The organism is Parapedobacter soli (assembly GCF_025460835.1).
Taxonomy (GTDB): Bacteria; Bacteroidota; Bacteroidia; order Sphingobacteriales; family Sphingobacteriaceae; genus Parapedobacter; species Parapedobacter soli.
Map to the genome: position 1 here is coordinate 1 of NZ_JAMXAY010000013.1, position 57,671 is coordinate 57,671.

The 57,671-nt window shown below is 51.0% G+C and carries 54 protein-coding genes and 1 tRNA gene (1 of these 55 running past the window's edge); 12 read left to right on the plus strand and 43 right to left on the minus strand.

Annotated elements, in window-relative coordinates; all coding sequences use genetic code 11:
* The 3 genes from NGM62_RS07530 to NGM62_RS07540 all read left to right on the plus strand — a co-directional run.
* Positions 1-868: RagB/SusD family nutrient uptake outer membrane protein (locus NGM62_RS07530; RefSeq protein WP_262246907.1), on the plus strand; the 868-nt coding region annotated here is incomplete at its 5' end.
* Positions 869-963: 95 nt separating this feature from the next.
* Positions 964-2,229 (plus strand): glycan-binding surface protein, encoded by a 1,266-nt coding sequence (locus tag NGM62_RS07535; RefSeq protein WP_262246908.1) that lies wholly within the window; start codon positions 964-966, stop codon positions 2,227-2,229.
* Between the two features lie 47 nt (positions 2,230-2,276).
* On the plus strand, positions 2,277-3,740 hold the full coding sequence (locus NGM62_RS07540; protein WP_262246909.1) for a glycoside hydrolase family 140 protein: 1,464 nt from the start codon (positions 2,277-2,279) through the stop codon (positions 3,738-3,740).
* A 57-nt stretch (positions 3,741-3,797) separates the two neighbouring features.
* Here the strand turns inward: NGM62_RS07540 and NGM62_RS07545 are convergent, their stop codons facing one another.
* Entirely contained in the window at positions 3,798-4,721 is a 924-nt protein-coding gene (locus tag NGM62_RS07545) for a Na/Pi cotransporter family protein (RefSeq protein ID WP_262246910.1), read from the minus strand.
* 115 nt (positions 4,722-4,836) lie between these two features.
* Here NGM62_RS07545 and NGM62_RS07550 point away from each other — a divergent pair, with 115 nt between their 5' ends.
* Positions 4,837-6,042: a pyridoxal phosphate-dependent aminotransferase gene (locus tag NGM62_RS07550; protein WP_262246911.1), complete on the plus strand. Its 1,206-nt coding sequence runs from the start codon at positions 4,837-4,839 to the stop codon at positions 6,040-6,042.
* Positions 6,043-6,059: 17 nt separating this feature from the next.
* Here NGM62_RS07550 and NGM62_RS07555 read toward each other — a convergent pair whose 3' ends face one another.
* The gene (locus NGM62_RS07555; RefSeq protein ID WP_262247027.1) at positions 6,060-7,307 is read right to left on the minus strand and encodes an ABC transporter permease; all 1,248 of its coding nucleotides are present in this window, start codon (positions 7,305-7,307) and stop codon (positions 6,060-6,062) included.
* A 140-nt stretch (positions 7,308-7,447) separates the two neighbouring features.
* Here NGM62_RS07555 and queA point away from each other — a divergent pair, with 140 nt between their 5' ends.
* Together queA and NGM62_RS07565 are read left to right on the plus strand one after the other, a co-directional pair.
* Entirely contained in the window at positions 7,448-8,497 is a 1,050-nt protein-coding gene (queA, locus tag NGM62_RS07560; RefSeq protein WP_262246912.1) for a tRNA preQ1(34) S-adenosylmethionine ribosyltransferase-isomerase QueA, read from the plus strand.
* 70 nt (positions 8,498-8,567) lie between these two features.
* Positions 8,568-9,287 (plus strand): 2-C-methyl-D-erythritol 4-phosphate cytidylyltransferase, encoded by a 720-nt coding sequence (locus NGM62_RS07565; protein WP_262246913.1) that lies wholly within the window; start codon positions 8,568-8,570, stop codon positions 9,285-9,287.
* Here NGM62_RS07565 and NGM62_RS07570 read toward each other — a convergent pair.
* The 16 genes from NGM62_RS07570 to NGM62_RS07645 all read right to left on the minus strand — a co-directional run bounded on the left by NGM62_RS07570 (position 9,258) and on the right by NGM62_RS07645 (position 23,943).
* Complete coding sequence (locus NGM62_RS07570) at positions 9,258-9,410, minus strand: lmo0937 family membrane protein (protein ID WP_262246914.1); 153 nt, start codon at positions 9,408-9,410, stop codon at positions 9,258-9,260. The two genes, NGM62_RS07565 and NGM62_RS07570, sit on opposite strands and share 30 nt — an antisense overlap.
* Positions 9,411-9,492: 82 nt before the next feature.
* Positions 9,493-10,257 (minus strand): MBL fold metallo-hydrolase, encoded by a 765-nt coding sequence (locus NGM62_RS07575; protein WP_262246915.1) that lies wholly within the window; start codon positions 10,255-10,257, stop codon positions 9,493-9,495.
* Positions 10,254-10,526, minus strand: a complete 273-nt coding sequence (locus NGM62_RS07580; RefSeq protein WP_262246916.1) for a hypothetical protein — start codon at positions 10,524-10,526, stop codon at positions 10,254-10,256. Before NGM62_RS07580 ends, NGM62_RS07575 begins: the two co-directional genes overlap by 4 nt.
* A gap of 79 nt (positions 10,527-10,605) precedes the next feature.
* Positions 10,606-11,607 (minus strand): glycosyltransferase, encoded by a 1,002-nt coding sequence (locus NGM62_RS07585; RefSeq protein ID WP_262246917.1) that lies wholly within the window; start codon positions 11,605-11,607, stop codon positions 10,606-10,608.
* Between the two features lie 3 nt (positions 11,608-11,610).
* Entirely contained in the window at positions 11,611-12,561 is a 951-nt protein-coding gene (locus NGM62_RS07590) for a glycosyltransferase family 2 protein (RefSeq protein WP_262246918.1), read from the minus strand.
* Positions 12,562-12,570: 9 nt separating this feature from the next.
* Positions 12,571-13,152 carry a DUF4199 domain-containing protein gene (locus NGM62_RS07595; protein WP_262246919.1) on the minus strand — a complete coding sequence of 194 codons (582 nt, stop codon included), beginning with the start codon at positions 13,150-13,152 and terminating at the stop codon, positions 12,571-12,573.
* Positions 13,153-13,186: 34 nt separating this feature from the next.
* On the minus strand, positions 13,187-13,855 hold the full coding sequence (locus NGM62_RS07600; protein WP_262246920.1) for a hypothetical protein: 669 nt from the start codon (positions 13,853-13,855) through the stop codon (positions 13,187-13,189).
* A complete protein-coding gene (locus NGM62_RS07605) occupies positions 13,855-15,126 on the minus strand; it encodes a dihydroorotase (RefSeq protein WP_262246921.1) in 1,272 nt (423 codons plus the stop codon). Before NGM62_RS07605 ends, NGM62_RS07600 begins: the two co-directional genes overlap by 1 nt.
* A gap of 127 nt (positions 15,127-15,253) precedes the next feature.
* The gene (locus NGM62_RS07610) at positions 15,254-15,826 is read right to left on the minus strand and encodes a UbiX family flavin prenyltransferase (protein ID WP_262246922.1); all 573 of its coding nucleotides are present in this window, start codon (positions 15,824-15,826) and stop codon (positions 15,254-15,256) included.
* 70 nt (positions 15,827-15,896) lie between these two features.
* The gene (locus NGM62_RS07615; RefSeq protein WP_262246924.1) at positions 15,897-16,961 is read right to left on the minus strand and encodes an ABC transporter permease; all 1,065 of its coding nucleotides are present in this window, start codon (positions 16,959-16,961) and stop codon (positions 15,897-15,899) included.
* Positions 16,945-17,928: an ABC transporter ATP-binding protein gene (locus NGM62_RS07620; RefSeq protein WP_262246925.1), complete on the minus strand. Its 984-nt coding sequence runs from the start codon at positions 17,926-17,928 to the stop codon at positions 16,945-16,947. The genes NGM62_RS07615 and NGM62_RS07620 overlap by 17 nt, the downstream gene beginning before the upstream one ends.
* A 3-nt stretch (positions 17,929-17,931) precedes the next feature.
* On the minus strand, positions 17,932-19,095 hold the full coding sequence (locus tag NGM62_RS07625; RefSeq protein WP_262246926.1) for a COG1470 family protein: 1,164 nt from the start codon (positions 19,093-19,095) through the stop codon (positions 17,932-17,934).
* 241 nt (positions 19,096-19,336) lie between these two features.
* Positions 19,337-19,410: transfer RNA gene (locus NGM62_RS07630), tRNA-His, on the minus strand.
* A 64-nt stretch (positions 19,411-19,474) separates the two neighbouring features.
* The gene (gene htpG, locus NGM62_RS07635) at positions 19,475-21,367 is read right to left on the minus strand and encodes a molecular chaperone HtpG (protein ID WP_262246927.1); all 1,893 of its coding nucleotides are present in this window, start codon (positions 21,365-21,367) and stop codon (positions 19,475-19,477) included.
* A gap of 144 nt (positions 21,368-21,511) precedes the next feature.
* Positions 21,512-22,537: a porin gene (locus tag NGM62_RS07640; RefSeq protein WP_262246928.1), complete on the minus strand. Its 1,026-nt coding sequence runs from the start codon at positions 22,535-22,537 to the stop codon at positions 21,512-21,514.
* 95 nt (positions 22,538-22,632) lie between these two features.
* Positions 22,633-23,943 carry an ammonium transporter gene (locus NGM62_RS07645; protein WP_262246929.1) on the minus strand — a complete coding sequence of 437 codons (1,311 nt, stop codon included), beginning with the start codon at positions 23,941-23,943 and terminating at the stop codon, positions 22,633-22,635.
* Between the two features lie 492 nt (positions 23,944-24,435).
* Between NGM62_RS07645 and NGM62_RS07650 the strand changes: the two genes are divergently transcribed.
* From NGM62_RS07650 to coaA, 3 genes are read left to right on the plus strand one after another with little or no spacing between them, the layout of a single operon-like run.
* Positions 24,436-25,488, plus strand: coding sequence for a patatin-like phospholipase family protein (locus NGM62_RS07650; protein WP_262246930.1), 1,053 nt, complete (start codon positions 24,436-24,438; stop codon positions 25,486-25,488).
* Positions 25,489-25,546: 58 nt separating this feature from the next.
* The gene (locus NGM62_RS07655) at positions 25,547-25,927 is read left to right on the plus strand and encodes a methylglyoxal synthase (RefSeq protein WP_262246931.1); all 381 of its coding nucleotides are present in this window, start codon (positions 25,547-25,549) and stop codon (positions 25,925-25,927) included.
* A 49-nt stretch (positions 25,928-25,976) separates the two neighbouring features.
* The gene (gene coaA, locus NGM62_RS07660) at positions 25,977-26,933 is read left to right on the plus strand and encodes a type I pantothenate kinase (RefSeq protein WP_262246932.1); all 957 of its coding nucleotides are present in this window, start codon (positions 25,977-25,979) and stop codon (positions 26,931-26,933) included.
* 5 nt (positions 26,934-26,938) lie between these two features.
* On the opposite strand, the gene NGM62_RS07665 is transcribed toward coaA, so the two are convergent.
* The 8 genes from NGM62_RS07665 to NGM62_RS07700 all read right to left on the minus strand — a co-directional run bounded on the left by NGM62_RS07665 (position 26,939) and on the right by NGM62_RS07700 (position 36,196).
* Entirely contained in the window at positions 26,939-27,838 is a 900-nt protein-coding gene (locus tag NGM62_RS07665) for a mechanosensitive ion channel family protein (RefSeq protein ID WP_262246933.1), read from the minus strand.
* Between the two features lie 31 nt (positions 27,839-27,869).
* Positions 27,870-28,379 carry a dihydrofolate reductase gene (locus NGM62_RS07670; protein ID WP_262246934.1) on the minus strand — a complete coding sequence of 170 codons (510 nt, stop codon included), beginning with the start codon at positions 28,377-28,379 and terminating at the stop codon, positions 27,870-27,872.
* Positions 28,380-28,388: 9 nt separating this feature from the next.
* Positions 28,389-29,210 (minus strand): thymidylate synthase, encoded by an 822-nt coding sequence (locus tag NGM62_RS07675; protein WP_262246935.1) that lies wholly within the window; start codon positions 29,208-29,210, stop codon positions 28,389-28,391.
* A gap of 42 nt (positions 29,211-29,252) precedes the next feature.
* On the minus strand, positions 29,253-32,423 hold the full coding sequence (locus NGM62_RS07680; protein WP_262246936.1) for an efflux RND transporter permease subunit: 3,171 nt from the start codon (positions 32,421-32,423) through the stop codon (positions 29,253-29,255).
* Positions 32,424-32,455: 32 nt separating this feature from the next.
* Positions 32,456-33,532 (minus strand): efflux RND transporter periplasmic adaptor subunit, encoded by a 1,077-nt coding sequence (locus tag NGM62_RS07685; protein ID WP_262246937.1) that lies wholly within the window; start codon positions 33,530-33,532, stop codon positions 32,456-32,458.
* Between the two features lie 23 nt (positions 33,533-33,555).
* Positions 33,556-34,890, minus strand: a complete 1,335-nt coding sequence (locus NGM62_RS07690; protein WP_262246938.1) for a TolC family protein — start codon at positions 34,888-34,890, stop codon at positions 33,556-33,558.
* A gap of 16 nt (positions 34,891-34,906) precedes the next feature.
* Positions 34,907-35,503 carry a TetR/AcrR family transcriptional regulator gene (locus tag NGM62_RS07695; RefSeq protein ID WP_262246939.1) on the minus strand — a complete coding sequence of 199 codons (597 nt, stop codon included), beginning with the start codon at positions 35,501-35,503 and terminating at the stop codon, positions 34,907-34,909.
* A gap of 219 nt (positions 35,504-35,722) precedes the next feature.
* Positions 35,723-36,196, minus strand: a complete 474-nt coding sequence (locus NGM62_RS07700; RefSeq protein WP_315975856.1) for an Lrp/AsnC family transcriptional regulator — start codon at positions 36,194-36,196, stop codon at positions 35,723-35,725.
* Between the two features lie 233 nt (positions 36,197-36,429).
* On the opposite strand from NGM62_RS07700, the gene NGM62_RS07705 reads away from it, so the two are divergent.
* The 3 genes from NGM62_RS07705 to NGM62_RS07715 all read left to right on the plus strand — a co-directional run bounded on the left by NGM62_RS07705 (position 36,430) and on the right by NGM62_RS07715 (position 39,656).
* Positions 36,430-37,371: an NAD-dependent epimerase/dehydratase family protein gene (locus NGM62_RS07705; protein ID WP_262246940.1), complete on the plus strand. Its 942-nt coding sequence runs from the start codon at positions 36,430-36,432 to the stop codon at positions 37,369-37,371.
* A gap of 424 nt (positions 37,372-37,795) precedes the next feature.
* Positions 37,796-39,100 carry a site-specific integrase gene (locus NGM62_RS07710; protein WP_262246941.1) on the plus strand — a complete coding sequence of 435 codons (1,305 nt, stop codon included), beginning with the start codon at positions 37,796-37,798 and terminating at the stop codon, positions 39,098-39,100.
* 124 nt (positions 39,101-39,224) lie between these two features.
* Entirely contained in the window at positions 39,225-39,656 is a 432-nt protein-coding gene (locus tag NGM62_RS07715; protein WP_262246942.1) for a hypothetical protein, read from the plus strand.
* Positions 39,657-40,082: 426 nt separating this feature from the next.
* Here the strand turns inward: NGM62_RS07715 and NGM62_RS07720 are convergent, their stop codons facing one another.
* From NGM62_RS07720 to NGM62_RS07800, 17 genes are all read right to left on the minus strand, one after another.
* Positions 40,083-41,516, minus strand: coding sequence for a carboxylesterase family protein (locus tag NGM62_RS07720; protein WP_262246943.1), 1,434 nt, complete (start codon positions 41,514-41,516; stop codon positions 40,083-40,085).
* Positions 41,513-42,424, minus strand: coding sequence for a phage upper tail fiber protein (locus NGM62_RS07725; RefSeq protein WP_262246944.1), 912 nt, complete (start codon positions 42,422-42,424; stop codon positions 41,513-41,515). Before NGM62_RS07725 ends, NGM62_RS07720 begins: the two co-directional genes overlap by 4 nt.
* A gap of 7 nt (positions 42,425-42,431) precedes the next feature.
* Positions 42,432-43,202, minus strand: coding sequence for a hypothetical protein (locus NGM62_RS07730; RefSeq protein WP_262246945.1), 771 nt, complete (start codon positions 43,200-43,202; stop codon positions 42,432-42,434).
* Positions 43,202-43,483 carry a hypothetical protein gene (locus NGM62_RS07735; protein WP_262246946.1) on the minus strand — a complete coding sequence of 94 codons (282 nt, stop codon included), beginning with the start codon at positions 43,481-43,483 and terminating at the stop codon, positions 43,202-43,204. The genes NGM62_RS07730 and NGM62_RS07735 overlap by 1 nt, the downstream gene beginning before the upstream one ends.
* A gap of 4 nt (positions 43,484-43,487) precedes the next feature.
* A complete protein-coding gene (locus tag NGM62_RS07740) occupies positions 43,488-43,979 on the minus strand; it encodes a glycoside hydrolase family 19 protein (protein WP_262246947.1) in 492 nt (163 codons plus the stop codon).
* A gap of 161 nt (positions 43,980-44,140) precedes the next feature.
* Positions 44,141-44,371 carry a hypothetical protein gene (locus NGM62_RS07745; RefSeq protein ID WP_262246948.1) on the minus strand — a complete coding sequence of 77 codons (231 nt, stop codon included), beginning with the start codon at positions 44,369-44,371 and terminating at the stop codon, positions 44,141-44,143.
* Positions 44,372-44,392: 21 nt separating this feature from the next.
* Positions 44,393-44,794 (minus strand): hypothetical protein, encoded by a 402-nt coding sequence (locus NGM62_RS07750; protein WP_262246949.1) that lies wholly within the window; start codon positions 44,792-44,794, stop codon positions 44,393-44,395.
* The gene (locus NGM62_RS07755; RefSeq protein WP_262246950.1) at positions 44,781-45,161 is read right to left on the minus strand and encodes a hypothetical protein; all 381 of its coding nucleotides are present in this window, start codon (positions 45,159-45,161) and stop codon (positions 44,781-44,783) included. Before NGM62_RS07755 ends, NGM62_RS07750 begins: the two co-directional genes overlap by 14 nt.
* A gap of 99 nt (positions 45,162-45,260) precedes the next feature.
* Entirely contained in the window at positions 45,261-46,361 is a 1,101-nt protein-coding gene (locus NGM62_RS07760) for a hypothetical protein (protein WP_262246951.1), read from the minus strand.
* 18 nt (positions 46,362-46,379) lie between these two features.
* Positions 46,380-50,855, minus strand: a complete 4,476-nt coding sequence (locus NGM62_RS07765) for a phage tail protein (RefSeq protein ID WP_262246952.1) — start codon at positions 50,853-50,855, stop codon at positions 46,380-46,382.
* Positions 50,852-51,292 (minus strand): hypothetical protein, encoded by a 441-nt coding sequence (locus NGM62_RS07770; protein WP_262246953.1) that lies wholly within the window; start codon positions 51,290-51,292, stop codon positions 50,852-50,854. The genes NGM62_RS07765 and NGM62_RS07770 overlap by 4 nt, the downstream gene beginning before the upstream one ends.
* On the minus strand, positions 51,289-55,539 hold the full coding sequence (locus NGM62_RS07775) for a tape measure protein (protein WP_262246954.1): 4,251 nt from the start codon (positions 55,537-55,539) through the stop codon (positions 51,289-51,291). Before NGM62_RS07775 ends, NGM62_RS07770 begins: the two co-directional genes overlap by 4 nt.
* Before the next feature lie 9 nt (positions 55,540-55,548).
* The gene (locus NGM62_RS07780) at positions 55,549-55,818 is read right to left on the minus strand and encodes a hypothetical protein (protein ID WP_262246955.1); all 270 of its coding nucleotides are present in this window, start codon (positions 55,816-55,818) and stop codon (positions 55,549-55,551) included.
* The gene (locus NGM62_RS07785; protein WP_262246956.1) at positions 55,743-56,282 is read right to left on the minus strand and encodes a hypothetical protein; all 540 of its coding nucleotides are present in this window, start codon (positions 56,280-56,282) and stop codon (positions 55,743-55,745) included. The genes NGM62_RS07780 and NGM62_RS07785 overlap by 76 nt, the downstream gene beginning before the upstream one ends.
* Before the next feature lie 49 nt (positions 56,283-56,331).
* Entirely contained in the window at positions 56,332-56,844 is a 513-nt protein-coding gene (locus NGM62_RS07790; RefSeq protein ID WP_262246957.1) for a hypothetical protein, read from the minus strand.
* Between the two features lie 31 nt (positions 56,845-56,875).
* Positions 56,876-57,262, minus strand: a complete 387-nt coding sequence (locus tag NGM62_RS07795) for a hypothetical protein (RefSeq protein ID WP_262246958.1) — start codon at positions 57,260-57,262, stop codon at positions 56,876-56,878.
* Positions 57,259-57,671, minus strand: partial view of a hypothetical protein gene (locus NGM62_RS07800; RefSeq protein ID WP_262246959.1) — the 3' portion only. Its footprint extends 37 nt past the window's final position; only the last 413 of its 450 coding nucleotides appear in the window; its start codon lies beyond the right edge, outside the window — the gene reads right to left on this strand; it ends in the stop codon at positions 57,259-57,261. Before NGM62_RS07800 ends, NGM62_RS07795 begins: the two co-directional genes overlap by 4 nt.

The following is a 57,671-nucleotide window of genomic DNA, read 5'->3' on the forward strand; positions in this document are numbered from 1 at the left end:
AAGGAAATTAGATCGAGAACCGCCTATTTTTCGGGGTAAGTCCAGCAATGACGAAAGCATCCTGGCCCTGCAGTGGGTATACAATGGTGAGTGGGGCACGCAAAATGCGACACAAGCTTACTTGGCCTACAGCAGCAGCATTACCGGTGTCGGCGACGGATGGGGCGGACAGATCGGTGCCGGATTGAATACATTAAGGCTATACGAGGATTTCGCACTGGATAAAAGGCGGCGGGCCACGTATATGTTCCCGGGAGACCGCTACCCTTACATCACCAATGAAATCGACGACCCGGACAACCCCGGACAGCGAATCAAAGTGCCACTCGTTGTACCCTTCAACGCCCAAAACAGCTACGATGGCACGGAATCCGAATTTGCCTGGGTCAAGAAATATGTGGTAGGCCGGCCGGAAGACAATGAGGGTAAGGTGCTGTTTATGGGTACCGAAATCAACACGTATCTAATGCGCTTCTCGGAAGTGTACCTCATTCTTGCCGAAGCCATACTGGGCAATGCAACCTCTACTTCCGATGCAGAAGCGGTGGATGCAGTAAATCAAATCAGAAGACGGGCTGGACTTGGCGGCAAATCGAGCATTACATGGAACGATATTTACAAAGAGCGTATTCTGGAGTTTGCAATGGAAAACGTCTCGGCTTTTGATTATTCACGTTTACATTATTATAACCCACAGAAAGCCTATACGATGCTGAGCGAGATGAACCGCGGGTATTACTTGATAACGCCACTCCCGAATATCAACAACGCGACTTCGTGGGAAATAAGGGAGAGTGATCGGGAAGACCAACACGATTATGTGGCTGTGGGCCCGAACAATTTTTATATTCCCATTCCCGACGCATAAATTGTGAGGGCTCCCAACCTGTTGAAGCCCCCCGTGCCTTATACTTCAGGCAACTAGAAGAGATACCGGATAGAACTTATTAATACGTGAAAAAGATGAACTACATACAGCATAAACAGTCGGTCTGGAACTTTGGGTTGTTCCTAATGCTGGCTACTTTTTTCGCACCATTCACGTCGTGCCAAAAAGAAAAAAACGAAAATCCCAGTGCACCCACGATTACGCGCATACGGGTACCGGAGGCTGCGCTGGCTGACAGCAACGTCGTGGTAGCCCTGCCCGGCACCTTCATTGTCATCGAGGGCCGCAATCTGGCCAATACACGGAAGGTCCTGTTCAACGATTTGGAGGCTCCCTTCAATTCAACGTACAACACCGCTACGCATATTTTTGTGCAGATCCCGAACTCGACGCCCACACCCGACCGCTTTCCAAACGTACCGGGCCAGATTAGAGTCATCACGCCACAGGGCGAAGCGATATACGATTTCCCTATTGAGCCGCCGCCACCACTTATCCAGACAATCAGCAATGAGAACCCTGTAGCAGGCCAGACGGTTACCATTACGGGAATGTATCTGGGTGGTGTCACGGAAGTCAACTTACCCGGCGGGGTCCAAGGTACCGGTTTTGTCAAAAATGCAGACGGTACCGAGTTGCGGTTTACCGTCTCCGCCGATTTGGGCAGCATACCGGGAAAAATCGAATTGGTTTCACCTTACGGCACCAGTGAGTCTGTTTTTGACATTAACCTGTTCGATGGGTTCGGAGTCATCACCAATTTGGACAACAAGCATTACCTGTCTTGGCCTTGGACGGTGCCGACCGACCCCACACCGATGTTTGCCGGAAGTAAAGGGGCCTTTGCACGCAGCGTGGTGACTAATGTGGGGCCGTATAACCCCGCATGGTGGGAGGACAGCCGCACCGCTAATTTCGAAGCGGGTATCCCGGTGTGGGATGTGGCCAAGTACCCCGCGGCGCTATCAAGCCCGGCAGATAACTTCGCGTTCAAATTTGAGATCAATACGCGCGAACCTTGGGACAACGGGGCACGTTTTGTTTTCTTGTTCAACGACCAATACGGGTATGTTTTTGCACCCAATACCCTGCGGGAAGATAACACCTTCCATACGAATAACCAATGGGTGACATACACGATTCCACTTAGCGCTTTCAAACAGGTCGAAGATGTTTGGGGGGATCTGCGCCCCGAACGTAATGCGATGAAAACCCTCGGCGATATCATCACTGCGGACGGTATGCTGGGAAGTTTCCGCTACCGGATTACCACGGATGGTGGATCGATAAGCCTACTTGACGCCGCATTCGACAACTTCAGGATTGTTCGGGTAAAATGAGGTGCCAGAATCACCCTAACGTTAAGGCAAATTATAATTGAATGAATATGATACACAAGAAAAACCGCACGAACGCGTGCATTAAAACCATCTTCTCTTTGTTTTTATTGCTCTCAACGGCTGCTGCTGTTGCTCAAATATCAGTACACGAATCAGGCAAATACCTGGTTGAAACCAAATCAGGGAAGCCGTTCTTCTGGCTTGGCGACACAGCCTGGGAGCTTTTCCAACGGTTGACGCGCGAGGAAGCCATCACTTACCTGGACACCCGGCAGAGCCAGGGTTTCAACGTAATCCAGATCGTGTCGCTGGCCGAAATGGACGGGCTCCGCACGCCAAACCGCCAGGGTGATGTGCCCTTCGTCGACCTCGACCCGCTAAACTGGGCGGTAACCTCCGGCAATGACCCCGGCAATCCGGACGAATACGATTATTGGGACCATGTGGATTTCATCATCCGTGAGGCAGCCAAGCGGAACATGTATGTGGGGCTGCTCCCCACCTGGGGCGACAAGGTGGCCTACATGTGGGGAGCCGGGCCCCAGGTATTCAATGCGTCAAACGCTTTTGGCTATGCCAAGAAGTTGGCCGAGCGGTACAGCGGCCAATGGAATGTGCTTTGGATACTGGGTGGGGACCGCCCGCCCACCTACGAACGGGAGGGTAAGTTCCATGACGACCGCCCAATATGGCGTGCTATGGCACGCGGCATCGAAGACGTATGGGGCGAGGCCGCATTCATCACCTACCACCCGGGAGGTACCATGAGAAGCAGCTCTGCGTGGTTCCATGATGAGGATTGGCTGGATATGAATGCAATACAGAGCGGCCATGGTAGCCGCCAGTATGAGATATGGGATACGATCAGAAACGACCTGGCCCTGATGCCCACCAAGCCGACCATGGATATCGAACCATGCTACGAAGACCATGGGGTGAACCCTTGGGATGGCAAATGGACTGCCGAAGGGCGTGGGTATTTCGATGCGTACGACGTACGGGCACGTATGTACCGTGGCGTGTTTGCCGGTGGGTGCGGCACCACTTATGGACACCACCACATCTGGCAGTTCTCAGACAGCGCCCGGTATGAGCCAATCTACATCGCCGATCGGTATATCCCATGGCAGGAGGCATTGCACGCGAAGGGAGCAAACCACATCCGTTACATAAAGGACCTGATGCTTGACCGACACGATATGAACCGGACGGAAGATCCCGGACTGGTGCTTTCGGACGCCGGGACCGATTACCGCGACCTGGTCGTTGCAATGCGGAACGAGGCCCGTACATGGGCAATGGTCTACCTCCCCAATCCCGATCCGGTTGTGGTCGACCTTTCGAGATTGGGAAATAAACCGAAGAGAATATCATGGTTCAACCCGGTTACGGGCAAATATACTTCGGCGGCCAAGCGCTACCGCGGTACACAGGGCACCTTTACACCGCCGGATACGGAGCAGCGGGATTGGGTGCTGGTTATCGAAACGAAGCGGCCGGCAAAAAAATAATGCCGCTTTACAAAATATTGGGAGATCGGCAACGGAATCACGGTGGCCGAACAGGCATCAAGAAGAAAGGTACCCGGTTAACAGCCGGTGTACCGGATTGAGCACGATGAGGAAAAGCAGTGAGGTAAACGCGCTGAAAAGCGTGGTGGCTGCCGCGATCTGGATGGCCGGCAACGGAGTCAGGCGGATCAACAGATCGATGAACCACCCGATGAACGGGAATATCAGCAACATGGCTATGAAGTTGAAGCCGATGTTGGCAAATGCCGACAAACGAGCAGCCTTAGACATTTTCAGGCTGACAATCATCGCCGTGGAGGTGGTGCCGACGTTGGCGCCGATCACAATGGGCACGGCGGCATCGATGGTCATGATCCCCTGGGAGACCAGTACGATACATACCCCGATAACCACCGAGCTGGATTGTACCACCACGGTGAGGATGATGCCGTACAATATGCCCAGTAGCGGTTGGGTGGCCTGCAGGAGCAATGTTTGAACCATGGCGTCCGACTTAAGTGGCTCGACTGCCTGGCTGATCAGGCTGAGTGAGAAGAAGATGAATCCGAAATAAAATATCGCCCTGCCCAATGTGGCAATCCGGGCGGGAACCATGCTGACCAAGGTACCCAAAACGATGAACACAGGACCAAACAGCGCCGATTGGAACGTGACAATCCACGCGGTAGATGTCGTGCCGATGTTAGCGCCAAGCAATATCTGCAAACTGCTGCGGAAACTGATGACAGCAGCATCCACAAATGTTACCGTGAGTGATGAAACCATCGTGCTAGACTGCACCATGGCGGTGGCGAAGGCTCCCAGGAAAAAACCGCCCAACGGCTTCTCCGTTACACCGGCTATCCACCGCCGCAGCCGGTCGGAACCGATCTCCTGCAGTTCGCGGCTGAAGCTCTGTAAGCCGTAGACAAACAGCGCAATCGCCGATACGATGAGGATAATGGTTTGAAATTGCTCCATGGACGATCTAAAGTTTTGGGGGATAAAGATAGGGAAAGCCCCGCGCGAAATGAAAAGTGAAATTTCATCCCAATTATTGAAAAATAATGGGTAACTTTTCCTAAGTTTGCCCCTCATGAGTACACCATCTATTCTCTCCGATAGGATCAACAACTTGTCTGAGTCGGCCACCTTAAAAATGACCAAGTTAGGCCGTGAGTTGGCATCAAAAGGCATCAACGTAATCAGCCTCAGTGTAGGCGAGCCCGATTTCGATACACCCGACCATGTGAAGCAGGCTGCGAAGCAGGCATTGGATGAAAATTACACGCGCTATTCGCCGGTACCGGGGTATCCCGATCTGCGGAAGGCGATTGCCAATAAACTGAAAACCGAGAATAACCTGGATTACGACATCTCCCAAATCGTGGTTTCCACCGGGGCGAAGCAATCGTTATCCAACGCGATCCTCACGCTAATCAATCCGGACGATGAGGTCATCATACCTACCCCCTACTGGGTATCGTACTCCGAAATGGTTACGCTGGCCGGCGGTAAGTCGGTATTCATCAACACAACGATAGAGAGCGACTTTAAAATCACGCCGGAAGAATTGGAAGCGGCAATAACTCCGAAAACGAAGCTATTCATGTTTTCGTCTCCCTGCAACCCCACCGGTAGTGTGTATAGTAAAGATGAGCTGGCGGGGCTGGCAAGGGTATTTGAAAAACATCCCCACATTTATATCATTTCCGACGAAATATATGAGCATATCAACTTCATCGGCAAGCACGAGTCCATTGCACAGTTTGAAAGCATCAAAGACCGTGTAATCCTGATCAACGGCTTTTCCAAAGCATTTGCAATGACCGGCTGGCGGTTGGGATACCTGGCCGCAAGCCGGGAAATCGCCGCAGCTAACGATAAGCTGCAGGGGCAAACCACTTCGGGTACATGCTCCATTGCACAGCGGGCAGGGATAGCCGCCTACGAGCAGGGATTGGAAACGGTATTGGAAATGAAAAACGCATTCGAACGGCGGCGCGAACTGGTGTACAACCTACTGAAAGACATCCCGGGTGTGAAAACGAACCTGCCACAGGGGGCTTTCTATTTCTTCCCCGATATCAGCGCATTCTTCGGCAAAAAAGATCTACAGGGCAACGAAATCAGGGATTCGGCAGACCTTGCCCTTTACCTGCTCAACGAAGGGCATGTGGCAACAGTTGGCGGCGATTCTTTCGGCAACGACAACTACATCCGCATTTCGTATGCAGCATCTGACGACGCACTGCGAGAAGCGCTCCGGCGCATCAAAGAAGCACTGGCAAAGCTGGCCTAGCAGCACAGAATCATTATTTATTTACTCCTGATTGCTTCCACCGGATCCAGGCGGGCGGCCATGGCGGCAGGTATGATGCCTGCTATGAGCCCTATCAATGTGGAAAGCACGATGGTAAGGATAACCATGCCGATATTGACCACAATGGCCAGCCCGAACATCAGCTTGACCAAAAATGCCAAGAGGTATACGATCGACAAGCCCGCCAGCCCTCCGATAATGCACAGGGCAATGGCCTCAATGAGGAATTGCGATAGGATGAAATAGTTCTTGGCGCCAAGTGATTTCTGGATGCCGATGATATGTGTCCGTTCTTTAACCGAGACAAACATGATATTGGCAATACCGAAGCCACCCACCAAAATGGAAAATATACCGATAAAACCACCTGCCAGATTGATTACTTTGAACATGGCATCCAATTGGGCGGTGATGATGGTGGTTTTGTTGAGCGAGAAGTCGTCTTCTTCCTGCGGGCTGAGCCGATGGATAGACCGCATCATGCCACGCAATTCACTTTCGGTTTCATCCAATGAAACATGAGGCAGTGCGCTTACCATAATGTATGAGTCGGCCCGCCTGATATTGATGACATTTCTGCCGAAATTGAGTGGGATAAGCACAGCGTTATCCATAGACACGTCGAAAATCATGCCCTCGCCTTCTTTCTTGAAAACCCCGATGACGTTCACCTTCCGTCCCAGCACCTTGATTGATTTACCGATGGGGTCTGTGCCGCCGGGGAACAGGCCCTCGGCGATGGTAGCCCCGATGATAGCCACATTGCTTCCGCGGTTGGATTCAGATTCGGTGAAATAACGGCCCTGAACAATCTCCAGCTTACGGATGTCAAAGAGGTCGTGCGAAGCAGCAGACACCGTGATTCCCGATACGTTGTTATTCCCATACTGGGCCATGCGGTTTCCGATGTCGATATTGAAACTAATGGCCTCGGCTGTGGTCATCCGGGTGCGTAACGCGGCAAAGTCGCGTATATCAGGGTCCGGACGGTTAACATATTTCCACCAAGGGTAGTCTTCGCCCCCACCCCAGGGCCATTTTTGCACATACAGCGTTTTACTGCCCAACTTCTCAACGCTGCTCTCCAAGTTGGCCCGAAGCGTATCTACCGCAGAAAACACCCCGATAATGATGAGGATACCAATGGTTACACCCAGTAACGATAAAAATGTGCGCGTACGGTTTTCACGCAATGCCCTAAATGCAAAACCGAAACTCTCACCGATTAATCGAAGGAACATCATCATATACCGTAAGACGACCAAAGTCGCATAAAGTTACAACTACAAACACATATTCTATTATTAAATAATTTCGTATCTTTGCACGCTAATTTATACGTAGGCACAGTCAGCGTGCCGCTATCTAAAATTTCACATCAACAATGAAGCTATCACAGTTTAAGTTCAATTTACCTGAATCTTTAATTGCCTCCGAACCCACCGAGAATCGTGACGAATCGCGATTGATGGTACTCGACCGGAAAACGGGGAAAATAGAGCACAAAATTTTCCGGGACGTGCTCGATTATTTCGACGATAAAGATGTGATGATCCTCAACAACACGAAAGTGTTCCCCGCCCGGATGTATGGCAACAAGGAAAAAACAGGCGCCACTATCGAGGTGTTCCTTCTGCGCGAGTTGAACAAAGAGCTCAGGCTTTGGGACGTTTTGGTAGACCCGGCCCGCAAAATCCGTGTGGGAAATAAATTATATTTTGGGGAGGACGACTTGTTAGTCGCCGAAGTGGTAGACAACACCACCTCCCGGGGCCGTACCATCCGCTTCTTGTTTGATGGTACCGACGAGGAATTCCGCCGCAACATCGAAATACTCGGCGAAACACCGCTACCGAAATACATCAAACGCAAAGCAACCCCGGAAGACAAATTCCGCTACCAAACCATATTTGCTAAGCACGAAGGTGCGGTGGCTGCCCCTACTGCCGGGCTGCATTTCAGCCGTGAGCTCATGAAACGCCTGGAGCTGAAAGGAATTGAATTTGCGGAAATAACCCTACACGTGGGCCTCGGCACCTTCAGGCAGGTAGAAGTGGAAGACCTTACCAAGCACAAAATGGATTCGGAGCAATTTTTCATCCCCGAAGAGGCCGCAAAAACCGTAAATACCGCCATCGATGAGAAACGGCGTGTTTGCGCAGTGGGCACTACCTCAATGCGGGCTATCGAGTCTGCCGTATCCGCCGACAAGCACCTGAAGCCGGCAAACGAGTGGACCAGCAAATTCATCTATCCACCATACGACTTCAGTATCGCTAATAGCATGATTACCAATTTCCATACGCCCGAATCAACACTGCTCGTAATGATCGCCGCATTCGGTGGCTATGAAAATGTAATGCATGCGTATGAGGTGGCTGTAAAGGAAAAATACCGTTTCTACAGTTATGGTGATGCGATGTTGATTATTTAGTATTTAGTACTGAGTATTTAGTGTTTAGTACTGAGTATTTAGTACTTGGTAGTATTGAGATTTACTAAGCATGAATTATGCGATTGTCGTTGCCGGGGGAACAGGGACCCGTATGGGTTCCGATACGCCGAAGCAGTTTTTGCTGTTGAACGGCCTCCCGGTGATGATGCACGCCATCCAAGCATTCCATCGCAGCAGCAGCTCTCCACACATCATTACGGTCATCCACCCTTCGCTGCGCGATACGTGGTCGGCTCTATGTGAGAAACATCATTTCGAAATCCCGCAAACGGTGGTTGCCGGCGGCACGAGCCGCTTTGAGAGCGTAAAGAACGGCCTCGCCGCTATAAAGTCGACAGAAACCGCGCTGGCAACCAGCTTGATAGCGGTGCATGATGCCGCGCGGCCGTTGATTCCGGCTGCCCTTATCGACAAGGTTTACCAACAGGCCGCACTTACCGGTGCTGCTGCACTGGCTACGCCAAGTACCGATTCTATCCGGATCATTAGCAGCAATGGATCAAAAAACAATGCATTCCCCAGGGCCAACGTGTACCTGATGCAAACTCCGCAGGTGTTTAGCGGCACCATACTGTTCGACGCATATACCCAAGCCTACGAATCCTATTTTACCGATGATGCATCGGTTGTTGAGAAAAAAGGGTACCCCATCACCTTGGTAGATGGGGATGTCCAAAATATTAAAGTGACTTTCCCTAAGGATTTGCGTATTGCGGAGTTATTCGCCAAAAACGAGCGCTTAGGCGGCGCTTCGGATAATACGCAGTAATATCGCAATGATGGCGATAACTAGCAGAATATGGATAATCCCTCCCGTATAGTAACCACCGAAGAAACTTATCGCCCAGACAATCACTAGTATCACGGCGATTAAATAAAGTAAATTTCCCATAACCATTAATGTTTATATGAAACAATTACCTAAAATAACATCAACATCGGGAAAAAGTTTGCGGCGATAAGCCGACCGAATCCTAAGAAATCGTAAGCTGCAGGCGGTCGTAAGCTAAATGGATACCCCGCGGTAACTCCGCTTCCACTTCGTCATGCCGGCCAAGCCGATGGCTAATATGTGTGAGATAGGTTTGTTCGGCACCGATCCGTTGTGCAAAAGCAACCGCCTCATCCAACGTGAAATGAGAAATGTGTGCATCTCGCTGAAGCGCATTGACAACCAATACTTTGCTACCGATAATTTTTTCCACCTGACTCTCTTCGATGGTTTTTGCATCGGTAATATAGGTAAAGTCGCCAATACGGAAGCCCAATACCGGCATCATATAATGCATTACTTCAATGGGAATTATCTCATGCCCGAAGAGATGGAAGGGCTCGGTCGTGATTTCATGGAGGGTCAATACAGGTACACCGGGATACCGTTTTGCTGAAAACGCATAATAAAATTCACGCTGCAATGCTTCGTGCACATCCTTTGTACCATAGATATCAACTGCCCCCCCCTGCTGCCGATTGAATGCCCGTACGTCATCCAATCCGGCCACGTGGTCTTTATGAGAATGAGTGAAAAGCACCGCGTCCAAGTGGGTAACGTGCTCCCTTAGCATCTGATACCGGAAGTCCGGCCCGGTGTCGATGACGATATTCCTATCACCCAGCGCTATCAATACGGACGACCGTAAACGCTTGTCGTTCTTATTTGGAGAAGTGCAAACCGAACAATTGCAAGCAATGACCGGAACACCTTGTGACGTACCTGTGCCTAAAAATTTAACCGTCAAATCGTGAGTCGAATTTGTTTGATACTTTGTAAAAACTGCCGTTGTTTTTCATCCAGTTCCAAGCCGGAGGTGGGCACTTCCCGCAGAATAGCCACCAGGGAATCGATTTTTGTTTCAAGATTTGAAAACCGATTGACTACCACCACTTTACTATGTTCGAGCATGCAAGCCGCAGTTTTGAAATTACCTTTCTCATAACGCACCTTATAGCCTAAGTCTTTAAACAAGGTTTCCAATTTATCGAGGCTATGTTGGGTGTTGGGTAACAAAAGCAATCAGATTTCGGCATGCAAAATACGATTCATCCCACGAAATAACAAAGCCGAATTATCAACAGAACCTCATCTTTCAACCCCGCTTCAACACCAACCGTTTAAAAAAATCCTGCAGGAACCCCAGTCCGTAGGCACCGAGCTGTATGAAAGCGGCCGCCACACCCAGTAGCGCCACTTGTAGGCGGCCTGTTTTTATCGATGCATGGACAAATAGCAATAAAACATATCCACCAAGCAGCGTATTGCCAAAAAAAGCCAAGTTGCTGGCGCAGGTCCTGCCCGAACCGGCAGACAACGCAGCGCATATATTCAGTAACAGCAGCGCCACGAGAAAAAGAACGAATAGGCTTGGGAAGAAATGGACAAGTTTCAGTTCGTTGGGAAAATGTTTGTAGATGTTAATCCGCGCACGGCCAAAAAAATGCAGCTGCTTATAAAATTGCTTGAAATCTGTGCGCCGTTTATGGTATACCACCGCTTCGGGAATCAACCCAACACGGAACCCTGCGGTCTGGATACGGATGCTGTATTCAATGTCTTCACCGAGGCGTGTGAGCTTGAATCCTCCTACTTGTTGCCAAACCTTGCGAGAAACGCCCATATTGAAACTGCGGGGGTGGAACGAGCCTATATGCCGCTTGTTACCCCGGATACCACCGGTGGTGAACGGCGATGTCATCGCATAGCTGATTGCTTTCTGGATGGCAGTAAACGATTCCTGGGCAGCATCGGGACCGCCATACGCATCAAGCGGTGTCTTTTCCAAAAATGCAGTTACGTTGGCGAAATAATCTGGCGGGATAAGGCAGTCTGAATCAAAAATAACGAAGTAATCGCCGCGTGCCCGTTCAAATCCGAAGTTACGCGCAAACCCCTGACCTTCATTCGGCTTGAAGTAGTAATGCACATCGAGCTGATCTTCATACCCCGCTACAATAGCCTGCGCGTCGAGGGTCGAACCGTCTTCGATGACCAGCACTTCAAACCCGGCGTAGGTTTGGTGGGTGAGGCTATCAAGCAGTTCGTAAATCTCCTGCGGACGGTTATAAAGCGGGATGATTATCGAGAAAAACATGAATCAAATGAACTTCTCAATCTGATAATTGTTACGATCCACCCCATTCCTGGACACCAATTCGGCAATAAACCCGGTCAGGAACAGCTGCGTGCCGACAATGATTGCAATCAGCGCAAAGAAAAACAGCGGCTGATCGGTTACATTCCGATAAGGGGTTTGGTTGGCGATGCTGACCAGCTTTTCCACGACCAGCCACACGGCGATGATAAAACCGGCCAGAAAACTCAATACACCCATCGTACCGAAGAAGTGCATGGGCCGCTTTCCGAATTTCCCGACAAAGAAAATGGAAAGTAAATCCAGGAACCCCTTGATAAACCGCCCCGGTCCGAACTTCGTGGTGCCATACTTGCGGGGAAAATGCTGGACCACCTGCTCGTCGATGCGTCGGAAGCCGGCCCATTTGGCAATAACCGGAATATAGCGGTGCATTTCGCCATATACTTCGATACTCTTAACCACTTCCTTCCGATACGCTTTCAGTCCACAATTGAAGTCGTGGAGATTGTGTATACCCGACATATTTCGTGTAACGGAATTGAAAAGCTTGGTGGGGATTGTTTTGCTCAACGGGTCGTAACGCTTCTGTTTCCACCCAGACACCAGATCGAATCCCCCTTCCTTAATCCGGCGATACAATTCGGGTATCTCATCTGGACTATCCTGCAGGTCGGCATCCATGGTAATCACCACGTTACCCTGCGCCGCGGCAAACCCGACATTAAGGGCGGCGGATTTGCCGTAGTTGCGCCTGAACTTAACGGCGGATATCTTTGGATTGATGACTTTAAGACCTTCAATTACCATCCAAGAGTCGTCGGTACTACCGTCATCCACCATTATAATCTCATAACTGAACCGGTTGTCGTCCATCACACGCCTAATCCAGGCCGCGAGCTCGGGCAACGATTCCGCTTCGTTATACAGGGGGATAACAACAGAAATATCCATCAGAGATTATTACTCCTCATTTACCGGTGCGAAAACCGGGCGTTCGCGTTTAAAGATAGCAGCAAAAATAAGTGCCCCGATAAAGTAGAAGATGGCGCCTATGGCGAGTCCTTGTATGAAGTCAACGAAACTGGGATTTACCTGCTTTTCGATGCTCTTTTCCGCTTCTTCAATCATCTTATCGACCACCTCTTGATCAGAACTGAATGCTTCAGCCATTTCGGTAGTCGCGTTGAGCGTAACCTCGCGCATCATGTTGGCGTAGTCAGGTTCAATCCACTTGGCAAAAGCCGTGGTGAATATCGAATAAATCACTACCTGCACAAAAAACATGATAAAGATATTGCCCAACGCCTCGCGGAACGACCAATAGCCCCCAATTTTTTTGCGGAGATCCAGCGTAAAATAAATTGCCAGCCCGATGCCGATGGCGATGGTGATGAATCCAAAGGCAGGGTTTGCCATCAATTTCGGTGACGCGTAATACACCAGTAAAAAGATAATGATGTTTATTGCTGCCCAAATAAGGGCATTGGTGACGGCGATTTTCTTGGCGCTTACTTTTTCTTCGGTGTCTAGATTCGTTGTCATGGCTATGTGTGTTTTTTGATTAATGATTACGGATTTAATAATTATATGCTACCAACAGGCCGTATACCGCATTGTCGAAAGCCGGATTTGTACTTTCGGCCGCATATTCTTCCCACTCCGCATCCGACGGACGTGGCTCATAAAAGAAACTCATTATAGGATAGAACAAATCAGCAAGCTCTTGGTTTTCTGGTATTTTTGACCTAACCTCAGCGATTTCATTATACGAACTGTCGATGAGCAGCTGGTTTGCAATAACCGGCTCGTAAATGCGGTGCTCATCCTGAAATTCGTCTTCATCGACGAGCAAGAACTCTTTGAGGTAATCGCTCAATTCGGGCTCAATCTGTTCATCTGCGCACTCACGGAAATATAACAGCAGGTTCAGAAGCTCTGTCCCCCGGTCTATTGTCTGCTCCTCTATTTCCTCCCAAGCTTCCGATTCGAGGTAATCATCTTCCAATTTCGCGACGTCTGCAGCGAAGAAGTTCATCAACAATAGGTCGAACACCACCTCCCGCAGTTCCTCGAAGCGAGGATAGTCGTCAAAAACGGCATCTACTTGGGCCATCTTATCCAAAAATTCTCCATCGCTATCAAATACGCCGGCCAGCCGAGTAAAAACATCCGACCGTTCCAATTGGGCGGTATCGGCATAGGCCCGCAGGCATTTTTCCAGTGCGTTATAAATCTGTTGGTCCATTATAGTTGTGTGTTTGCCATTTGACGTTTGTTGATGACCATTGTTACGGCACCTTTCAGTGTATCGCCCAGCAATGGGCTATTGGATGATCTCGATTGGTTTGTTTGCTGATCGAAGCGCCACTCCCTGCTGGTATCGAACAACACCATGTTGGCCACTGCGCCTTCTCCAAACTCCGGGATGGGCAGGCCCAGCACGCGCCGTGGCCCGATTGCCAGCTTGTCGACGAGTTGCTCTACGGTCAACCCCGCGCTTAGCGCCAGTGGCAATACGGTCTGCAGGCCAATGATACCCTCCGCTGCTATCTGGTACTCCACCTCCTTGTGTTCAATTTCGTGTGGCGTATGTTGGGATACGATGGCATCCACCGTACCGTCCTTTATGCCTTTGAGCAGTGCCTTTTGATCTTTGGCCGTACGCAGCGGTGGGCTCACCTTATAGTTGCTATCAAACCCGGCAACCAGCTCGTCGGTCATTACCAAGTGGTGGACAGCCACCTCACAGGTTACCGGCAAGCCTTTGGATTTGGCCCGACGTATCAGGTCTACGCTCTCGGCGGTGCTTATCGTTGAAAAATGGATCGGCGCATCGTTATACTCCGCAAGGTATAGGTCGCGCGCCACCATAAGTGCCTCTGCCAGGTTCGGGTTGCCTCTCATGCCAAGGTATGTACTGGTAACCCCTTCATTCATCTTGGCCCCTGCCGCCACCGATATGTCTTCGGGATAGGAAATGATGCGTCCACCGAACCCTTTGCTGTACAGCAGCGCGCGACTCATCAATCCGGCCTGTTGCACCGGTCTGTCGCCATCGCCGAAGGCTATAGCCCCGGCCAGCTTCATGTCGTACAATTCGGCCAGCTCCTCTCCCATCCGCTTTTTACTGATCGTACCGATCGGGTGCACATCCACAAGAAGCGGCCGAGCGCGGTTCACGATCAATGCGACCTCCGAGCGGCTGTGCAGTGGTGGCTGCGTGTTCGGACGCACCGCGACACCAGTAAACCCGCCGGCAGCCGCGGCCGCACAACCGGAAACAATGTCCTCCTTGGTTTCCAGTCCGGGCTCCCCGAAATTGACGTTCATATCAAAGAAACCCGGGCTAAGGTACTGCCCTTTTGCATCAATAACGGTTTGCCTGTTGCCATCAGCCTTGATACGGCCGGCAATTTGGGCGATTACCCCACCCTCGATAAGGACGTCCATCTCACGGCCGTGAAAGGGCGTATCGGGGAAAACGATTTTAGCAGATTTGATGAGTAGGCTATCCATGGGTGTAATGAAAAGACATAAAGGGCATCAAGTAGACCGGAGTGTTGATTTTTAATGGATTTATGGCGATGTGCGCATTCATTAAAGAACAAAAGTACAAAATCGGTCGTAATGCAGCGAGTTATTTTCAGAATTTGTTGTCACGCCCCCACTCATAGCCGTCCGTTTCGAAACCGGCTAACCCCAACACGCGGTCTACCACTGTTGCCGCAATACCTTCAGCATGCTCAGGTAGGCTATAAAACGACGGGCTTGCAGGACATATGATGCCCCCGGCTTCGGTAACGGTAAGCATATTACGGAGGTGGATGGTGCTTAACGGCGTTTCGCGGGGCACGAGGATAAGCTTACGCCGTTCTTTCAAGACAACATCTGCTGCGCGTGTAGTTAAATCAGACGAGGTACCATGCGCTATCCGCGCTAATGTACCCATTGAGCATGGGCATACAATCATCGTGTCGAACCGGGCAGATCCCGATGCGAACGGTGCATAGAAGTCGTTCTTCTCGTACAATGTGAACGGATATGTGGCGTAGCTATCGCTACCCAGTTCAAATCGCCACACATCCTTCGCATTGTCAGACATCACCACCGCCACCGTATCCCACTGTGCCGCGAGCGCCATCAGCTTATCCAGCAGCACTTTAGCATAAATCGAACCGCTGGCTCCGGTGATAGCAACAACAATCTTCCGCTTCATCGCTCTCAAAGTTTGCCAAACTTAAATAAATCAGCGTTCAATTACAAGCTTGGCCTACAGGTGACGATTATCAGCGGGAGCGGATTTCCTTACGCATAAACGACACGTACGACATCGCGAAGCAGACCACCGTGGCGGCTATTAAGCCCGTAAGCTGTGGCCAGACAATGAGTAAACTCTGGCCCAACGGCAACGGGCTCGGAATGGCCCCATAGGCCTGCTCCATGGTAAGCGGCCCCAAGCTGCGTACCGACGGCACCAGCAATGTGGTAGTGGCGTCGGTATACAATTGGCTGGGAACGATCCGCATCAGGTTAACGATAAACTGTTGGTAGCCCAGGAGCTGTTCTTGCGATGCCATTTCCGAGGGAGCCATGGCTCTGGCCACCAGGTTGACAATGATCTGGTAAAATACCGTAAAAAATAACCAGATGGCTATCGCCGTGAGGGCCGATGTGGCCGCCTGCCGGAACCGGATGGATAGGAATACGGCCAAATTGAGCCAGAATGCTACGTACAGGACACTCAGCAACAGGAAGAAAATAATCCGCAAGAATTCCTCCGCCGTGGGCGGAATTCCGATGATAAACATGCCGAATCCCATTACCAGGAAACCCAGCGCAAAGAACAGCACCCCGATTACCGTGAGCGCAGCGACGAACTTGGCATTGATCAGATAGTCGCGATGGACGGGCTGCGCCATGACGCGGCTCAGTGTACCGGAATTCTGCTCGGAGTTGATGGCATCAAAGCCTAAGCCGATACCCAGCAACGGTCCCAGGAAGCCGATAAACACGTGGAACGGCGGCAATGACCCGTCAGACAGCGTAAACAGCTTGAGGAAGAAAAACGGATCGTCTGCATTCTTGGATTTTGAAAGTTCATCAACCAATGTGGTGATAGACGTGTAAAGCGACCCAAAGCAAGTAAGCAGGATCAAAAATAACAGCACATTGAAACGCCAGCTACGCACATGGTCTGATATTTCTTTCTGTACGATGATCCAGAAAGGATGGACTACGCGATTAGCACTCCGCTCGCGTGCCCCCGTAAAAAGCCGATTCACAGCATCACTGGTTTTGGTTAACCACGCATTGGTTTTCAACCGGTCGATCGCGTTATGCAATTTTTCCATAAACCTCGCCTCCTTCGAAATACTTGGTGTAAATATCGTCGAGTCCATACTCCTTCATGGTCAACGAATGGAGCCTAAAGCCTGAATTGACCACGGCCTGGGCTACGTCAGCACTGACATCTTCCGCGCCGCCAACCCGTAGCCTGCCTTCATCAAATGTGACAGACTTTACGTGGTTCAGCCCAAGCAGGGCGTCTTTCAACGCCTCCGTATGGGTACCGCCATTACCTACACCGGTGGCACCCAAAGTAGCCTCAATGATATAGGGCTCGGTATCCGAAAACAGCTTATGCGACAGTTCGGCCACATTACCTTCGGCCAAGAGCCTCCCCGCAACAAAGATGCCCACGCGATCGCACACCTGCTGCACCTGATGCAGGTGGTGTGAAGAGAGCAGTACGGTTATCCGGTCCTCTCTGCTTAGCGCGACAATGAGTTCCAGGAATTCGCGTACACCGATGGGGTCGATCCCCAGCGTAGGTTCATCCAGAATGATGACCTCGGGGTTTTTCACCAATACATCGGCCAACCCCAACCGTTGGCGCATACCCCGCGAATATTTACCCACTTTTTTATCGGTCGCCTGCTGCAGCCCCACCCGCTCCAACAGGCGGTCAACGCGTGCTTCCGCCTCGTTCTGCGAGAGCCTGTTGAGCCTTGCCGTATATATCAGGTTCTCACGCCCGCTCAGGTTTTCGTAAAACCCGACGTCGTCCGGCAGGTATCCCACCCGGCGTTTCACCTCGATGGGATTGACCGTGGAGTCTACGCCGCATACGCGGACTACCCCAGATGTGGGCTCGGTAAGTCCCAGCATCATGAGGATGGTGGTCGACTTGCCGGCACCATTTGGACCGAGCAAGCCGAAAATTTCGCCCTTGTCTATGGTGAGGTCGAGATGGTCTACGGCTGCGAAACCGCCATACCGTTTGGTAAGTCCCTTAAGCTCGATGATCGATTCGCCCACAGGTTACCTCCTTCCATATTTCCGAAATAAATAATAAACACCGCCAAGGGCGCCGGCTATGACCATGATGCCCAACCACCCCCAAAACAACGGGGTGCGGACAGATACGCGCAACGAGGCCGTTGCTGTCTTCTCCACGGTACGGGCCTCCAGGTTGGTTACATAATCGCCCGCCACGGCTTTCCTGCTGGCTTTGATAGTAGCCACAACCTGCGCATGCTGGCCGGGTGCAATCACATCAATCTTTGCAGGTTGGAACTCAACGGTCCAGTCGACCGGTGCCGAGGATTTCATCTCCACATTCTTCAGTGCGGCAGACCCTGTATTTTTGACCAGCAGCTCTACTTTTTCATTGCTACCCGCGGTAATTGAGGTGTTCAGCCGCCCACTGGGGGTAGTAAGTTCCAGGTTGTACGAACCCGTGATTACCACTTCAAGCTCCAAGTTAGAAGACATGCCACTGGCCGACGCCACTACCGGGATTTTATACTTACCGGCACCGAGTTGGTCGGGTGGATCAAGCTCAACGGTGATGTTCTGCGTTTGGTTGGGGTCTACCTTGACCGACGACACCTGTTTGCCGTTCGCCCGGAATAACGCATTCCACCCTTGGGGTACCTGTGCACGGAGCCCGTAAACCTGCTCTTCACTCGACGGGTTGCGCAATGTTGCATTGAAGGTAAATGTCGAATTGGCCGCACCCTCCATGTTCGCCTGGTCGGTATTAAACTCCGACTTGAATGTGCCTTGTTCAGACACAACCACCGTGAGTGGCAGGCTGCTTGCTCCTTTTGCCACAAGCTGGAAGCGGTAAGTACCTTTTTCCACTTTATAAGGCACCTGTACCTTAAAAGAGATATTCTTTTTTTCTTTTGGCAATACCGAAAGCTGCTCTATGGTCCAGCCACCCGATTTGAGCTCGTAAGACCAGCCTTCGGGCAAGCCGGAAACGGCCAGGTCGGCATTGCGGATACCGCCGCCATTATTGATTACATCGACGGAATAGTCGATAGACTCGCCCGGCGGAACTGAAATTTTAGTATAAGGTGTGTAAAGGGATAAACTCTGTGCAACGGCAATATGTTGCAGCGGCGGAATTGGAAACACTCCGCACAACACCAATAGCAAAACAATGACTTTTGGTAAAGTAATGGCACGTGTTAACATAAAAAAAGACTTATTCAGAAATGATAAATAGTTATGGGCAAAAGTATAAAATCACTAATTTTTCAAAAATAATTTCACATTTTTTAACAATTTACATGCGGTTTACCTGCTTTCTGCCACTAATGCGGAAGGGAACACATTGTTATTGGGCACGGCTGACCGGATGTTTTGACGCTATAACCGACTGGCGGCAGCCACGAAAAAAGGCACCTGCAAATCTGCAGATGCCTTCGTTTTTCGGGGTGGATAATCGGGCTCGAACCGACGACCCCTAGAACCACAATCTAGTGCTCTAACCAACTGAGCTATACCCACCGTATTATTGGACTGCAAAAATAGCAATTAAACAACAATCCAACAATAGTTTTATAAAAAACAATTAACCGATCAGACTTACACTCCGTTTCACGAAATTCGTCAGTTCGTTGCCGGTAAGCAGCCCACGCGAAAGCAGCGCCAAATCAAACGCTTGCTTCGCCAGTTGCTGCTGCTCCTCTTCGTTTTCCGACGAGAGCACCCGCTTAATCAACGGGTGGTTTCCATTGACAGTGACCTTGTAGTTGTCGGGCATGGTGCCGTAGAAACTCATGCCACCCCCGGTTTGCGCCATGTCTTTCATCCGCCGCATAAACTCATCGATGGTCACCGTAACGGGAAGCTCCTGTTCACCCAGCGCAGCTACCTCCACCTTCATGTTATCTCTGCTGATCGCTTTTTCAAAAAGAGATGTCACCGTTTTACTTTCTTCTTCGCTCAGCTGCAGTTCTTTGGCATCGTCCTTTTGGATCAGCTTGTCGATAACGTCGGCATCGACACGCTTGAGCTGTGTCTTCTCCGCTTTCTGCTCCAGATACGCTACGAAGTGGCTGTCGATGGGCGAATCCATCGCCAGCACATCATACCCCCTATCCTTGGCCGTAGCGATGTAACCATCCTGCTGCGCGGCATCGTTGGTATACAAGTACACCACATTGCCATCTTTATCTTGCTGGATATCCTTCACTTTCTCGGCGTATTCTTTGATGGTATACACCTCGTCGTCAGTATTTTTGACCAAACAGAAGTCGCTCGCCTTTTCCGCGAACTTATCATCGCTCAGCATCCCGTACTTAACAAAAAGACCGATGTCCTTCCATTTTTCCTCAAACCCTTTCCGGTCGCTTTTGAACAGCTCAGCTAATTTATCAGCTACCTTCTTGGTGATGTGGGCATTGATTTTCTTGACATTGCTGTCTGCTTGCAGGAAACTACGGGATACGTTCAACGGTATATCGGGTGAATCGATTACCCCATGCAACAGCATCAAAAACTCCGGCACGATATCTTTCACCTCATCGGTGATAAAGACTTGGCGGGAGTAAAGTTTGATTTTATTTTTCTGCACCTCAAAATTCTCCTTGAGCTTGGGGAAATACAGGATGCCGGTAAGGTTAAACGGGTAGTCTACGTTGAGGTGTATCCAAAACAACGGTTCATCCAGGGAGTAGGGATACAATTCGCGGTAAAATGCCAAGTAGTCTTCATCCTTCAATTCAGATGGCGACTTAGTCCATGCCGGGCTGGTATTGTTGATGATGTTGTCTACCTCTACCGATTTATACCTCGGTTTGCCCTCGTCGTCTTCCCCATCGGGCTCACTCGTGGTACGCGTGCCGAATCGGATGGGCACCGGTAGGAACTTGCCATACTTTTCAAGGATATCCTGCAGTTTGTTCTTTTCCAGGAACTCTTCAGAATCTTTGTTGATATGCAGGATGATATCTGTACCGCGTTCGGTGCGGCTACCTGTTGACAATTCATAGGATGTGCTGCCGTCGCAGATCCAGCGGGCGGGTTCGGCACCCTCCTGGTAGGACAGTGTTTGGATCTCCACCTCGTCGGCGACCATAAACGCCGAATAGAACCCGAGGCCGAACCGGCCGATGATCTCGTTGGCGTCTTTTGCTTCCTTGAATTTCTCAACAAACTCAGTGGCTCCAGAAAAGGCAATCTGATTAATGTATTTCTTCACCTCGTCTGCCGTCATGCCGATGCCTCGATCCGATATGGTGATGGTCTTTGCCTTTTCGTCAAACGCTACATCGATGGTTACATCGCCCAATTCACCCTTGTACTGCCCCAGAGAGGCCAACCTTCTGATTTTCTGGGTGGCGTCTACCGCGTTGGAAACCAGTTCCCGAAGGAAAATCTCATTATCGGAATATAGGAACTTCTTGATTACCGGGAAAATATTCTCGGTATGGATGGATATACTACCTTTTTCCTTTTTCATATAGCTAACTATGGAATAAATTGTACATTACTAGTCAATGCTGTGACCTAAACAATATACGTTCCAATAGCCTCATAACGTCAGGATGGCAGGACATTATGGCAACAAACGCAGCAGCAGGTGAAAACTATGGCATAGCCTGTGTTAAAACGTATACACCAAAGCCACCGCGAATTGCGAGGCGCTTTTGGTGATATCCATATCCTTGCTTTTATAGAAGAGCTCCGTGGAGCCGTTGTCCAAACGGAATTCGGGGATCATCGTCAGCGGGCCGGCTTTGACGTTGGCCGACAGGGTCAGCCCGATGACCGACTCACCGCCGGGGACGAATGCCCAGCCTGCCTCCTTCTCCTTATAGTACTCGCCGCGGGCGCCCAGGGCAAAGGCTTCCGAAAAGCCGTACTGTAGGTATAATGCACCGCCGGAGTATCCGCCGTCAGCGCTGCCGGTGTCAGAAAAGTCGGCAGCATTCAGCCCTACCTTGAATGCATCGGTGACTTGGTATGCCGTGGTGAGGTCAACGATGGTGCCCGTGCTTCCGGTCAGGAAATTGATACATGCATCCCATCCATCCGCAGGTGAGACGGACAGCTGTGCGCCGAAGTCCGACACGCCGTCGAAGTCTTGGTAAACATTCCAATCGTTAAACAATCCCACCATCAAGGCCACCTTGTCTGAAAAAGCATACTCGGCCTTGATACCCGCATTCTGGAATGGCCCCGCCGAAAACAAATACGAAGTGGAATAATTGAAGTTTGCCGTCGGCGAGATAACCTCATATCCTACGAATGTCCCCATAAAGCCGGCGGTCATGGAAAACCTTTCTGTAAACGCGTAGGTCATGTACAGGTTCTGGATATGGAAGGAATTGCCATCGCTCCCGTTCAGCAGCGACTGGTATCCGCCACGCGGCCCGAAAGACACGTCACCCACGAAAGACGCCTTACCCACCGTTTTTGTAGCGATGAGATTGGCCATCCCAAGCGACACGGAGTTTTGTTCATTGGCAAAAGATGTAGGGATGTTGCTAAGGCCATCCGCATCGCGGTAGCCCGAAAAGTCATATTTGTAATAAGCGTCGACCGAACCTGAAATCGTTAAACCATTGTCTTGTCCGTAGGTCATGAAGCCTGATAGCAATAAGCTAAATGCTAAAAAAATCTTTCTCATCGTTGTGTATGTAGCTCGCCTTATCTTAAGCGTAGTTTTTGCCATCTTAAGTAATGCGGTTGAGTTTGGTAATTGATTGAATATATCCTCGGTTACTAAAGGCTTTCCCCGTGCTGGGTGATATCGAGCCCCTCCTCCTCTTCTTCGACGGAAACGCGGAGCTTGCTTACCAAATCGGTGGCTTTCAGCAATACGAAGGCCATGATAAAGGTAAATACCACAGCTCCTACCAACCCCAGCAGGTGCGCCATAAACAGCCCCGTCTGGCCAAAGAACAGTCCATCGGTGGTAACAGCCCCGTTGATGGTGTGCGTGGCAAACACGCCGGTGAGGATCATGCCGACCATCCCGCCCACGCCGTGGCTTGGGAAAACATCCAGGGTGTCGTCCACACGGGAATGGGTACGCCATTCAACAACCAGTCGGCTGATGATCGCTGCAACCACACCGATAATCAGCGAGTGGCTTACTGTAACAAAGCCCGCAGCCGGCGTTATGGCCACTAAGCCCACAACCACCCCGATACAAACCCCGATAGCCGTCGGCTTCTTGCCCCGTGCGGCGTCGAAGAAGATCCACGCCAGTGCGGCGGCTCCCGATGCCGTACTGGTTGTGGCCAACGCAGAGGCTGCAAGGCCGTTTGCGCCGAATGCAGACCCTGCATTGAACCCGAACCAGCCGAACCAAAGCAGCCCCGTGCCCAACATCACATAGGTAATACGGGCAGGGTTCGAACCACTCGAACCGTTGCCGCGTTTCAGATAAAGTGCGGAAGCCAGTGCAGTGACACCCGCAGACATGTGTACAACCGTTCCACCCGCGAAATCGAGCACTCCGATACCGGCCAATAATCCGTCCGGGTGCCAGGTAGCGTGGGCCAAGGGAGCGTAGATAAATACGAAAAACAGGATAAGGAAGAGCACATACGATTTGAAGCGTATGCGTTCGGCAAATGCACCTGTGATCAGTGCCGGCGTGATAATGGCAAATTTAAGCTGGTACATGGCAAACAGGGCAAAGGGAATGGTGGGCGCACCGGGCCAGTTGGGGCCGCCAACCACGCCTTCGAACATGAAATAGGTAGCCGGATTACCGATGATGCCGCCGATCGACTCACCAAACACCAAGCTGAAACCAAACACTACCCATATCACAGCCACCACAGCCATGCAGATGAAACTCTGGAGCATCGTGGATATCACATTCTTTTTCTTGACCATGCCACCGTAGAAAAATGCAAGTCCGGGAGTCATAATCAATACAAGTGCCGTGGATGTAAGCATCCACGCGACATCAGATCCGTCAATGGCCACCTCCGCATCATCGGGAAGAGACGGAAAGAAAAATGCCAATACCACCACAGCAAGCAGGGCAATAAAGGGTAAAATAGATTTTTTGGTCTCCATACATTAGTTTTTTAGTAATTTAATCTGTCTTTTATTATTAATACTGCAATTAATAATGCAAAAGTGTATAAATATTTCATAAAAACAATAATTTAATGACAAAAAATTCAAATAAATATCAATTTTTAATGTAAAAAACCAAAATAACTACATAAAATACACATTTATTTACCTAAAATATACACACAAAAGAATAAAATAACATTAATTCATAAAATTTAAACAGATACATACATTATAAAATAAATAAACACCATCAAATACGCTACATTAATAACAAATGAGTAATTTTCAGAAAAAATCATACAATAAAACCAAATAATAGACCTAAAATGACAATCGCAGGAAAAAATATCCGATATAGCCCAAGAAACGCGAATGAAACAGCTTACCAGCAGCCACAGTGTCGCTGGATTGTTTTTTATTTTTCTAAGTGATTATCGTTTGTATTTCGAGACAACTTTATCTAAGTTTACGGACAAAGCGCAAACAATGAAGAAAATCCTTTCGATTGACGGCGGCGGGATCCGTGGCATCATTCCGGGCATGCTGTTGGTTGCGTTGGAGCGGCGGCTGCAACGCATTAGCGGCGACCCCGGTTCGGCAATAGTAGATTACTTCGATTTTTTTGCTGGCACCAGTACTGGTGGCATATTAACATGCCTTTTGCTTTGCCCCGACGACGAGCGTCCATCGCGGCCGAAATTTTCGGCTCAGGAAACCTTAGACATTTACATAACCCACGGTAGTGATATTTTCAAGGCTGGGTTTTTCCGGCGGTTGATTGCTAAATTCGGATTGCTCAGCGAGCGTTATCCGAGTGCCACGTTGGAGCGTGTGCTCGAATCGTATTTCGGCGAATGTAAGCTCAGCCAGTTATTGAAACCCTGCATTATCACCGCTTACAACATCGAGCTACGGAAGACACATTTCTTCAGGCAGCAAACCGCGATTGCACGTGGCGATGCACGGGATTTCTACCTACGTGATGTATGCCGGGCAACATCGGCCGCCCCCACTTATTTCAGCGTCGCTGAAATATACTCGATGAGCGGCACCCGCTACCCCTTGTTGGACGGAGGCGTATTCGCGCCCAACCCATCGATGAGCGCGCTGGTGGAAGTAACGAAAGCATTCAACCAAACAAAAATCAATGACATCACAATCCTATCGCTGGGCACAGGGCGCTCCCGGAAGTCGTACGACTATGAGCATTTCAAGAAGAGCCGCGCCATATCCATCGGCCCCGCATTGATCGATATCATGATGAGCGGTGCAGCCGAAAGCAGCGACTTCTTCCTCCATCAATTGTACCGATCGGTAGGAAAAAAAGACCAATACACCCGGATAGAACCCAAAAATCTGCACAGCATCCAAGAGGAGCTCGATGCAGCCAGCCCCAACAACATCCAGAAGCTGGTTGCCCTAGGCGACCGTATGGTCAGTGAAAACGACGAGCTGATCGGCAAGCTCGCCACATGGTTGGTTAAAGACAAAGTCGGCTCCCAACCTAAAAGCCCCTGGCGGTTCTTATCGACAAAATGAAAACTGAGCAACGTGTAGTATTTTACAAAACAGCAACCCATAAATTTATAAATAGCGAATGAAACAACAGACGATTGCACTAATAGCGCACGATGGAAAAAAACCGGAAATGGTAGGGTTTGTAAAAGACCACTTTGATATACTGAGTAAAGCAAAGCTTATCGCTACCGGCACTACGGGCTCATATATCCGGCAGACAGGCCTGGATGTCGAACTGAAGTTGAGCGGCCCGAAGGGGGGCGACGCACAAATCGCTGCACTGGCCGCCGAGGGGCAGATTGACGCCATCCTCTTCTTCCGCGACCCCCTGGGCAAACACCCGCACGAACCCGATATCCAGATGCTTATGCGTGTATGCGACGTATACGACGTGCCCCTGGGCACCAATCCGGCAGCAGCAGAATTGATACTGAAAGGCCTTTGCCAAAACAAAGCCTGAAACCACAAACAATTTTAGTTAATTTTGCGGCTTCACCAACTCCACGGGAATGGTAAAAACAGAGAACGGCATCGCATACTCTCCCTTTCGCAACGTGACACGCGACACTTGGAAAACACTCAACGGCCACCCCAACTATGTGCTGGCCGATGAAGATATCCAGAAGCTCAATGCACTGAACGAGCCGCTTACGATGCAGGAGATCGAGGAGGTATATTTTCCTCTCAGCCATTTGCTGCACCTCCACATCGAAAGCTATCAGGAGCTGCACCGCCATACTAATTCGTTTTTCGACAACCATACCAAGCACCTGCCATTCGTTATCGGCATAGCCGGAAGCGTGGCTGCTGGCAAAAGCACTACCGCGCGGGTATTGCAAAAGGTGCTGTCGCTGGCGCCCCACAACCCCAAGGTCGAACTGATCACCACCGATGGCTTCCTCTATCCGAATAGCTACTTGGAGTCGAGGGGCATACTCAACCGCAAGGGGTTCCCCGAGAGTTACGACACACGGCGGCTGCTCGGCTTCCTGTCCGACATCAAGTCGGGCAAGGAGTTGGTTTCGGCACCGGTATACTCCCATTTGCTGTATGACATCGTACCGGACCAACTACAATGGGTAGCACAGCCCGATATCCTTATCGTGGAAGGTATCAATGTGTTGCAGGTAAATGTGAAGGGGAAACATCGCGGGCCACGGGTTTTCGTATCCGATTTTTTCGACTACTCCATCTACGTTGATGCTTCGCCCGAAAACCTGGAAGAATGGTACACCAAACGCTTTGAATGGCTCCGCAAAACAGCTTTCCAACACCCCGATTCTTATTTCCACCGTTACGCCGACCTCGATGAGCAACAGAGCGCAACGATGGCTGCCAACATATGGAATGAGATCAATAAGCCTAATCTATTGAAAAATATCCTACCCACACGGTTCCGGGCTGACCTGATTTTGGAGAAAGGCGGCCACCATTTCGTAAAAAGTGTAAAAGTGAGGAAAGTTTAACCGCCTTACCTGTTGTCGGTTCTGCCGCTTTGGGTGGCCTCAAACGCGATGATTCGCTGATAGATATCGTTGCGTAGCTTCCTCCGTAATCCGGCGTCTTTCTTCAACGTAGAAAACTGCAATTTATAGTGCACTGCGTCTTTGGTAATCCCCACCACCCTGAGCTGGAAACTATCCAGCACCACATCGGGGCCATACCGCTGCAACACGTCGTGCACCTCCTTTTCCAGAGCATCCCTATGGCGAGAACTAGCTAGGGGCAACTCGAATTCAACGGTCAACTTCCGGGAATTCTGGAGCGACTGGTTGATGATATTTGTTGTAAAAGCCGTGTTATTCGGAATGAGCACCACATCGTCATCGTCGTTCTTAACCATGATGTTGGACAAAGTGATGTCCATGATTTTGCCTTGGTGCTCACCGATGCGGACGGTATCTCCAATCGTGTACTGGTCAGAAAACATAATCAGCAACCCGCTGATCATGTTGGTGATATAGTCGCGGAACAGCAGGGCAATAGCCATCGCCACGATGGTAATACTCGTCAGGAACTCCTTCGGGTTGATACCCAGCGCAATCATCAGCCCGAGGATGGCGAATACGATATTCAGCAGGGTAGCTATCTGATTGATACCCAGTATGTAGTTTCCACGGATCCGGTTGTTTTTCTTGTTGCGGCGCCGATAAATCGAAATCAGTGTAAACCTGCCGATAGCAATCAGGATGCTCCCGGTAAGGAAGGTATTTAGGCCATAGGCTACCCCTGCCAGATATGGGTGCTGGTGATACATTTCGACATTTGCCGCAAAGGAAATGGTAATGGTAGCCCATAAAACCACTTTGAACGCAAAAAAGAACCACCCGCCGAGTGGCCGCTCTTTTCCCGTATCAGACGCCCGTGTCATGCGATAAAAATAAGCATTTGATTTGGAAAACCTACCGACGTCGCTCTAAAATCCGGAAGCTATAGCTATATGCATGCCGCTCATCTGCGGGGTGGTTTTCTTCCGATGCCAGACGCCACTCACGCTCATCCAGTTCGGGGAAAAAACTATCACCGGGCAAGGAAACATGCACGCGCGTAAGGTAGATACGCTCCACGAGCGGCAGGGCTTGCCGATAGATTTCAGCCCCCCCTACAACAAACACTTCCGGTTCGCCCGGGCAGCTCCCGATAGCGGCCTCTACCGAGTGGACCACCTCGGCACCCGCTACCGCATACTCGGCCTGCCGGGTGATGATGATATTCCGGCGATTGGGAAGCGGCTTGCCCACCGACTCGTACGTCTTGCGGCCCATGATAACGGGGTGGCCTGTAGTGGTTCGCTTGAAAAACCGCAGGTCGTTCGGCAAGTGCCACAGCAACTGGTTGTCTTTGCCAATGGCATTGTTTTCGGCAGCAGCCACAATGGCCGACACAAGCGGACGTGCTGTTGAATGCTCCATATTGAAACCCTATACCGCTACCGGCGCTTTGATACGTGGATACGGATCATAATCCTTCAATTCGAAATCTTCATAGCGGAAGCCCAGTATGTCGGTAACCGCTGGATTGATCGCCATGTGCGGTAGCGGCCGCGGCGAGCGGCTCAGCTGGAGCTCCACCTGTTCGAAATGATTACTGTATAGGTGGGCATCGCCAAATGTATGCACAAAATCCGCCGCCTCCATATCGCATACCTGTGCCATCATCATGGTCAGTAATGCGTAAGACGCGATATTGAATGGAACGCCGAGGAAGATATCCGCACTACGCTGGTACAACTGGCAGGAAAGCTGTGGTTTGAGCAGGCCATTTGCGGGGTCTGCCGGGGCCACATAAAATTGGAAAAAGGCATGGCATGGCGGCAATGCCATGTTTTCGATCTCTGCCACATTCCATGCCGACACGATGATGCGGCGCGAGTCGGGATTGGTTTTCAACTGCTGTACCACCCTCGCGATCTGATCGATATGCTCCCCACCCGGGGTAGGCCACGACCGCCATTGCGACCCGTACACCGGGCCCAAGTTACCCGCCTCGTCGGCCCATTCATCCCAGATGCTCACCCCGTTTTCTTTGAGGTATTTGATGTTGGTGTCGCCGCGGAGGAACCAGATCAGCTCATGGATAATGGAGCGCAGGTGCACCTTCTTGGTCGTTACCAGGGGAAATCCCGCTTTCAAATCGAAACGCATCTGGTGGCCGAACACACTGCGGGTACCTGTACCCGTACGGTCGTGCTTAGTCACTCCGCTTTCATACACATAGCGCATCAAATCGAGGTATTGCTTCATCGTAAATCCTTTAAAGTGCGTAAAGATACACAGATTTTCGGGCTACACCGCCTCCTCTTCGTATTCTTTCACTTCTTTATGGACATAGTCCTCCACCATCAACTCCTCGATGGGCTGTCCCTTTTTATCCAAGCCGAGGCGATGCAGGATATTGTCCATGATCTGGTAAATAACCGGAACGACAATCAGCGTCAGGAACAACGAACTGATCAGTCCGCCGATGATGACCCACGCAAGCCCGTTTTTCCATTCGGCACTTGGCCCCGTGGCCATGGCGATCGGTAGCATCCCGAACACCATAGCGATGGTAGTCATCAGGATAGGACGCAGCCGTGCCTGGTTAGCTAGGAGGAGTGCTTCGCGGGTCGACTTACCTTCGGCCTTGAGGTGGTTGGTGAAGTCCACAAGGATGATGGCGTTTTTGGCCACCAGCCCAATCAGCATGATCAACCCAAGAATGGTGAATATATTCAGGGTATTATTTGACAGCGCTAATGCCAGCAACGCGCCGATAATAGACAAGGGTATGGAAAACATCACCACGAACGGATACACAAAACTATCGTAAAGCGCCACCATGATGAAGTAGACAAGGAGGATGGAACTGATCAGTGCGATACCCAGGGTACCGAACCCTTCAGACTGCTGCTCCATATCGCCGCTCCAGACATAGCTTACGCCGCTGGGGCGCCGAACTTGGTCGAGTTGCGCCTCCAGATCGGCGGCGATGGCACTCACGGGGCGACCTACAACTTGCGACTGCACCTTAACTGATGTACTTTTGTCGCGCCGCTCCAGCTGGCTCGGCCCCGACCCCTCTCGGACGGAGGCAAACTGCGACAACCGCACTACCTGCCCTTTATCGTTTGTAAACGCTAGGTTGCTCACGTCGCTCACATTCTGGCGATCGTAGTCATCGAAACGGACATTGATATCGTATTCATATTCTCCAGAGCGGAATTTGCCGTCGGTATTCCCATTGAATGCGGTTTGCATAGTAGCACCCACCGTTTGTAGGTTGAGACCCAACGCGGCCATCTTGTCGCGGTCCACTTCCACGGTGATTTCGGGCGTTCCGCTCTCTATCGATAGCTTGGCCTCGGAGGTACCCGGAATTTTGCGCACCTCTTGCAAGATACCTTCCGCATACGTAAGTACCGAATCCAGGTCAGAACCGATCACCACCATCTCGAGAGGTGCCTGCTCTGCAAAACCAACGATACTGATGGGTACCGTCTTCACCTTAGCCCCCACCAATATATCTTCCATTTCGCGTTTCAACTTCGCTGCATAGATATTGCTGGGATCTTCCCGGTCTTGGCTACCCACCAGTTTCACGGTGAGCTCGGCCTTGTATGCCGTAGCCTGCGTACCTAAGAAACCATCGCTAGACTGCCCCACGGTGGAGATTACCGATACCACCTCGGGCTTAGTCGCCAGAAATGCTTCCGCACGCTGGGCCATCTGGTTGGTTTGCTCAATGGACGCGTCCTTGGGCATCTCTATCTGCACCAAAAACTCACCACGGTCGCCCTGTGCAAAAAACTCACCACCGATATACCCCCCGGCCAGCAGTCCAAACGAGGCGATCAGCATAACGGTCACCAGTGCCAACGTGATGAATTTGTGGTTGAGCGACCACTTCAACACACCCGACACCCAATTGGTGAACCGATGCAGCTGGTTTTCGAACCACAGCACGAACCGGCCGAAAATATTCTTGTCAGACACCCGGTCGAGCTTACCGAAGCGCGATGTGAGCAGCGGTACAATCGTAAATGAGGCCAGCAAGCTAAGCAAGGTAGCTATCACTACCACCACGCAAAACTCACGCAATATATCGGACACCATGCCGGTGCTGATGGCAATCGGGAGGAATACCACCACAATAACCAGTGTGATGGATATAACGGTAAACCCGATTTCTTTAGCGGCATCGTAGGATGCGCGCACCTTGTTCTTGCCCATTTCCATGTGCCGGTAAATGTTTTCGATTACCACGATGGCGTCGTCTACAAGGATACCTACCACTAGCGACAGACCCAAGAGCGACATCAGATTGAGTGTGTAACCAAACAGGTTGATACCGATGAACGTGGCAATCAGCGACGCCGGGATGGCTACCATTACGATGACCGCGTTACGGATGCTATGCAGGAAGAACAGCATCACCACAGCTACCAGTACAACCGCCAAGAACAAATCGAATATCACGGCATTGGCCGACTCCAGTGTATAGGTGGAGCTGTCGTTTGCCACATCTATTTTCAAGCCCTCCGCCTGGTAGGTATCCATCAACGTGGCGATTGTCTCTTGCGTACCGCGGCTAACTTCCACGGCATTGGCATCGGACTGTTTGAGTACCTGCAGCAACAGTGCGCTCTGCCGATTTACACGGGCAATTTTTTCAACATCCTTTTGCGTATCCTGCACATCGGCGATATCGCGGATACGTACCTGGCCACCGGTTGGGGTTGTGGAAATAACGAGGTTGCGCAGTTCCTCTACCGATTTATATTTGCCGGCCAGCCGCACGAGGATGTCCTGGTTTTGCGTTTTGACACTCCCGGTGGGGAAATCGAGGTTTGATGTCAGGATTGCCTGTTGCACCTGCAGGATAGACAGTCCATAGCCTTCGAGCTCTGAGGCGTCTATGCTCACCTGTATCTCCCGCTCTTGCCCGCCGATAAGGTTTACCTGCGCCACCCCCGGCACCCGTGATAGCACGGGCTGCACACGCTTATCTATCAGGTCGTAAAACGCTGCGTCATCCATATCGCCGGTGGCTGCGAGTGAAAGGATTGGCAGGTCGTCCATGGAGAATTTGGCCAACGAGGGTGCTTCCGCATCGTCTGGTAATTCAGACAAGATGGCGTTTACCTTACGCTGGGCATCATTGAGCGCGTAGTCTACATCGGTGCCGCTATTCAGCTCGATGATGACCATGGAAAGGCTCTCGAACGATGTTGCGTCGAGCTTCTTGATATTCTCCAACGATGCTACGGCATCCTCGATTTTCTTGGTTACGGTATTTTCCACCTCACTGGGTGACGCCCCCGGGTATATGGTGGTGATAGACACCACGCTCGGGGTGAACTTGGGGAGCAACTCGTAGTTTAACGAGAAGTAGCTCATGATGCCCAATAAGGTCAGTGCGGTGAATACCACAATGACGATGGATGGGCGCTTTATCGATATTTCTGCTATCTTCATGATTTGAGATATGAGCTATTAGAAACAAATAATTATCCTTGGGCCGCGTCGGACTGCGCAGCTACCTTGGCGCCGTCCACCAAGTTGATCTGCCCGCTTGTGATTACGGTTTCACCCTCTTCAAGCCCCTTGATGATTTCTACCTGTTCGCCGAAGATCCGTCCGGCAACCACATCGCGGACTGCCGCTGTACTGTCTGCATCCATCACATACACCTGGTTGCTGTTTACCCCACCGATGAAAGCCCCGCGTGGAACGAGGATGGCAGGAGCCGCCTGTGGGAACTTGAAATTGGCTGTGCCATACATTCCCGCCCTCAATTCGGAAGAGTGGTTATTGTCAATAACAATCTCTACCGGATAGTTGAGTGCGTTATCGGCCTTGGCAGCAATGAACCGTACCTTACCGTTAAACTCCTCGGCAGGGAATACCGTACTGGTAACGGTGACCTTATCCCCTACTTTTAGGTGGACCACCTGGCTTTCGTTGGCGGTCACCTGCAGTTTCAATTGCGAGAGATCTACAATCTCGAAGAGCTCCGTGCCCGGCGACAGGTAGGCCCCCACTTCAATGGACCGGCGGTTGATGATGCCATTGATGGGCGACTTCACCGCGGCATCGGCCACGCGGCGGTTGGCCTGCTGCAGCCTAACCTCTGCGTTGCGGAGCTGCAGCTCGATTTCATCCAGTTGAGCCCGCGTAACACCGCCGGTTTCAAACGAGCTCTTGTACCGTTCGTGATCAGTTTTCAACTTTTGCAGGGCATCTTCGGCAGCCTGTTTATCCAGGGTGAGGATTTCGGGGTCGACCAGTGCCAGCACCTGGCCGGCACGCACCCGCGAACCCTCGTCGACCAAAATGCGTGTGATGCGGCCGCTCACTTCCGAAAGCAGCTTCAGGTCCTGGTTCGCGGCGAAGTTGCCGTTGGCCGAGAAGTCCAGCACAATCGGTTGCCGGCTCACCGTGGCAACCTTAACGACGACAGCGCCGCCCGTTTCGGCAACGACAGCCGTCTTCGCCTCGTTTTCTTTTTTGTTATTGGTTAATACCCACCCGATAAGGCCCAACAGGCCAATAACGACGATGATGGTGATAATGATCCGTTTCATATATTAAGTGTGTGTGATGGTGTTTACTCGTTTATCAATGATTTAATCTCTCCGCTCGCCTTCTTCAATTGAATCTCGGCGATTTTATAATTCAGCAGGGCCTGTGTATAGCTGTTTTGCGCTTGTGTCAACGCATTTTCAGTATCAAGCAAATCGGTAAGCGGCGCCAGTCCGTTGTTGTAGTTGTTTTGCGTACTCTCATACACCTCCTGGGCCAGTCGTACGTTCTCACGTTGGGAACCGATTGTATTCAATGCATTGCGTAACTGTATCCGCGCGTTCTCATTGGCGAGGCTCAGTGACTGCTTCGTGTTCCATAAGTCCTGTTCGGCCTTGAGGTAGTCAACCTTAGCCTGGCCCATGCGGGCGCGTGTGGCAAACCCGTTGAAAATGGGGATACGCAGGCTGAGACCTATAACCATCGAACCGAACCGCGCAGCTATCGGATCCTCCGAGCTCTTATACAGGTAGTTGAACCGGTCGGACATCGCCGTGTAGGTGTAGTTGCTTACCAGCGCCAACGTGGGGAAGTATTCGGCCCTATAGGCTTTATGCTGCAGATCCAGCAGCTCCAGTTGCTTGGACATCAAATTGAGTTCCACCAAATGGTCCATCCCGTTAGGTTGCTCGGGCAGATCCAGTGCCATCGGGACTTCCTTCAGCTCCGTTTCGGGTAGGACGATGGCCGTCTCGATCGGCATGCCCATGGTGTATTTCAATTGGTTTTCAAGCATCACGATACCATTTACGAGCTCCTCGCGCTGCGTTTCCAGGTTGGTAATATTTACCCGGATCCGGTCCACATCGATTTTCTTTGCCAACCCATTTTCGTACTGATTGGATACAATCTCGTAGATTACCCTCACGTTTTTAAGGTTGGTATCGATCACATTCAGCTGCTCGCGGTTTACCAGTACTTGGTAGTAGTTGGTGGCTACCCGTTCAATCACCTGCTCCTCGGTAAGATCCGCGCTCAACTCATAAAACTCACCGGTTGTTTTCGCGGCTTTCAGCCCGGTAAATACCTGCTGGTTGAATACCTGCTGGTTCAATTGTGCCCCTACGTAGGAATCCCACGGCTGGCCAATGGTAACGGATTGGCCTGCAAAGACGAGTTTACCGATAACGGGATTGTAATTCAACGCGCTATTGACCTCGATCTGGGGTAATGCCGATGCCCGGACTTCTGCGACCTGGTGTTTTCCTCCTTCCACGTCCAACTGGGCCTTTTTCACCGCTTCGCTATGAGTCAGCGCGTAATGGAGTGCATCCTTCAGGGTAAGTACTTGCTGGGCGGATACGGTTTGTGTGCCGGTTAAGGCGACGAGCAGCGTACCGATAATTAATCGTATATTCATTATTGATTTCTTCATATTATTCTTTTTCTCGGAGACCATTGATAATGATTGCAGCAGCCTGTTTTTGCTTTTCAAACATCCGGGCAAGTTCATCCCGGTCAATCAGCGCAAGGGGCGTAGCACGATCACAGAACATGGCAAGCCCCCGCATCATCGATACATAAAGCTCAGACGTAGAAGCAACGTCAAATGTTACAAGCTCATGGCGAGCTATGCCCTGTTTAAACACGCGCGACACGGTATCCACCTCGCGTTGAAATAGGTTTTTGGCCAATCCTTTCCACTTATCTTCGTTGATGTTCATCTCATGGAGGTTAAGAGTGAGCATATAATATTTCTCGAAATAAGCCTTCTTCATGTCCAGTATACGGAAGAGCAGGTCTAACGTATCCTTTGCCTCACCAAATGCTTTTTCGACCGTCGTATCACTCTCATCGATGATGCGGTAGGCGATCGCCTCTATCAATGAAAACTTATCCGGAAAATAATAGTATAGGTTTGCTTTAGAGAGTTGCAGATCTTCCGCCACTTCGCTCATGGTCGTTTTTGCAATCCCGAAATGCGAGAACCGCTTCAACGCAGCCTCGATTATCTGATTTCGTTTATCATCCACAGCGTTCATTTTATCTTTTTACTGTTTGACTTTTTCTAAAATTTGGTCAAAAGTAAAACATAACTAGCAATTAGCAAATGAAAAATTACGCCAGCGATGTGCAGAGCCAATCTTATGACATAACATTTACATAAGCCAGTCGCAAAGAAATGGAATGCCGATGACAACCCTATGGCAGAAGCGTTGGGGTATCCTGAAAAAAACTGGCGGTGATTGAGTTTACAATGGGTATGCGGTGTCACTTCGGGCCTCCTCGAGCACGAAGAAGCTTTGCACTGTACTGATATTGGGCAGTGTCGCTAATTTTTCGCGGAGGAAGTGGTTGTAGGCGTCCATATCGCGCACGGCAACCCGGAGAATGAAATCATACGCACCTGTCAGCTGCATGCATTCCATCACTTCATCGAAGGCAAGTACGTCGCGTTCGAAGCCCAGCAACGTCTCCCGGCTATGGGATGTCAGTAATACATGTGAAAAAGCCACCAAGCTGCGGTCTATCTTTCGCCTATCCAAGATAGCCACCACCCGTTTGATGTATCCCTGTTCCCGGAGTTTACGCCGGCGTTCCTGGATGGCAGCAACAGACCGATTCACCTGTAAAGATAGTTCCCTATTTGACAATGTGGCATCGCGCTGCAAGATGCGCAGCAATTCGATATCTATGGGATCGAGGTCGACCAAAATACTAATCAATTACTTTAACGGCCAATGATTACTTGAACTGATCAAAAGTAGAAAAAAAACGGAATTGTTCAGTTCAAACAATAAATTTACCCGAAATAAAGAATAACTATTGTGTTTTTATCCATAAAAAAGCAATTTTGTATCGTTATTTAGGGCTGCGGTTACACCAGCAAATGGCTATCACACATGAATGATATACCGCAACCCTAATGTAGCGCAGGCTGCTTTTTAACAGATTTCGTATGCAAAAACAGCAAATTATCATTACTGGCGCCAACGGCCAACTCGGTACCGAACTTACATCGGCGCTTCGCGCTCGATACGGGACTGCCAACGTCATCGCTACCGACATCCGTCACCCAGCCGTCGAAACCAACTTCCAGTTGCTCGATGTGATGGATCGCGATGCAGTCCGATCGCTGGTTACCGCCGAAGAGGCTACCACCATCTACCATTTGGCGGCGTTCCTCTCGGCAAGTGGCGAGCAGCGGCCACAGCAGGCGTGGGACCTAAACATGCAGGGTCTGCTGAACGTGCTGGAGGTTGCCCGTGAAACCGGATGCCGTGTATTCTGGCCCAGTAGCATTGCCGTCTTCGGTGCGTACGCACCGAAGACAAACTGCCCACAGAACACGGTGACTCAGCCCAGCACGGTTTATGGTATCAGCAAAGTAGCAGGAGAAAACTGGTGCCGGTATTATCACGATGTATACGGCGTGGATGTACGCAGTATCCGGTACCCCGGCCTCATCAGCCACACGGCGATGGCCGGTGGCGGCACTACCGATTACGCGGTTGATATTTTCCACCACGCCATTCGGGGCGAAGCGTACACCTGCTTCCTGGATGCGGACACCATACTGCCGATGATGTATATGCCTGATGCAGTAGCAGGGACCATCCGGCTAATGGAGGCCCCATCAACAGCGATCAGCATCCGCACTGCCTACAATTTTTCGGCATTCAGTTTCAGTCCCAAGCAACTCGCAGCAACCATCCAGGAGCACCTACCGGAGTTCTCCTGGTATTCCCGGCCCGACTTCCGCCAGCGTATCGCCGACAGTTGGCCGCAGCAGATCGACGATCGGCAAGCCCGCAGCGACTGGGGGTGGAAGCCCCGATATCAATTCGAAGACATGGTAGGCGAAATGCTATCCGCACTAGGCGCCCATATTACGACATAACGATTTTTTTCATGTGTTTGTAAACGCTCCCCGCAGTCTACATCTAAGCACGCGGGGGCGTTTTTTTAACTGGCCGAAATGTACGTATCTTTGGCTGTGACGCAAATGCTCGATAAATTCATGAAGTGCTGCCACCAGCTGACGCAACACGCGGCATCAGCGCGCAACAAAAACTGATCCTAAAAGTTTGGTTCACAGATTTTTATTGATAAAAAAAAGAGACAACTACTGTGTAGTGTCTCCTTAAGTGACCCCGGAGAGGTCTAATTCATACTCATCATCGGAAAACAAGGAGTAATACAGTACTCAAAAGTCGCCCGTATAAACCATACTGCATCATTTTTTAGTCATACCCAAAAATACTATCCAATACTGTGTCGTAATATTTCCGCACAATTCCCGCACAAGATATTATATTTGAGCCATGGCTTTGAAATACTCCGTCCGATTCGTACTCATGCAGACAAGGATAAAAAATAAACCCACATCTCTTCGATGCTTTGTCAGGTTCAACAACTGCCGATCCCCGTTCACCACCGATGTGAAGGTTGAGCCAAGATATTTCAATGTGAAAAAGCAGCAGGCTGATGTCACGGCTAGGTTCGACGGCAGCAAAATAAACGAACGTTTATCGCAGATAGAAGCATTTATCAAATCAAGGTTTGACACAATGGTGGACTATCCTGATCCGGTGCGATTTAGTGAAATATGTAAGCAATACACGAAGTCCGGTGAAATTTTCATTCCTGACGAGACAAAAAGGGATATCCCGAAAACACTCATTGCGTATATCGAACACCTCGCTTCGGAGAGCCGATCGGGCGCCAGAAAGATAGCGAAAGGACCACGTAAGGGCCAAAAGTACAAACCGGACACCATCAAACCATACGATAGCACAGTATACGTTCTTAAACAGTTTGCAAAGCATGAACGAACAGAAGATTATCCGTTCAAATTGGTAGACAGTGATTTCTACAAACGGTTTTCAGCTTACTTCTATGATGTGTTGGGACATTCAGTCGGCTATTTCTCTACGATGATTAAGGTCATTAAGCTTGCGATGAATGAATCCGGGGCAGACAAGCTGCATAATTACCAAGGTCATAATTCTCGCGAATTCATAAAGCCAGGGTATGAGGCTGACACCGTATCCCTCGATCTGGATCAACTGAAAAGACTACAAAACCACATATTTGAAACAGATCAGAAAGAGTATGAGAATGCCCGTGATCTATTTCTTGTGGGATGCTGGACCGGTCTGCGATTTGAAGACTTCAACTCTATCAGGAAGCAAGATATACAAGATGATTTTATCCGCGTCCGAACAGACAAAACCGAGGCCCGGGTATCAATACCTTATCACCCGATGCTCCGGAAGGTGTTCCTTAAATATGATGGTGGTCCACCACCATCGATGCATATCAACGACCTCAATGCACAAATTAAGGTCGCGTGCAGGCTTGCTGGATTAAAACAACCTTACACAATCCGCAGGAACAAAAAGGGCGTTGATACCCTTGAAACCCATCCGCTGTACAAATTGATATCTACCCATACCGCCCGTCGGTCTTTTGCGTCTAATATGTTCCGATTAGGAATACCGTCTCTTTTAATCATGGCAATCACCGGTCACAAGACCGAAAAATCATTCTTGAAATACATTCGGGTCGGAGAAGAAGAGAAATCGCGGATGATGGCTGAACGGTGGAAGGAGATTAAATGGGAATAAAAAATCACAATGCGGTAGAATGGATATCAATGCTTACCATCCCTGTGTAGTATTTATGCTACATTCTAAAGATTAGAAACAAAAAAAAGCAATTTTTTTTTATTTTCGTAAAAAATAATAAGTTATGAAAATTATGCAATCTTTTCTACTCGCAGCCTTCTTGATGGTTAGCTTTTCGGGGTTCTCACAATACAAGAAGGACGGAACGCCTGATATGAGATACCGATCGAACAAATCGGTGTACGGCGGATCATACTACAGTCCGACGCCATCATATACGAATCCGTCGGTAAGGTCCCAAAGCGGCTACTATCGCTCAAATGGAACTTATGTGCAACCACACATGAAGACCAACACGAATACCACTAATCACGACAATTTCTCGACACAAGGAAATTATAATTATTTTAATGGCACAACAGGATCTCGTGCCCGCGACTATTCACCAGAAGCTTACAATTATGGATCGGGTAAGACCATCTACCAAGGCCCGAAAGGCGGCCAGTATTATTATAATAAAAACGGAAATAAAACCTACGTACCAAAGCGTTATTAAAAACTTCTAATAATTGAGCCCCGGAAGTGCCGGGGCTTTTTTGTGCACTTAGCAACCCCAACGATGTCTAAAGTGCCTGTACTACGAGCGGGCCACCCCGGTACACCAAGCCGGGGTTATTTATAAACCATGTTTCTTCCTGGCCAGATCAAAGCATTCAAAAAGCACATCCATTAAATCTTTGGGCCAATTAAGGACATAATTTCCACTTAATATCCATTGCCCCGTCGATTTGCGATAGAAGAAAATGTGATGTACACCGTGTTTATCCTGAAAGTATACATGTGTATTACCTCCAAGGTTATCCATTGTATATGGTACTCGTTTTCGCTCCCCGAAATATTCGAATTCCAATACCCCACTGTAATCTTCCATGCTAACAAAGTTAGCTAATCAACCCATACAACTCCAAACAATTGTTCTTCTCTACAAACTATGGCTCAACAACCAGTCATAGATGCTTTGGTCAAATGGGTCGTAGTTGCTATCTACCATTGGACCCATGCCTGTGCTGTTGAAGACTTTTTGAGGGTACTGATGTAGGAAGTCGTTGAATTGAGTAAACTTGGCAATACCGGGGTTTATTGAATTCAATTCAGCCACACCATCTAGTATGTTTTGCAATGTGTAGGGAGAACCTCCCCAACTCACGCTTTCACCAGAATTTCTAAATGTCCATGTTGGTACCGCCGCTATTTTGTCAATATCGAAGTGCGCCTCATAATCAGGGTCGGCATTATCCCCCCATACAGCTGGGTCGTACGACATGGCTACTCCTGCCGCAACCTGTCTCGTGGTTGCCGCACTTATCCCAATACCCACTCCTGAGGCTCCATCTGAATATCCTATAAGGTACACCCTATCAGGGTCTACATTGTAGTTTGCGAGGACATAAGTAATAAAATCCGTGAGATTCTGTCCGCTATCATACCAGTACACATTTGTCGCAATCTGGGGAGAAAATGCATAAGCATCCTGCTTGAAGTTACCCATCGCCACCGACCAGTTTGGTCCATACTTCATTGCATTGGGCAGTTGTGTGGTTCCGTTACCACGCTCTCCTGAACCGTGCAGAAATATAAATGCAGGCTTCGGGGTGCTTGTATCAGCCGGTATGTACTCCACAAATGGCAGCGGTGACGCTGTAGTTCCAGCTTCTCTAAGCGTTTGAACACCATCTATCACCACATCATATTCCCTAACCACAAAGTAACTCAATGAATTGATATTTACAGAACCAGCGCGCGTGATGACTATCTTTATCTGTCCGCCCTGTGATTTCATTTCATCGAGACGTATCTGCTCCAAGTCATCAAAATCGTAGGATTCTGGCGTAGATGCAGCACTGTCTCCTGAAATTACAAACCTGTTACCCGCTTCTGTACCCATCCTATAATATGCAGAAGTGATTATATCTCCCATGCTTCTCCCCGGCTCGTGGTTTACAAGCTGGATCTGATAACGTTTACTATCATCCAGTCCTGTGAAAACCAGCGAATAGGCGTTGTTTGACCACCATCTATGCCTGTATAGGTTGGAATCAGGAGTGGACGGTGGATTGGAATCGTTAGTCGCCCCTTTCAGCTGGTTAGAATCGGTAACCGTTAGAGTAACTCCTGAAATAGATGAACCGTTTGTATCCACGATAGAGCTGGTCACGAATGGGTTTGGGATATTGCCGTTGTCCAGCACCGGCCGCAAAACATTCGCCCTGGCAACCGCATCACCCGTAGCCCCATCATAAGACAGGTTAAACCTTGCCTCCCAGTTGAAATCTTGAACAGGGGGTAATTCTTTCTCCCATACCAGTGTATCGCCGATGTAGCGCCGCGTTACCTCCTGATTTTCTATAAATCTCATACCGTTGGATATTGGTTAATGATAGCGTATTCTGTATATGGGTCCTTGACAGCAAGTGCCTCGTAGTCTGCCTGCGTGATAGGGAGGTAGTTCTTAATGGGCCAGCCCTTACCCTCTTCCTGCTTGCTTTCAACCATAGCAGCGATTGCGGCGGGCTGAACAGCCGTATTAGCCAATGTTCCCTGTGCAGCAGTGGCATACCGTCCGTCAGCTTCCGACTTGTTGTAATAGTTGCTTAAATCGACGGTCGTGCCCAGCGGGTCCCATTCGGTTCCGGTCCATGCATAGTTCATGTCGGTATCGAGCAGGTTATACACGTCGCCTGCCGTCAGATCATCTGTTGGTAATGCCACATAATTTGCTACCGATCCCTTGAATTTGTAAATGCCGGCTACCTTGCTATCCGTGTAGTTCTTTGCCGCCAGCTCGGCCGCAGCAGCACTACCAGATGCATCAAAGTCCCCGGCCGGGCGGGTCGATGCCGAGCCAAGCCCAATGGCTGCCCGGGCAGCTGCGGCCGTTGCCCCGACGGCCATGAATTCGGGCTTTTCATCGATGTCATCCCACGTCGGATTTGAGAAATTGGAAGACACGATCGGATTGCTCGGATCCGTGTCGTCAATATCGATGCCCGGCCCCGGTTGAATCGATTGCAGCCCCGCGCCGCTGCCCCCACCTACGCTAAAACAATTGGTTTCTATCCAATTCTGCAAATCTTCAGCGCTCCCGAATGCTTCCCCGTTTCCGGTTACCTCATTATAACGGAACGCTATCTCGCCCATTTCCGTCACCAGCCTCGTGCCGCTGGCAAAGGGAATCTGACCTTTGATGCGCGATTTAACGATGTTCCATTTAAACGTTTCCGTTTCGATCGTGACCGTCTTGGCGGTCGTAGTGATTGTTATCATGATATTATTATTTGATGTCAACTATTTTATATCCACCCCGGAAAGCCGGATACCAGTTACCGCTTTCGAAATCATGCAGGTAGTTTCCCTGTAGCCTCAACCTGCCGATGTCCAAGGACACACCCCCTCCCATCAGCACATCGCCCCGGTAGTACTCCCCCACGGCCATCACCGCTATTCCCGTATTACGCTCCGGCGGCTCAATTCTAATGTGCTTCAATCCCATGATGGTGGCGTTGGGGTCGTTCGGCCAGAACCTGCCGTAAGTCCGGCGCTTTGCCAGCAGCCATTTGCGCTCACTGTACCACATCCAGTTCAGCTCCATGTTGTAGGTGTGGTTGAGCAGCGGCGGACGGTCTCCCAGCGGCTTTATGACGTCCACGGTGAGCCACTTGTCCTTGTAGTTGAAGCTGGTGTCGGTCTCGGACATCACGAGCTGCAGTCGCTTTATCTCGGCACGGGCTTGGGTGTAGCTTTGCAGCACGCGGTTCCTCACGCCCCGTTCGTCATGCAGTAGCCTCATTATGCTGTCAATGATGCCTGCACTATCGGTAGCTTGGTTAACCCCCGCCTGTGTAAGCACATGCTCGGTTTCCTCCATTATCACCGCTTCAAGCCCCTTTTCATCAACCTTTCGGCTGATGATCTCGGCCTCTACCTTCACATTCTCTTTTGCCTGCCTCTCGATAGGCGATTCTGCTTGTGGTGGGTTTCGGAATATCCACCACGCGGCGCAAGCAAGCAACGCTAGTAGAATCAGAATGATTGAATTTTTCATTATTTGCCTCCTTTCTGTGCCAGCGAATCCGCCAGCTTTGTATTGGCCCCCCTCAATGCCATTATGGTTGTCGTGTAGGAATCAACCTGCCTTTCCAGCTTCGTCACCCGCTCCCGCAGGTACATCACCTGCTCGATGCAGTCCGCGCTACGGTCGTCCGATGTGGAGAATAGCTTATTGATGAATGTTGTCAGTAGCGCTGTAACGATCATCACAAGAACCGCGAGTGGGTACTTGTTAATCGTGTTAGCTCTTTTGTCATCTATTACGTTGGGCGTCATTTGCTTAGAATTTTTCGGATTTCCACTGAATTATTGCGCGCTCGAAGAATGCCGCCAGCTCGGCAATGTCCATTGCTCGATCAAGCCCGTTGACAATGCGCCGAGCATTATAGTAGTCGTAACCATCCTCCCGGTCGTAGTCAGCCAGCTTCTTGCCCGTGAACCAGCTATCGCGCATACCGCGCACCGTTATGTCGGCGCTAACACTTGGCTCCAGCGCCTTGTCAGGATTACCCACGAGGTCGATGCCCAGCTTCTCCCCTGCCAGCTCGTAGTTCCTGCGTCCTGTCAACTGGATATCGCCCATCCCGCGGTACAGCCATCCATCATCCGTGCCGGGCCGATTACCGTTGCGCGACCCATACACGTAGTTAGCCAGCTTCTGCGGCTGCCTGACATAAGGCAATGCGCTCGCGATCGTTGGGAAGCGGCTAGGCCATACCTGCATTAACCGCTCCGCTGACGTGTAGTTAAGATTCTCTACGGTCGGTTGCATCTTGCCTCCCGTTTCGTGATAAACAGATGCAAGGATGTACGCGAGGTGGTACTTGCTTCCGATCGCGTGAATGAGCGCGGAATCAACGATCCGCTTGACGCCATCCACTTGGGATGACGTCCGGATCTTCGGCGCGATATGTTGCCAGAACTGGTTCATGGCTACTTCTCGCTAAGTGCTTGGTCTGCCGTCGTGACCTTAGCCACGGCCGTAAGGACGAAGCCAGCAGTAGCCACGTAGCCCGCTACCTGCCGCACCTGTTCAGACAGGGCAATGTTGTCGGGGGCCAGTACCAGTGCGGCCGAGATGGCCGTAAGAGTGGCGCCCAGCGCCATCGCCTTCTTCCAGAATTTCGGTGTCTCCGAGTTGAGACGTTGCCAGATTGTTTTCATGATTTATGTGGGATTAAATAGTTACTCCTTCACCAGCCACTTGCCCAGCACGCCAGCATCACGGTAGTCAAGTCCGCCGTCTCTGATCGCGTCTCGCTCGAACTCCTCGGTGGAGAAGATCCGGAGCTCTGCTATGGATACGGAGGATTCCTCATTCGCGATGGCGTCAAGGTCCGCAGTCAGCTCCTGGAACTTCGGATGCTCGGCCGTTACCGATTCGCCGGGCTTGATGCCGTGCTTTCCGAATACTTCGATCCGCTTCGCATTAGCTTCCGGCAATGCCCGGTCGATAATCTCGGTAAGCTTGACCGCACGCTTGACCGCTCCGTAGTCGGATGCCTTGAAGTTGCCCAGCTTGCCCGAAAGGAATTCGAGAAGGCCATATTGGGCCATTTCCGGTTTGGTTGCCTTAGCCTTCGCCATTGCCACCTCCTTCCTGCTCGCTGCCTTGGATGCTTTTCAGCACTTTGGTGATCTTTGGCGACACCGCCGTAATGACCGCCTGAAGCTCGGGTGTGATTTCCTGCTCGACCGGGCCGTCCGGCGTATTGACCGGCCACGGGTTGTGGCTAATCGTCTTGATGTCCGTGCCGGGCAGGAACACCTCGCCGTTGTTGTCGAGTGTGTCCTCGGTGTAGTTGACATGGACCGATCCGTTGGCATGGATCGACAGGTCGGTAAACCGCGCTACCCTGGGCAGCCCGGTGCGCTCGCATGCGGATATGGGAGCGGTGATGTTGATTTTAGACATGTCTTGAATCTTTATTGATTTTCGATTTTCCTCCTCCATTTGAGGGGCTATTATTTACCTTTTTCTTGCCAACCACCTTGTAGATAGCAAGTGCGATTAATAGGACTACCGCTATTGTTATTGCTGTTTCCATGCTTATTATAATGGGTCATCACACAGTCCGTTGGCCACTTCCACCCCGGCAGTAATCTGCACCCAAATCCTAGCCGGGCCGGTGCCCCTTGAGTAGAATCCGTTGGTTGCTAGCACCGTGAGCGACGGCCCGTCATAGTGCTTGTTATCCAAGTAGCTCCTGTACGTCGTTGCCGGTGCGCTGATTGCGCAAGCATTAGCGGCGTTATTGACGGCAAAGGCCACCCAGCTGAATAGCATGTAATTGGCTGGGTCGCCAGATGGCCATCCTCCCGGCACTGCGCTTCCGGATTGTGTGACGTCGCCCGCACCCCCGGTTACACGGTACCAACGCCCTCCGGCGGTATCGACGTAGAATCCATCAGGCACTGGTGTAGATGCGCCTGAATCCGCGTAGAGCTTACCGCCTATCAATAGTTTCACGGTGTAGTACCTTGCTGTGAGGGTCGATGACGTCTCTGCTGCCGAAGCTGTGGTCGCGTGGTAATACATATTGATCGTACCTGCCTGTACTGTGACTGTTCTGATGGTGGGGCTTAGAAATACTCCTTCCGGATTCTGATGGTATGACCGAACCTGAATAGTCTGCCCGAACTCCACGTAATCTGATATGTCCGTCACGGGGCTGGAAATAGTGGTATTCTGAGGAATATTCCCGAACTGGATGGTTGCCCAGCCCGCCCCCGAGTTAATCTGGACGCCGTATATGCCATTATCGTAATACGCCGATTGGACGCTGAAAGCTTCTATAATAAAGGCCGACAAGCTGTGCTGTGAGATATTTGGCACCGCTGCGACCGTGCCCAGCGTATTCAGCCCCGCGTCATTAAACCACTGGATCATCTGTCCGGATGGGCCCCGCCCCCGGCCTGTCCAATGCCTTGCCGTGTTGTGCATGGCGTAGTTGTCACTGCCGATGGTGCAACCGCCGATGAAACCCGCTACGCCGTCCTTGGTGGTGTTAAGTAGGAAATCGAGGTAGAACCGCGACTTTAAGACGGATTCGGTCGCATTCGGTATAGCGATGTCCGCTTTGACCGAGTTTGCATTGGTCGTGCCGTCGTGTAATTTTTCTGTTCTGTATGCACTATTTGGCGCTGCGCACATATTCTTTTCTCCTTTCTTTTATGAAACCCATATATATCTTTTGCCCGATTCGGGTGATGAAGGTGCTGCCGATGGCACGATGATAGCGGACGGCTCAATGACGGGGCATGTGATTTTGCCCGAAAAGGATGTAGCCCCGTCTGGCGAGATTACGGCCTGACCGGTCGCAGAACCTGTCCCGGAAGGCCTCAAATAGAGAGATCCAAGAGGTGACGCAAGAATGACGTTGCCTGTTGCCGTTTCGCGAAGTACAGACGTGCTGGCGAACGAAATACCCCCAGTATTTGCCGCCGATGCCGCGATGGTTACCGAACTTGAAAAGGTATGTACTCCCGTCCACGTCTTATTGCCTGATAACCCCGTTTGGTTACCGGACGACCAGACGAACTCGGATTTGTCAAGATTCTGCGTTGTCCAGAACGTATGAACGCTATTCCACCCGCTGTGATTGGTGCGGAATTGGACTGTCTGGGCTGACGTGTTGAACCACAACTGCGCCATGCGTGTTGACGCCAATGCCATGTGTATGCCCGCGCCGAGCTGTGTAAACGGCGTATTTGCCGCGGTGCTTGCGCAAATAAATTGGTTTGCTGCCCCGAGTCCGTCAAATGCTGCGATACTACCAAGTGAGTTTATAGACGCCAGTCCCCATTGGCGATAGTCTCCCCATCCATACGCCGCATTCCAATTACTCACTTGCCCATTGGTCGGTAAAGTGTATCCCGACGCAACCGAAACGCTAAATGTCGTATTACCCGTTTGATTGGCTCCGAAACTAGCGGATCCGGAAAGACCAGTGCCCGTCGATAGCGATAGCGTGCCGCTCCCGATGGTGGGGAACGTGGCCAGCGAGCCGTTGCCTCGGATGTATTGGGAGGTCGTGCCGTTGGCGAGGTTGCCGGAGTGCCATAGCTCGTACCAAGGCGTTAGACCTCCGTTGTTTTTTGAGCGAAACCAGTACCGACCATCAGCACCCCCATGTCCGTTGTTGTAGTAAAATTGGACACCTGAGTTGTTGCCTCCTCTTGAGAACTTTATGAACCCACCGTATGATTTCCCGGAAGGACCATCCCCAGCCCATGTGTTGGTTCCGTACCCTGAACGGTAGCCGCCAAGTGGCAATGATTCGTCTAAGTTCTCAACAGCTCCAGAATTTTGACCGACGAAATAGTTGTTAGAGAAATATCCCTCAGAGCTGTGATTCCCCCAAGAATACGCAGTCTGCCCGTTCACTATCCGGCTATCATTCCCTTGTGCTACTGTATTAGCTGTCGTGCCGAATGGCCTGTTGAAGCCTGAATTCTTGGCGAATGCCGGCTCCTTGCCATCGAGCGCCGCTTGCAATCCGGTAATTTGGCTGATTGGGTGCGTGTGCGACGCTGGCGCATAGCTTGCGGTGAAGTTCACCCACTTGCCGGTACTGCTGTTGTACCGCAAGAGCTGATTATTGGCGAGGGATGCCAAGGCAATGTCATCCAAACCAGCAAGTGTGCCGGACGTTCCCCCACCGCCTCCGCTTCCCGGCGCACCGAACCAGACATAGGCCTGACCGGAATGCGGGCCAGTGGGTGCCGACTGCGGAATGGAAAGCGCACCCGTGAAGTGATTGTGCGCGGTCCATGTATTCGATCCGGCGAGAGTACCAAAATCAGATGGATTGAGGTTGCCGTCGTGCCAAAAGATATTCCAGTTTCCCCATGCGCCGGTGTTGCCTTTGTTGCGTATCGCAAAAACACCGTTCCCCCGAAATGGCCAGTTAACTTGTAAAAGGTCATTATTTCCAGTTGAATATTGATTGACTGTTAAAACACTCGCTTGAGAAGTTGGCCGGTTACTAGCGACAGTGTTAAGCTCGAAGCTACCCCTTACCGCGTCGTTGAGGTCAGAAAGCGCTTGATAAGCTGGCGCATTGAATATATTCCAATACCCAGCCTCCGTATGGTTGCCCCACCCAAACGCCGTCTGCCCATTAACTATCCGGGAATCATTCCCCTGCGCTACCGTGCCGGATGTAGTTCCGAAGTTTTTGTTAAACGCAGAATTCTTCGCGAAAGCCGGCTCCTTGCCATCCAATGCTGCCTGCAGACCAGTCACCTGTGAAATCGGATGCGTGTGGCTGATGGGCGCATACCGGGCATCTAGCTGACTGTTATTTCGCACCTGCGCTGAACCCGTACCCAACACGGCATACCCGCTAAGGTCAACGGTGAACGTGGAGTTAACCCACTTACCCGTGGAACTATTATATCGAAGAAATTGATTGTTCGTGACGCTAGACAACGCAACGTCATCCAGCCCTGCCAAAGTACCAGCCGAACCGCCGCCGCCTCCGCTTCCCGGCGCGCCAAACCATAGGTAAGCCTGTCCCGCATGAGGCCCAGATGGCGCAGCCTGCGGAATTGACAAAGCGCCCGTAAAATGATTGTGGGCGGTAAACGTATTGTCCGATGCACGCACCGCGTAGCCAGCCAGCTGGTGGTTGCCCCACCCGTGCGCGGTTTGCCCGTTAATGATACGGGAATCGTTCCCTACCGCTACCGTGCCGGCAGTCGTGCCTGTCGGTATGCGCGCGATAGCCAGCGTACCTGCGTTAATGTCGCTGGCGTTGTGCGTGTGCGCCGATGGTGCGAAGGTGGTAGGCTTGTCCGACACCTCCGCCCACGTAGGCATCCAGCCTATCGCCTTATACCGCGCATCCAGCTGCGTGTTGTTCCGCACCTGACCGCCTGCCGTTCCCAGTACCGCGTACCCTTGGGCGTTCACCCAGCTTTGCGTCGCGTAGCCAGTAAGGTCGACGGTGAAGGAGCTATTCTTCCATCGTCCTATGCTGGCATCATAGGTGAGCACCTGATCGTTCTGCGGCGATGTTATTAGTGTGTCGTCCAAGCCCGCCAACGTGCCGGACGTTCCCCCGCCTCCACCTGAACCCGGCGCGCCGAACCAAATGTAAGCCTCGCCTGGAACGACGTCTTCCGTGAGTGGCGCGGCAAGCGGCACCGACAACAGATGTGTGTTGCGCGTGCCCCTGACAGTAATAGCCCTGTCAGTTACCGACCCCCGTCTAGTGACTGATTGCAATGTTTCGCTAGTCTGCAATGACCCGTCAGCCAGCCCCGATCGTTGGATCGTGTATGCAAGCCTATCCTGCGCGTTTCGCTGGCTTACCAGCTCGCTAACTGTGATGATGTTAGACAGCGACACCTCGTATCGGTACGGCTCCTGCAGGTCGCGTGTGAAGCCGGAAATCCGTATGTCGGTATCAACACCCAGCGGCGTATCCACGATCCTCACCGTATTGCCAAGCACCAATTCCACCGCGTCCTCAAGCACATATTTCGGCTTGAGCGATGCCGACCAATTGTAATGGCTGACCTTGTAATCTTCCAAATACTGCTCGCCGATATCTTGCAACTTAGCCTCCTCTGCGGCCACATAGGACGGTGGCATGAAGATGTCGAGCAGGACATACTTGTCGCCGACAGCGGGCTTCAGCACGGCGTTAGGCACGCCCGACGGATATGCTGGATCGTCAATTATTGGATTGAGCGTAATTTGTCTGGTTGCGTGGTCGTAACCAGCGTCGGCAATGGTAAAGGTAAATCCAGCCAATTGACCTGAAATAAACGCCACCTTTGCCGGCTCATTGGTCAGGTAGCTATTGATATTAAAATCAAGCGAAGTGTCACGGAAAACGTTGTCAGCCGTAACATGGCTCACCGTTCCGACCCTGTGAGGATATATGTTGTCGAAAGTGACCGTCTGCTCCACGACGTCCCCTACTGGCGTGACCGTAATAGGATTGCCGCCGGTGGGCTGCAAGCGTCGGTGTCCGTAGTCGGCCGGAAGGTTGCGCGTGCCACCCAACACAGTCAGTCGGTTAATGACCGGGATATCGCTACGATCGCGCCGCAGTTCATAAAGTTCATTTGCCTTGCCATACTCCCAGGTAAGGCCGCTTGAAGCTTGGTTGCGTCCGAAATTGATCTGCTTTCCCGTTACCCAGAATTCAAGGTTATACTTGTCGGCCAAATCTTGCAATACCGTCAGCAACTTGGCGTTGCTGTACCCGAATTGCATCACCTCGGTGGGTTCTACAGCGCCCACCGTCCATCCGCTTGATACCCGATTGGCGTTCCTGACGATTAAATCAATCATCGTGGCCGCATCCGACATCATGTAGACTTCCGATTCAGTCAGCTGGTTATCCTTGTCGAGCGTCTTTAGCTCCCATTTTCCTAGGTCGTAATACAGCGCCTCAAATTCGAGCTGGTACGTGAAGCCTATCTTATCGAACCGCCTGCCAATATTGGATGGTCTGTTGATTTTATAGGTCTGGCCGTACACCTCGACGGTGTCGCCGATTTGGAACGCGACTGGCGAAGGCAAAGAGAATTCCATCTCCACCCTGTCCTCGGACATGATAGCCTTGAACTGCTTTCCGGATGCTCGGACCGCAGCAATGACGGTACTTCCTCTTTTAATCTCGTAGATCATGTCGTAATCGCAAATCGCTCTGTGGGATGGTCGTCGACCAAAACCAAATTGAACTCAAATCCAACCTTTCCCGACCTGAACGTGCCAAGCTTCCGCACACCCGTCATGTCCTGATACGATACTTTGTAGCGACGGTTCCGGCTGACGATGTCGAAATTGAACTCACCGGTGGTCATCAGGAAATCACACAACGCGTTGTATTTCGTGTGGAAATCCGATTCGCTGGTGGCCATAAGCGTACAGGGGATGACCAGCGTCCGGCTTTCAAACCGCCGGGTGCCGAGGTAACGTTCCGTGCCGTTCTCGCCCGCCCAGTTGATCGATAGGCCGTTATCCTTCAGCTTCGGTGCTTTCAATAGCTCGGCATCCGTACCCTTGCCGAAGTATATCCCCCATTGTGTAGCCGGGTCGTATGTATTCCACCTGTAGTTACTCATCGTAATCCTGCCCCCCTCATCAGGCTGTCAGTGTTGGAGATTTTGTTATTCAGCGAAACGATGGCCGTCTCGATGTTGGCGAGCCGATCGGTATTGTCAGCCGTACGGCCTGTATTCGCGTTGATGCTTACCAGCACCGCCAGTTTCGCATTCATGATCTGCAATTGTTCGTTGTAGATGTTCGTGTTGGATTTGGTGACTTCCAGCAATTGCAGCTGGGCTAGCCTTAGCCCGCCGAATTCGGCCTCCAGCCTGTTGGCCGTGCTTTCAGTAATGCCTGAGATGGCGCGGGAAAGTCCCTTGCTCTCAGAATCTTCCGATTCAAAACTGATTCCCGTAAGTTCTTTTAGGTCGTCGAATTGCTTTTTCGCATTGTTTATGATGTCGTTGTATGCGCTTTCAAGATCAGATATCTCGCCCCTGTTCAATCCATCCTCCGCTGCGGTCGCAAAGTCCTCATACCAACCCTGCAATTGGGTTTCCAGCACATTTCGCTTCAAAGATTGCAGGATGGCCCGTTGCATGATCTTCTCGAAGTTGTCGGCAAAATCTTCAGCGGCAATGGTGCCACGCTCGAACATCCCTACAATATCATCAGCGATGCCGCCGAATGTGGTGCCTGTGAGCTCGGCGCGCAACTGGTTGTTGGCTTCCTTCCATAACTCATACTGTTCGATGATGTTGTTTATTTTCGCAGACATCACATCGTCGAACTTCCCCTCGTCAAGCATTCGCCGAAGACGGGTAATCTCCTCTTGGGTGATATCCTCGATGGATTTCCAGTCAAACCGGTACTGTTCGGCATTTAGCACACGCTCGCGCAAATCTTTGAGTAGTCGCTCCTCTACTTCCCAATCGGTGCCCCAACGCTTGAACGGGTTGATTTTATTCCAAAAGTTGTCGGCTTTTTTACTGGCATGTTCAATGGCTTTGTCGAGTTCCTCAATGGAACCGAAATTCTTGTTGAATTCGTCCAGAAGCTGGTTATTACCCCTGTTGTTGCCCTGCAATGCAACTATACCCAAAGGTAGGCCGGAAATGCTTTCGTTTACTGTTCTAGCGGCATCGTTGGCCGCTTTGGAATAGGCAGCAATCTTATCCGTTCCGTAGATGTCATTAACCAGCTGTAACTGGTATTCGAGCGCACGCGTGACCGCATCAAGCTGTTTGATCTGGAAATCGTTAGCCTCCTTTTCCCGCTGGGCACGCTTGCTGTAAGATGCCTCAATGGCTTCGGATATCCCGCCAAATAAACTAAGGAACGCACCGATGATGGAGCCGATACCGCCTGCCTTACTCATGCCTCCACCCACATCTTGGAAGGTTTGCCCCAACGTTTTGGCAAGCTGGCTGACTTGACTAACCATGGCGCCAATCGTTTTGAATGAGCCCGACATCGTGCCGTCAAAACGGATGGCCGACTCAACCAGCTGGCCAAAGCCATCTACCAACCCAGTGAGGTTGGCAAAATTCTCCTGCTCCACATTTTCAATCGCACCGGTGAAAAAATCGCCGAACATCTTTTTCAACTCCGCCTTTTCAGCCTCGGTAGCACCCCTCATGGCATCGATGAGGTTCATCACATACTCCTTACCGTGCTTTAAAGCGGTAAGCGCTACCGCGGATCCGGCCGTATCAAGAGAACTCATCATTTCCTTGTACCACGCATCGCTCTCGATTTCGGTTTTATAAAGCTCTTTCAGTTCCTCATCCAGCTGGAGCTTGCGTAATCTTCGGCCTTCTTCGTCGAGCTCCTGCATATCCTTGGCGGCATTCTCACGCAATCGTACGCGCTTCTGCTCGTAGGAGGCATAATCTTGCAGGAGGCGCTGGGTATTGGCATCACGGTCCTGCTGCTCCTGTTTCACGATGCCGCGTTGCAAGTCTAGCAGTTCTTTAAGCCGCTCGGATTCCGGGCCCGTGAGCCCAGCGGCCATTGACTTACCGATTAGCAGCGCCGTTTGTTCCTCTACCCGCTGGCGGAAGCTGTCGATGATATCCAGCTCCTTTGCATATCGCTGGCGGGCCGACGTTTCTCCCAGTTCGTTCTTCCAGCTTTCGAAGTCACGCCAAAGTTCACGCTGTCGGTCCAGCTGGGTGATCAGCAATTGAGTATCTTGACGGTACTTGATATCACCCGTCTCACGCGCTTCCATTCCGTCAATTACGGATAGCACACCCGGACCTATTCGTTGGCTTGCAGGGGCTTTTCGGTTATGCTCCTCGATGACCTGCCGTAGCTTGTCGTAATGATTGCGGGTTTCCTGAAGCTCACGCTCATTGGCGGTCATGCCTTTGGCTTGGATGTCGGCTTCCTTCTCGGCAATCCGTTGCAGGATATCCAGCCGCTTATCGCCCCAGCGCTCCAGATCCTTATTAGCTTTTTCACCCTCTTTGGTTTTACCCATCAGCAGGTCTCGTTCCTCGGTCAGTGTTTTGAGGGATTCCTTGAGGCCGTCGATCTTCTTCTTATCGAATACGGCATCAGGGCTCAATGCCGATTTAAGCTCGGCTTCCGTGGTCGATATCTCCTGGTTCAGCTCTTTTAAGCGTTCGGTGATGGTGACCACCGGCTCGGTAATGTCCTCCGGTTTAACGCCGGTGATGATTTCCTCGAATTTGTCACCCCATACTTTCTTCAACTCATCCATAGAGGTTTCCAGCACCTTCTTCTCCTGGTTCACGATACTTTCACCCATGGATTCACCGCTGAACAGGTCCCGGAAATACCGCCCCCATGTGCGATCGCTCCCCTTGTAGAATGTGTTCTGGAACGACCGCCCGAACTTGGTCCACATATCGATCCCCTTAACGCCGTTTCGGTTTAGCTCATCCATCTTTTCCGCAAGGGCATTGAACTCTTCGAATGCCTTTCGTGCTGATGCGGCCTCCCTGATTTTGGCGATGTATTCGTCTAGTGCTGCAGTAGCCTTGCCCGTGGCCACCTCTTCCTGGGAGTAGGAAAGTAGGATGCCGTCCGTCTGATCGAGTAGTTTCTTGTATGCGGCCTCCTTCTGTTCTGCAGTAGAAGTCTGGCTCTTCATCACCTCGATGAGCTGCTCTATCTTTCGTTTTTCCTCGTCTGCTGATCTGGCGCCAGCCTCTTCGGCCTCGTTAAGCCGCACCCTGGCTGCTGCTGTTGCGTCTGTGATTTGGTTCAAGGAATAGATGACAGCAACCAGTGCAGATATAGCAGCTGTGTAAGCGGCCGTCGTCATCATGAGTGCTAATTGCCGTGATCTTAGCAACTCCAGTAACGCAGCCTTGGCCTTCATGGCGTTGAAGTGCAATAATTCAACAACCGTCCACCCTTTCGTTAACGATATGTTGAGCTGTTGTACGGCCGCTGTAGCGATTAGTGCAGCTCGATAAGAACCGTATACAATTACCAGCCCCGAAAGTATATCAAGCAGCTTATCGTAATTCTCTATAATAGTACTAACCCCGGAAATGGTAGCGTTTATGATGCCCTCGTTTGACTTTCCGATATCATTGAGTACCATGTCCCAAGCATCGCGTACACGCTCTATCTGTCCTTGGAATGTTTGGCTTTGTGCCTCCATAAGGCCGCCGAACATCGAGCCCTCGGCGGTCATATTGCGGAAAGCCTGCTGTATCTCTTCGAACCCCACCTTGCCGCGCGAAACGAAATCATTAACCTGGTCGACAGTAGTTCCCAGCACCTGTGCCAATTCCCGGTAGATAGGGATACCTCGGCCCGCGAACTGCCGGATATCCATGAGATATGCGCGACCCTGCATCCTCAGTGTACCATATAGGTAGGTAAGCTCACCGATCGGTTGAGAGGTCCCCGCAGCGACGTCACCGAGCATACGTAGCTCCTCGGTGACTTCCTCGGCGATGGAGCCGTAGGCAAGCAGTTGTTTAGCCGCGTTGGCGGCGTCTTTCAGCCCGAACGGCGTGGTGCCGGCAAAGTCGACCAGCTCGGCCAGAAGTTTGTTCGCTCTATCCTTGCTTTTCAGCATCGTGGTGAACGTGATATCCAGCTGCTGGAATTCGCTGCGGACATTGATAAGGTCATTAACGAATCGTGATATCGCCTGCTGGCTGAAATATCCGGCAATGGACGCGGCGAACACAGACATGGCTTTATCCATCCGCTTCGTTTCCTTCACGGTGGTATCCGCCATGCCGACGATACGCTGCTCCATGGCGTTCAGTTGCCGCTTGAAGTCGGTATCCTTTATGTAAGCATCGAATGAAAGCCGTCCGCCGTTGATATCCATTTCCCGTTATTATAGGTTGGCGTTGAACGCCATGAATCTTTCGTAGTCAGTTTTTGGTGCCGCACCACCGTTGTCTTCATCGTACTCGTAGACCGGCTGATCGACAAGCATCTTGTGCAGCTGCATCCACGATATGCCCCAAAGCATGTATTGCATGGTCCACCCGAAATGCGCACACACCTGCGCCCGGTGGCCCTGCGGGCTTAATCCGCCTTTTGTTTTTCCTCTACCAGGCCTGCTTTGGGATTCGTTGTCCTTGGCATCGCGCCGGATATCCACCTGATAGAGTTGATAAAATCCCCGGCATTCATTAGCTGCCGGATGATGAGTGCTAGCTGATTCAGCTTGGAAGGCTTCACGCGTCGCAGGAAGTAGTTTGTGTACCGATTGATCAAAGGACGGTTCACAAATCCGCGATACGGGGTTACCTCAACCCAGCACCGGCCATTGAGCACGGTAATGGCGACAATACGCGCCATGCGTCTGGCAGACCGATGGACGATCCTGTTGCTCTCCTGAATCGGATTGGCGTCCAGCGCATCGGTATCGATCTCCATCTTGATGAACTCATCCGCAAGCAGGTCCAGCGTGCCGGTATAGGGTTCGGTGATCGTGAATACACGTTTTTTCCGTATCCACCTTTCCAACCCGCGCGTTTCAACCTCGAAGTCCATGCCCTTACCGATCAGTGAATCGATGTTGCGCTGCTCGGCGGCCAATTGGTCAAACTCCTTTTTTTCCATATTGAATTAGAGAGATAAAAGGGGCGCGAAATGCGCCCCATAGTCAGTTCTATCCCGCCGGTGCCACTTCGATGATCTCCATCACCTTCACGCCTTCTTTCGTCGGCTTCAAGATGTCCACAGCGATCTCAAGCAGCAACTCCTGATCAGCACCCAGCCCACCGTTGAGTTTACCCAACAGCGACACCTTGTTGTACTGTATCTGCTTGAATCCCTGCTTGGGAGTGATTCGGAGTGTGCACTCGTATTCAACGGCGTCATCTTCCGAATAAACCTTTCCGCCACCAGCGGTGTCAACGGTTCCGCCACGTGTCTTTGAAAGTGCATCCGCATCCGGATCCGCCAGACTAAGCAGCACCCGTCGGGCACCGGCCGTCTTGAAAGCAGCTAGTGGAGTCGATGTTTCCTCCACCTCCACGTTCTTCACCGTGGCATCATCTTCCTGGAAGGAAAACGTACCCTTTGATGTGAATCCGAGCGAGGTAAATACGGTACCCGGCCCGCCATCACCTGCCAAGGGTGCGACCTCTACTTTTTCGAGGCCAATTGTTACTAAACCCATTTCTTTATGATTTTAGTGGTAAATAATTCTGTTAACTATTGTAGTACAGCTTGAACTGTACACGGATGCTCATAAAATAGCCCTGCGTCCCTTCCCTCTTCATCGGGCCGGCGATATTGGTGATCAGCAAGTGGTAGTCGTTGCGGACGTAATGCGCTTTAATGATACCTGCCACAACATCTGTCACCGATTTGAACCACACGTGGTTCGGCATGATACCCGGATCATGGATGTTGACATAGCCGATACCGGTCTGGAATCCTTCGTTGTCCACCGTTGTGCTCACGCAGACGATGTTCTGATTGGTGGAGTTCGCCGGCATCTCATCCTTGTACACCGCGCCGTTGATCAGCGTGGTGACGCCGGAAACGTTAACCAACCCGTAAAGGATCGCTGTTGTGTCCAGTGTCGTCCTCATGCCGCCCATTTGTTAATCTGTTCCGTCACGGAACGCATGTACTTATCCAGTTCGTTTTCCGCTTCGATCTCAGCGCCATCCAGCACGTCATAACCCCTTGTCTGCACGGCAAGTGCGTAATACATCCCCGCAACCACGATCAGCGCAAAGCCCCTGCTCGGCACCTTACTGGCCGCGTGCTTTTCGCCTTCTGATGTACCTACCGACCCGCCCAGCACCTGCTTGAAATTTCGCTCCAGTAACCGTCCGTCGTGATAGATGGCATAGCCAACGGAGCTGCGCAGATTGCCGGTCTGGTCCATATACGTGTTGAGGCTACGGGCATAGGCAACCGCCTTCTCCCCTACGATCCGAAGACCCCGCAAATAGATTCGATACAGCTTGTCGGCAAAGTTTTGCCTCAAAGCCT

Excerpts from the sequence above, each read along its gene's own strand:
- NGM62_RS07535 (WP_262246908.1), top strand. The coding sequence starts at position 964 with ATGAACTACATACAGCATAAACAGTCGGTCTGGAACTTTGGGTTGTTC.
- NGM62_RS07540 (WP_262246909.1), top strand. The coding sequence starts at position 2,277 with ATGATACACAAGAAAAACCGCACGAACGCGTGCATTAAAACCATCTTC.
- NGM62_RS07545 (WP_262246910.1), bottom strand. The coding sequence starts at position 4,721 with ATGGAGCAATTTCAAACCATTATCCTCATCGTATCGGCGATTGCGCTG.
- NGM62_RS07550 (WP_262246911.1), top strand. The coding sequence starts at position 4,837 with ATGAGTACACCATCTATTCTCTCCGATAGGATCAACAACTTGTCTGAG.
- NGM62_RS07555 (WP_262247027.1), bottom strand. The coding sequence starts at position 7,307 with ATGATGTTCCTTCGATTAATCGGTGAGAGTTTCGGTTTTGCATTTAGG.
- queA (WP_262246912.1), top strand. The coding sequence starts at position 7,448 with ATGAAGCTATCACAGTTTAAGTTCAATTTACCTGAATCTTTAATTGCC.
- NGM62_RS07565 (WP_262246913.1), top strand. The coding sequence starts at position 8,568 with ATGAATTATGCGATTGTCGTTGCCGGGGGAACAGGGACCCGTATGGGT.
- NGM62_RS07570 (WP_262246914.1), bottom strand. The coding sequence starts at position 9,410 with ATGGGAAATTTACTTTATTTAATCGCCGTGATACTAGTGATTGTCTGG.
- NGM62_RS07585 (WP_262246917.1), bottom strand. The coding sequence starts at position 11,607 with ATGTTTTTCTCGATAATCATCCCGCTTTATAACCGTCCGCAGGAGATT.
- NGM62_RS07590 (WP_262246918.1), bottom strand. The coding sequence starts at position 12,561 with ATGGATATTTCTGTTGTTATCCCCCTGTATAACGAAGCGGAATCGTTG.
- NGM62_RS07595 (WP_262246919.1), bottom strand. The coding sequence starts at position 13,152 with ATGACAACGAATCTAGACACCGAAGAAAAAGTAAGCGCCAAGAAAATC.
- NGM62_RS07600 (WP_262246920.1), bottom strand. The coding sequence starts at position 13,855 with ATGGACCAACAGATTTATAACGCACTGGAAAAATGCCTGCGGGCCTAT.
- NGM62_RS07605 (WP_262246921.1), bottom strand. The coding sequence starts at position 15,126 with ATGGATAGCCTACTCATCAAATCTGCTAAAATCGTTTTCCCCGATACG.
- NGM62_RS07610 (WP_262246922.1), bottom strand. The coding sequence starts at position 15,826 with ATGAAGCGGAAGATTGTTGTTGCTATCACCGGAGCCAGCGGTTCGATT.
- NGM62_RS07615 (WP_262246924.1), bottom strand. The coding sequence starts at position 16,961 with ATGGAAAAATTGCATAACGCGATCGACCGGTTGAAAACCAATGCGTGG.
- NGM62_RS07625 (WP_262246926.1), bottom strand. The coding sequence starts at position 19,095 with ATGTTAACACGTGCCATTACTTTACCAAAAGTCATTGTTTTGCTATTG.
- htpG (WP_262246927.1), bottom strand. The coding sequence starts at position 21,367 with ATGAAAAAGGAAAAAGGTAGTATATCCATCCATACCGAGAATATTTTC.
- NGM62_RS07640 (WP_262246928.1), bottom strand. The coding sequence starts at position 22,537 with ATGAGAAAGATTTTTTTAGCATTTAGCTTATTGCTATCAGGCTTCATG.
- NGM62_RS07645 (WP_262246929.1), bottom strand. The coding sequence starts at position 23,943 with ATGGAGACCAAAAAATCTATTTTACCCTTTATTGCCCTGCTTGCTGTG.
- NGM62_RS07650 (WP_262246930.1), top strand. The coding sequence starts at position 24,436 with ATGAAGAAAATCCTTTCGATTGACGGCGGCGGGATCCGTGGCATCATT.
- NGM62_RS07655 (WP_262246931.1), top strand. The coding sequence starts at position 25,547 with ATGAAACAACAGACGATTGCACTAATAGCGCACGATGGAAAAAAACCG.
- coaA (WP_262246932.1), top strand. The coding sequence starts at position 25,977 with ATGGTAAAAACAGAGAACGGCATCGCATACTCTCCCTTTCGCAACGTG.
- NGM62_RS07665 (WP_262246933.1), bottom strand. The coding sequence starts at position 27,838 with ATGACACGGGCGTCTGATACGGGAAAAGAGCGGCCACTCGGCGGGTGG.
- NGM62_RS07670 (WP_262246934.1), bottom strand. The coding sequence starts at position 28,379 with ATGGAGCATTCAACAGCACGTCCGCTTGTGTCGGCCATTGTGGCTGCT.
- NGM62_RS07675 (WP_262246935.1), bottom strand. The coding sequence starts at position 29,210 with ATGAAGCAATACCTCGATTTGATGCGCTATGTGTATGAAAGCGGAGTG.
- NGM62_RS07680 (WP_262246936.1), bottom strand. The coding sequence starts at position 32,423 with ATGAAGATAGCAGAAATATCGATAAAGCGCCCATCCATCGTCATTGTG.
- NGM62_RS07685 (WP_262246937.1), bottom strand. The coding sequence starts at position 33,532 with ATGAAACGGATCATTATCACCATCATCGTCGTTATTGGCCTGTTGGGC.
- NGM62_RS07690 (WP_262246938.1), bottom strand. The coding sequence starts at position 34,890 with ATGAATATACGATTAATTATCGGTACGCTGCTCGTCGCCTTAACCGGC.
- NGM62_RS07705 (WP_262246940.1), top strand. The coding sequence starts at position 36,430 with ATGCAAAAACAGCAAATTATCATTACTGGCGCCAACGGCCAACTCGGT.
- NGM62_RS07710 (WP_262246941.1), top strand. The coding sequence starts at position 37,796 with ATGGCTTTGAAATACTCCGTCCGATTCGTACTCATGCAGACAAGGATA.
- NGM62_RS07715 (WP_262246942.1), top strand. The coding sequence starts at position 39,225 with ATGAAAATTATGCAATCTTTTCTACTCGCAGCCTTCTTGATGGTTAGC.
- NGM62_RS07720 (WP_262246943.1), bottom strand. The coding sequence starts at position 41,516 with ATGAGATTTATAGAAAATCAGGAGGTAACGCGGCGCTACATCGGCGAT.
- NGM62_RS07725 (WP_262246944.1), bottom strand. The coding sequence starts at position 42,424 with ATGATAACAATCACTACGACCGCCAAGACGGTCACGATCGAAACGGAA.
- NGM62_RS07730 (WP_262246945.1), bottom strand. The coding sequence starts at position 43,202 with ATGAAAAATTCAATCATTCTGATTCTACTAGCGTTGCTTGCTTGCGCC.
- NGM62_RS07735 (WP_262246946.1), bottom strand. The coding sequence starts at position 43,483 with ATGACGCCCAACGTAATAGATGACAAAAGAGCTAACACGATTAACAAG.
- NGM62_RS07740 (WP_262246947.1), bottom strand. The coding sequence starts at position 43,979 with ATGCAACCGACCGTAGAGAATCTTAACTACACGTCAGCGGAGCGGTTA.
- NGM62_RS07745 (WP_262246948.1), bottom strand. The coding sequence starts at position 44,371 with ATGAAAACAATCTGGCAACGTCTCAACTCGGAGACACCGAAATTCTGG.
- NGM62_RS07750 (WP_262246949.1), bottom strand. The coding sequence starts at position 44,794 with ATGGCGAAGGCTAAGGCAACCAAACCGGAAATGGCCCAATATGGCCTT.
- NGM62_RS07755 (WP_262246950.1), bottom strand. The coding sequence starts at position 45,161 with ATGGAGGAGGAAAATCGAAAATCAATAAAGATTCAAGACATGTCTAAA.
- NGM62_RS07760 (WP_262246951.1), bottom strand. The coding sequence starts at position 46,361 with ATGTGCGCAGCGCCAAATAGTGCATACAGAACAGAAAAATTACACGAC.
- NGM62_RS07765 (WP_262246952.1), bottom strand. The coding sequence starts at position 50,855 with ATGATCTACGAGATTAAAAGAGGAAGTACCGTCATTGCTGCGGTCCGA.
- NGM62_RS07770 (WP_262246953.1), bottom strand. The coding sequence starts at position 51,292 with ATGAGTAACTACAGGTGGAATACATACGACCCGGCTACACAATGGGGG.
- NGM62_RS07775 (WP_262246954.1), bottom strand. The coding sequence starts at position 55,539 with ATGGATATCAACGGCGGACGGCTTTCATTCGATGCTTACATAAAGGAT.
- NGM62_RS07785 (WP_262246956.1), bottom strand. The coding sequence starts at position 56,282 with ATGGAAAAAAAGGAGTTTGACCAATTGGCCGCCGAGCAGCGCAACATC.
- NGM62_RS07790 (WP_262246957.1), bottom strand. The coding sequence starts at position 56,844 with ATGGGTTTAGTAACAATTGGCCTCGAAAAAGTAGAGGTCGCACCCTTG.
- NGM62_RS07795 (WP_262246958.1), bottom strand. The coding sequence starts at position 57,262 with ATGAGGACGACACTGGACACAACAGCGATCCTTTACGGGTTGGTTAAC.